The organism is Rhizobium sp. LjRoot258 (assembly GCF_964254185.1).
GTDB lineage: Bacteria > Pseudomonadota > Alphaproteobacteria > Rhizobiales > Rhizobiaceae > Rhizobium.
Genome location: NZ_CAXUST020000003.1, coordinates 623,130 through 678,951, shown reverse-complemented (window position 1 = coordinate 678,951; position 55,822 = coordinate 623,130). Strand labels below are relative to the sequence as shown.

The 55,822-nt window shown below is 58.9% G+C and carries 52 protein-coding genes and 3 pseudogenes (2 of these 55 only partly in view); 26 read left to right on the top strand and 29 right to left on the bottom strand.

Translation table 11 applies throughout. The features are described 5' to 3' along the window. The 3 genes from ACSQ9D_RS31740 to ACSQ9D_RS31730 form a co-directional block, all read left to right on the top strand. Positions 1-1,066, top strand: partial view of a DUF1173 domain-containing protein gene (locus tag ACSQ9D_RS31740; protein ID WP_436285735.1) — the 3' portion only. It extends 128 nt beyond the left edge of the window; 1,066 of the gene's 1,194 nt are visible here — the last part of the coding sequence; its start codon lies off the left edge, out of view; it ends in the stop codon at positions 1,064-1,066. Between the two features lie 111 nt (positions 1,067-1,177). Continuing rightward, a complete protein-coding gene (locus ACSQ9D_RS31735) occupies positions 1,178-1,471 on the top strand; it encodes a WGR domain-containing protein (RefSeq protein ID WP_436285734.1) in 294 nt (97 codons plus the stop codon). Positions 1,472-1,523: 52 nt separating this feature from the next. After that, positions 1,524-1,802 carry an HU family DNA-binding protein gene (locus ACSQ9D_RS31730; protein WP_436285733.1) on the top strand — a complete coding sequence of 93 codons (279 nt, stop codon included), beginning with the start codon at positions 1,524-1,526 and terminating at the stop codon, positions 1,800-1,802. Positions 1,803-1,899: 97 nt separating this feature from the next. Here ACSQ9D_RS31730 and ACSQ9D_RS31725 read toward each other — a convergent pair. Beyond that, a pseudogene (locus ACSQ9D_RS31725) lies at positions 1,900-2,070 on the bottom strand (DUF736 family protein); the annotation flags it as partial. A gap of 160 nt (positions 2,071-2,230) precedes the next feature. Between ACSQ9D_RS31725 and ACSQ9D_RS31720 the strand changes: the two are divergent. Further along, positions 2,231-4,711 carry a TOTE conflict system archaeo-eukaryotic primase domain-containing protein gene (locus ACSQ9D_RS31720; RefSeq protein WP_436285732.1) on the top strand — a complete coding sequence of 827 codons (2,481 nt, stop codon included), beginning with the start codon at positions 2,231-2,233 and terminating at the stop codon, positions 4,709-4,711. A gap of 36 nt (positions 4,712-4,747) precedes the next feature. On the opposite strand, the gene ACSQ9D_RS31715 is transcribed toward ACSQ9D_RS31720, so the two are convergent. Then, entirely contained in the window at positions 4,748-5,044 is a 297-nt protein-coding gene (locus ACSQ9D_RS31715; protein ID WP_436285731.1) for a DUF736 domain-containing protein, read from the bottom strand. A gap of 778 nt (positions 5,045-5,822) precedes the next feature. Between ACSQ9D_RS31715 and ACSQ9D_RS31710 the strand changes: the two genes are divergently transcribed. Then, positions 5,823-6,002: a hypothetical protein gene (locus tag ACSQ9D_RS31710; protein WP_436285730.1), complete on the top strand. Its 180-nt coding sequence runs from the start codon at positions 5,823-5,825 to the stop codon at positions 6,000-6,002. 137 nt (positions 6,003-6,139) lie between these two features. On the opposite strand, the gene ACSQ9D_RS31705 is transcribed toward ACSQ9D_RS31710, so the two are convergent. From ACSQ9D_RS31705 to ACSQ9D_RS31680, 6 genes are all read right to left on the bottom strand, one after another. Next, entirely contained in the window at positions 6,140-7,789 is a 1,650-nt protein-coding gene (locus tag ACSQ9D_RS31705) for a GMC oxidoreductase (protein WP_436285729.1), read from the bottom strand. 29 nt (positions 7,790-7,818) lie between these two features. Further along, entirely contained in the window at positions 7,819-8,901 is a 1,083-nt protein-coding gene (locus tag ACSQ9D_RS31700) for an ABC transporter ATP-binding protein (RefSeq protein ID WP_436285728.1), read from the bottom strand. 4 nt (positions 8,902-8,905) lie between these two features. Continuing rightward, entirely contained in the window at positions 8,906-9,790 is an 885-nt protein-coding gene (locus ACSQ9D_RS31695) for a carbohydrate ABC transporter permease (RefSeq protein ID WP_436285727.1), read from the bottom strand. Next, positions 9,787-10,677 carry a carbohydrate ABC transporter permease gene (locus ACSQ9D_RS31690; RefSeq protein WP_436285726.1) on the bottom strand — a complete coding sequence of 297 codons (891 nt, stop codon included), beginning with the start codon at positions 10,675-10,677 and terminating at the stop codon, positions 9,787-9,789. Before ACSQ9D_RS31690 ends, ACSQ9D_RS31695 begins: the two co-directional genes overlap by 4 nt. Before the next feature lie 95 nt (positions 10,678-10,772). Further along, positions 10,773-12,005, bottom strand: coding sequence for an ABC transporter substrate-binding protein (locus tag ACSQ9D_RS31685; RefSeq protein ID WP_436285725.1), 1,233 nt, complete (start codon positions 12,003-12,005; stop codon positions 10,773-10,775). A gap of 56 nt (positions 12,006-12,061) precedes the next feature. Next, complete coding sequence (locus ACSQ9D_RS31680) at positions 12,062-13,015, bottom strand: sugar phosphate isomerase/epimerase family protein (RefSeq protein WP_436285724.1); 954 nt, start codon at positions 13,013-13,015, stop codon at positions 12,062-12,064. A 237-nt stretch (positions 13,016-13,252) separates the two neighbouring features. Here ACSQ9D_RS31680 and ACSQ9D_RS31675 point away from each other — a divergent pair, with 237 nt between their 5' ends. From ACSQ9D_RS31675 to rpiB, 4 genes are all read left to right on the top strand, one after another. Next, positions 13,253-14,302: a LacI family DNA-binding transcriptional regulator gene (locus tag ACSQ9D_RS31675; protein ID WP_436285971.1), complete on the top strand. Its 1,050-nt coding sequence runs from the start codon at positions 13,253-13,255 to the stop codon at positions 14,300-14,302. Further along, on the top strand, positions 14,299-14,637 hold the full coding sequence (locus ACSQ9D_RS31670; RefSeq protein WP_436285723.1) for a hypothetical protein: 339 nt from the start codon (positions 14,299-14,301) through the stop codon (positions 14,635-14,637). Before ACSQ9D_RS31675 ends, ACSQ9D_RS31670 begins: the two co-directional genes overlap by 4 nt. Positions 14,638-14,777: 140 nt before the next feature. Then, positions 14,778-15,014, top strand: a complete 237-nt coding sequence (locus tag ACSQ9D_RS31665; protein WP_436285722.1) for a BrnA antitoxin family protein — start codon at positions 14,778-14,780, stop codon at positions 15,012-15,014. 554 nt (positions 15,015-15,568) lie between these two features. Then, positions 15,569-16,018 (top strand): ribose 5-phosphate isomerase B, encoded by a 450-nt coding sequence (gene rpiB, locus ACSQ9D_RS31660; protein WP_436285721.1) that lies wholly within the window; start codon positions 15,569-15,571, stop codon positions 16,016-16,018. A 656-nt stretch (positions 16,019-16,674) separates the two neighbouring features. Here the strand turns inward: rpiB and ACSQ9D_RS31655 are convergent. Continuing rightward, positions 16,675-17,988: an epoxide hydrolase family protein gene (locus tag ACSQ9D_RS31655; protein WP_436285720.1), complete on the bottom strand. Its 1,314-nt coding sequence runs from the start codon at positions 17,986-17,988 to the stop codon at positions 16,675-16,677. Between the two features lie 31 nt (positions 17,989-18,019). Next, complete coding sequence (locus tag ACSQ9D_RS31650; RefSeq protein WP_436285719.1) at positions 18,020-18,409, bottom strand: cupin domain-containing protein; 390 nt, start codon at positions 18,407-18,409, stop codon at positions 18,020-18,022. Positions 18,410-18,859: 450 nt separating this feature from the next. Here ACSQ9D_RS31650 and ACSQ9D_RS31645 point away from each other — a divergent pair, with 450 nt between their 5' ends. Further along, on the top strand, positions 18,860-19,921 hold the full coding sequence (locus ACSQ9D_RS31645; protein ID WP_436285718.1) for an alpha/beta hydrolase family protein: 1,062 nt from the start codon (positions 18,860-18,862) through the stop codon (positions 19,919-19,921). A gap of 731 nt (positions 19,922-20,652) precedes the next feature. Here ACSQ9D_RS31645 and repC read toward each other — a convergent pair. The 5 genes from repC to ACSQ9D_RS31620 form a co-directional block, all read right to left on the bottom strand. Continuing rightward, positions 20,653-21,948: a plasmid replication protein RepC gene (gene repC, locus ACSQ9D_RS31640; protein WP_436285717.1), complete on the bottom strand. Its 1,296-nt coding sequence runs from the start codon at positions 21,946-21,948 to the stop codon at positions 20,653-20,655. A gap of 176 nt (positions 21,949-22,124) precedes the next feature. Next, positions 22,125-23,123: a plasmid partitioning protein RepB gene (gene repB / locus ACSQ9D_RS31635; RefSeq protein WP_436285716.1), complete on the bottom strand. Its 999-nt coding sequence runs from the start codon at positions 23,121-23,123 to the stop codon at positions 22,125-22,127. After that, entirely contained in the window at positions 23,120-24,337 is a 1,218-nt protein-coding gene (gene repA / locus ACSQ9D_RS31630; protein ID WP_436285970.1) for a plasmid partitioning protein RepA, read from the bottom strand. Before repA ends, repB begins: the two co-directional genes overlap by 4 nt. Before the next feature lie 700 nt (positions 24,338-25,037). Beyond that, a complete protein-coding gene (locus tag ACSQ9D_RS31625; protein ID WP_436285715.1) occupies positions 25,038-25,649 on the bottom strand; it encodes an outer membrane protein in 612 nt (203 codons plus the stop codon). A gap of 843 nt (positions 25,650-26,492) precedes the next feature. Beyond that, positions 26,493-26,723 (bottom strand): hypothetical protein, encoded by a 231-nt coding sequence (locus tag ACSQ9D_RS31620; RefSeq protein WP_436285714.1) that lies wholly within the window; start codon positions 26,721-26,723, stop codon positions 26,493-26,495. 455 nt (positions 26,724-27,178) lie between these two features. Between ACSQ9D_RS31620 and ACSQ9D_RS31615 the strand changes: the two genes are divergently transcribed. From ACSQ9D_RS31615 to ACSQ9D_RS31600, 4 genes are all read left to right on the top strand, one after another. Beyond that, positions 27,179-27,334, top strand: coding sequence for an entericidin (locus tag ACSQ9D_RS31615; RefSeq protein WP_436285969.1), 156 nt, complete (start codon positions 27,179-27,181; stop codon positions 27,332-27,334). A gap of 857 nt (positions 27,335-28,191) precedes the next feature. After that, complete coding sequence (locus ACSQ9D_RS31610; protein WP_052230773.1) at positions 28,192-28,512, top strand: DUF982 domain-containing protein; 321 nt, start codon at positions 28,192-28,194, stop codon at positions 28,510-28,512. Positions 28,513-28,631: 119 nt separating this feature from the next. Continuing rightward, the gene (locus ACSQ9D_RS31605) at positions 28,632-29,408 is read left to right on the top strand and encodes a phosphodiester glycosidase family protein (protein WP_436285713.1); all 777 of its coding nucleotides are present in this window, start codon (positions 28,632-28,634) and stop codon (positions 29,406-29,408) included. A 147-nt stretch (positions 29,409-29,555) separates the two neighbouring features. Continuing rightward, complete coding sequence (locus ACSQ9D_RS31600) at positions 29,556-29,846, top strand: hypothetical protein (RefSeq protein WP_436285712.1); 291 nt, start codon at positions 29,556-29,558, stop codon at positions 29,844-29,846. Positions 29,847-29,978: 132 nt separating this feature from the next. Here ACSQ9D_RS31600 and ACSQ9D_RS31595 read toward each other — a convergent pair whose 3' ends face one another. Together ACSQ9D_RS31595 and ACSQ9D_RS31590 are read right to left on the bottom strand one after the other, a co-directional pair. Further along, complete coding sequence (locus tag ACSQ9D_RS31595; RefSeq protein ID WP_436285711.1) at positions 29,979-30,452, bottom strand: DUF992 domain-containing protein; 474 nt, start codon at positions 30,450-30,452, stop codon at positions 29,979-29,981. A gap of 85 nt (positions 30,453-30,537) precedes the next feature. Then, the gene (locus ACSQ9D_RS31590; RefSeq protein WP_436285710.1) at positions 30,538-31,029 is read right to left on the bottom strand and encodes an ion channel; all 492 of its coding nucleotides are present in this window, start codon (positions 31,027-31,029) and stop codon (positions 30,538-30,540) included. A gap of 154 nt (positions 31,030-31,183) precedes the next feature. Between ACSQ9D_RS31590 and ACSQ9D_RS31585 the strand changes: the two are divergent. The 4 genes and pseudogenes from ACSQ9D_RS31585 to ACSQ9D_RS31570 form a co-directional block, all read left to right on the top strand. Continuing rightward, a pseudogene (locus ACSQ9D_RS31585) lies at positions 31,184-31,576 on the top strand (adenylate cyclase); the annotation flags it as partial. Positions 31,577-31,700: 124 nt separating this feature from the next. Next, a complete protein-coding gene (locus ACSQ9D_RS31580) occupies positions 31,701-32,507 on the top strand; it encodes a DUF2092 domain-containing protein (protein WP_436285709.1) in 807 nt (268 codons plus the stop codon). Further along, positions 32,504-32,716 (top strand): hypothetical protein, encoded by a 213-nt coding sequence (locus tag ACSQ9D_RS31575; RefSeq protein ID WP_436285708.1) that lies wholly within the window; start codon positions 32,504-32,506, stop codon positions 32,714-32,716. Before ACSQ9D_RS31580 ends, ACSQ9D_RS31575 begins: the two co-directional genes overlap by 4 nt. Positions 32,717-32,841: 125 nt before the next feature. Beyond that, entirely contained in the window at positions 32,842-34,071 is a 1,230-nt protein-coding gene (locus tag ACSQ9D_RS31570) for an alpha/beta hydrolase (RefSeq protein WP_436285707.1), read from the top strand. A gap of 563 nt (positions 34,072-34,634) precedes the next feature. Here the strand turns inward: ACSQ9D_RS31570 and ACSQ9D_RS31565 are convergent. The 3 genes from ACSQ9D_RS31565 to ACSQ9D_RS31555 all read right to left on the bottom strand — a co-directional run bounded on the left by ACSQ9D_RS31565 (position 34,635) and on the right by ACSQ9D_RS31555 (position 36,946). Further along, entirely contained in the window at positions 34,635-34,838 is a 204-nt protein-coding gene (locus ACSQ9D_RS31565; protein WP_436285706.1) for a hypothetical protein, read from the bottom strand. Positions 34,839-35,477: 639 nt separating this feature from the next. Next, positions 35,478-36,518: a non-homologous end-joining DNA ligase gene (gene ligD, locus ACSQ9D_RS31560; protein ID WP_436285705.1), complete on the bottom strand. Its 1,041-nt coding sequence runs from the start codon at positions 36,516-36,518 to the stop codon at positions 35,478-35,480. Between the two features lie 98 nt (positions 36,519-36,616). Beyond that, on the bottom strand, positions 36,617-36,946 hold the full coding sequence (locus tag ACSQ9D_RS31555) for a DUF982 domain-containing protein (RefSeq protein WP_436285704.1): 330 nt from the start codon (positions 36,944-36,946) through the stop codon (positions 36,617-36,619). A gap of 536 nt (positions 36,947-37,482) precedes the next feature. On the opposite strand from ACSQ9D_RS31555, the gene ACSQ9D_RS31550 reads away from it, so the two are divergent. The 3 genes from ACSQ9D_RS31550 (at position 37,483) to ACSQ9D_RS31540 (ending at position 42,124) form a co-directional block, all read left to right on the top strand. Further along, positions 37,483-39,363, top strand: coding sequence for an ABC transporter ATP-binding protein (locus ACSQ9D_RS31550; protein ID WP_436285703.1), 1,881 nt, complete (start codon positions 37,483-37,485; stop codon positions 39,361-39,363). Between the two features lie 283 nt (positions 39,364-39,646). Further along, complete coding sequence (locus tag ACSQ9D_RS31545) at positions 39,647-40,090, top strand: SRPBCC family protein (RefSeq protein WP_436285702.1); 444 nt, start codon at positions 39,647-39,649, stop codon at positions 40,088-40,090. A 498-nt stretch (positions 40,091-40,588) separates the two neighbouring features. Beyond that, positions 40,589-42,124, top strand: a complete 1,536-nt coding sequence (locus ACSQ9D_RS31540; RefSeq protein ID WP_436285701.1) for a mechanosensitive ion channel domain-containing protein — start codon at positions 40,589-40,591, stop codon at positions 42,122-42,124. Positions 42,125-42,310: 186 nt separating this feature from the next. Here the strand turns inward: ACSQ9D_RS31540 and ACSQ9D_RS31535 are convergent, their stop codons facing one another. The 3 genes and pseudogenes from ACSQ9D_RS31535 to ACSQ9D_RS31525 form a co-directional block, all read right to left on the bottom strand. Beyond that, positions 42,311-43,195: an alpha/beta fold hydrolase gene (locus ACSQ9D_RS31535; protein ID WP_436285700.1), complete on the bottom strand. Its 885-nt coding sequence runs from the start codon at positions 43,193-43,195 to the stop codon at positions 42,311-42,313. A gap of 38 nt (positions 43,196-43,233) precedes the next feature. Further along, positions 43,234-43,317: pseudogene (locus tag ACSQ9D_RS31530) on the bottom strand (DUF1214 domain-containing protein); the annotation flags it as partial. Between the two features lie 43 nt (positions 43,318-43,360). Continuing rightward, positions 43,361-45,142, bottom strand: a complete 1,782-nt coding sequence (locus ACSQ9D_RS31525) for a tetratricopeptide repeat protein (protein WP_436285699.1) — start codon at positions 45,140-45,142, stop codon at positions 43,361-43,363. A gap of 808 nt (positions 45,143-45,950) precedes the next feature. On the opposite strand from ACSQ9D_RS31525, the gene ACSQ9D_RS31520 reads away from it, so the two are divergent. After that, positions 45,951-47,840 (top strand): adenylate/guanylate cyclase domain-containing protein, encoded by a 1,890-nt coding sequence (locus ACSQ9D_RS31520; protein ID WP_436285698.1) that lies wholly within the window; start codon positions 45,951-45,953, stop codon positions 47,838-47,840. Positions 47,841-48,575: 735 nt separating this feature from the next. On the opposite strand, the gene ACSQ9D_RS31515 is transcribed toward ACSQ9D_RS31520, so the two are convergent. From ACSQ9D_RS31515 to ACSQ9D_RS31500, 4 genes are all read right to left on the bottom strand, one after another. After that, on the bottom strand, positions 48,576-49,592 hold the full coding sequence (locus ACSQ9D_RS31515) for a DUF3618 domain-containing protein (RefSeq protein WP_436285697.1): 1,017 nt from the start codon (positions 49,590-49,592) through the stop codon (positions 48,576-48,578). After that, entirely contained in the window at positions 49,592-50,008 is a 417-nt protein-coding gene (locus ACSQ9D_RS31510) for a phage holin family protein (protein WP_436285696.1), read from the bottom strand. The genes ACSQ9D_RS31515 and ACSQ9D_RS31510 overlap by 1 nt, the downstream gene beginning before the upstream one ends. Next, positions 50,001-50,540: a nutrient deprivation-induced protein gene (locus ACSQ9D_RS31505; RefSeq protein WP_436285695.1), complete on the bottom strand. Its 540-nt coding sequence runs from the start codon at positions 50,538-50,540 to the stop codon at positions 50,001-50,003. The genes ACSQ9D_RS31510 and ACSQ9D_RS31505 overlap by 8 nt, the downstream gene beginning before the upstream one ends. A gap of 234 nt (positions 50,541-50,774) precedes the next feature. Then, entirely contained in the window at positions 50,775-51,698 is a 924-nt protein-coding gene (locus ACSQ9D_RS31500; RefSeq protein ID WP_436285694.1) for an ArdC family protein, read from the bottom strand. A gap of 367 nt (positions 51,699-52,065) precedes the next feature. Between ACSQ9D_RS31500 and ACSQ9D_RS31495 the strand changes: the two genes are divergently transcribed. The 3 genes from ACSQ9D_RS31495 (at position 52,066) to ACSQ9D_RS31485 (ending at position 53,208) form a co-directional block, all read left to right on the top strand. Beyond that, the gene (locus ACSQ9D_RS31495) at positions 52,066-52,344 is read left to right on the top strand and encodes an HU family DNA-binding protein (RefSeq protein ID WP_436285693.1); all 279 of its coding nucleotides are present in this window, start codon (positions 52,066-52,068) and stop codon (positions 52,342-52,344) included. A gap of 512 nt (positions 52,345-52,856) precedes the next feature. Continuing rightward, positions 52,857-53,003 (top strand): hypothetical protein, encoded by a 147-nt coding sequence (locus tag ACSQ9D_RS31490; protein WP_436285692.1) that lies wholly within the window; start codon positions 52,857-52,859, stop codon positions 53,001-53,003. A gap of 10 nt (positions 53,004-53,013) precedes the next feature. After that, the gene (locus ACSQ9D_RS31485; protein ID WP_436285691.1) at positions 53,014-53,208 is read left to right on the top strand and encodes a hypothetical protein; all 195 of its coding nucleotides are present in this window, start codon (positions 53,014-53,016) and stop codon (positions 53,206-53,208) included. A 428-nt stretch (positions 53,209-53,636) separates the two neighbouring features. On the opposite strand, the gene ACSQ9D_RS31480 is transcribed toward ACSQ9D_RS31485, so the two are convergent. After that, positions 53,637-53,945 (bottom strand): DUF982 domain-containing protein, encoded by a 309-nt coding sequence (locus tag ACSQ9D_RS31480; protein WP_436285690.1) that lies wholly within the window; start codon positions 53,943-53,945, stop codon positions 53,637-53,639. A 696-nt stretch (positions 53,946-54,641) separates the two neighbouring features. Between ACSQ9D_RS31480 and ACSQ9D_RS31475 the strand changes: the two genes are divergently transcribed. Next, positions 54,642-54,764 (top strand): hypothetical protein, encoded by a 123-nt coding sequence (locus tag ACSQ9D_RS31475; RefSeq protein ID WP_436285689.1) that lies wholly within the window; start codon positions 54,642-54,644, stop codon positions 54,762-54,764. A 714-nt stretch (positions 54,765-55,478) separates the two neighbouring features. Here the strand turns inward: ACSQ9D_RS31475 and ACSQ9D_RS31470 are convergent. Next, positions 55,479-55,822: the 3' portion of a winged helix-turn-helix transcriptional regulator gene (locus ACSQ9D_RS31470; RefSeq protein WP_436285688.1), read on the bottom strand. Its footprint extends 88 nt past the window's final position; only the last 344 of its 432 coding nucleotides appear in the window; its start codon lies off the right edge, out of view; the stop codon is at positions 55,479-55,481.

Genomic DNA, 55,822 nt, shown 5'->3' with positions numbered 1-55,822 from the left:
GTACATTGCCAATGTCGGCGACCAACTCGTCATTAAACGCATGCCATTGACCGGCGGTGCGCACGCGCCTGACTGCGAATCTTATGAGCCACCCTACGAATTGTCGGGGCTGGGCTTCCTGATCGGCAGTGCTATCCAGATCGATGCGGAAAGCGGCGTTGCTTCTTTGAAGCTGGATTTTTCCCTTTCCAGGCAAGGCCCGCGCACCGCGCCAACGCAAACATCGGCGGGTTCAGCGTCCGTCAAGAATGATGCCCGCAAGATGTCGCTGCGTGCCCTCCTCCACTATCTCTGGCATCAGGGCGGCTTGACGGAATGGACCGCACACTGGGCGGGCAAGCGGCACTGGCCGCAGGTTCGCAACCACCTTCTGGAAGCCGCACGCACCATGTCTGTCAAAGGGGAGCCACTCACGGATCGGCTGTTCGTGCCGGAACCATTCCGGCTCGACGACAGAAACGCGATCGAAGAGCGACGCGCCGCCGCCCTGGCCTCTCTTCAGGCTGGAGCCACCGGCTCAAGACCCTTGATGCTTCTGATCTGCGAGATAAAGGAATTTGCTCCGACACGCAGTGGTCAAAGGATTGTCGCCAAACACCTGCCTGGTTTTTCCCTTTTCCTGGAAGAGGCATCATGGCGTCGCCTCAACGCGCGTTTTGCCGCCGAATTCGACATCTGGAAAACAAACGGGACTTGTCATCTGATCGCGATTGCGACAATCGGCGCGTCAGCGTCGGGAGCGATCGCCGTCAACGAGATCGCCTTGATGGTCGTCACGGAACAGTGGCTACCGGTCGAAAACATCCACGAAGAACGATTACTGGAACGATTGACCAAGATGCGCCAAAAAACTGTCAAGGGGCTCCGTTTCAACCTTGCGGCCACGCAGCCACTCGCAAACGCGATGCTTCCGGAGCTGAAGCCCTGTCCCGCAGCGCTCTACATCGTGCCACCCGGAGCCAGTGAGGAATTCGAGATTGCGCTGCAGGACATGATCGATGCGCGACCGGATACGACGCCGTGGGTCTGGCGGGTCGCCGATGGCGACATGCCGCCCCTGCCCTAGGAAAACGACGATCGGCGCAGATTCGACCTATCAAGCACGTGAATCAATGCGGCGCGACCGATTCAAAACTGTCGTTGGACGCTGAGCGCCAGATCTCCGATCCTGTTGTCCATGTCGCTCTACCCCTATCGCCTCTATTGCCATCGCACCGATCCAAGCAGGAACATGGCACGGTTCTACACCCTTTCGATACAGCCAACGCTGTTCGGTGAAACGGCTGTCGTCCGTTCATGGGGCCGGATCGGGACGAGCGGTCGGGAAAAGACGGAGGTGTTTTCGGATGAGCTCGCAGCGGCGTCGCACTTCCTCAAACTCGCACGCCGGAAGCGGTCGAAAGGCTATAAGCCCACAGGAAGCTGTGGAAATACCGCCGAAGTCAGTTCGGTGGGCATTGGGGGCCGATGACATGGGAGCCGCGTAGTGGAAAAGATTCCGAATCTTCAAACGGGAGTTCACCATGACCACCACCAACGAAATTGCAGATAAGATCGCAGGCGAACATGGCCTGACCAAGGGACAGGGCAAGGCGATCGTGGAAGCCGTGTTCACGGCCATCACTGCGGCATCCACCTCCGGCAACGAAACCTCGATCCCAGGCTTCGGCAAATTTAAAGTGAAGGACACTCCGGAGCGCGAAGCGCGCAATCCGGCGACCGGCGCGACCATCAAGGTCGCCGCCGCCAAAAAGCTCACCTTCGCGCCGGCAAAGGCGCTGAAGGATGCGCTGAACAAGTGACATTAAGAAAAGCCCCGCTTGATCTGAACTGACCCCCGAAGTTGGAAGTCCAACTTTACGAGGTCAGTTCATGATCGGCGGGGCTTTCTGGTTCTGCTTACCGGCGCGTGTTGCGCGACCAGATAAGCTGGAGGCCCTCCTGGCCCTGCACTTCGGTCAGCGTCGCGTAGATCGGAGCCGGGAAGCTCGGATCATCGAGCTTGACCGAGATGTAGTCGCGCTCGGTGTCTCGGGCCTGTTTCTGCCAGCCGGCGCCGAACTCAACGTTTTGCGGTGCACCGCAAAATGTCGATTATGCTGAGAACGTGATTATGCAGAGTGTCGGTCGCTGAAGGCCGGATTTGCCGGTGATTTCGGCGGATTCTGCTCCGCATAATCCCGGAGGCTGAGATGGATAGTGCGTCTTAAAATACGGACGCCTTTGGCCTATGCTGATCCCCACGATCATTTTGGCGAAAGCTGCAAAGTTGGCGGAAAAGAATGAGGCATGGGAAAACATTGCTCGCATTCGACGGCGGCTGGCTGATCTGAATGATGAGCGGAAGGCGCTTGAGCGTGAACTGGAAGCGTTTGAGCAACAGCTGATTTCCGATAGCCAGGCCGACGCAGAGAAGCCAGCCTTCGCCGACGCCCCTGTTACCAACAGCTCACCGTCGATGGAGAAGGTGGAGTTATTCCGGCAGCTGTTTGCCGGGCGCCCCGACGTCTTCCCGGTTCGCTGGAACAACAAGAAGGACGGACGCTCCGGCTATTCACCAGCCTGTTCTAACGAGTGGGCGAAAGGAATCTGCGGCAAGCCGAAGGTGAAATGCGGGGACTGCCCGCATCAAGCGTTCATCCCATATTCCGAAGATATCATCGAAAAGCACCTCCGTGGCGGCGATGCTCGCTCAAGCGACTTTGTTGCCGGCGTATATCCATTGCTGCAAGACGAAACATGCTGGTTCCTTGCTGCTGACTTCGACAAGGAAAGCTGGGCGGACGATACCAGAGCGTTGCTCGCCACCTGTCGTGCAAAAGGAATTGCCGCAGCCCTCGAACGGTCGAGGTCGGGAAGCGGCGGCCATGTCTGGATATTCTTCTCCGAACCCGTTCCCGCGAAGGTCGCCCGACAACTGGGGGCCGCACTGATCACAGAGACGATGGAGAACCGCCCCGAGATCGGCTTCACGTCTTATGACCGTTTCTTTCCCAACCAGGATACCATGCCACTTGGCGGCTTCGGCAATCTGATCGCGCTTCCCCTGCAAAGGAAAGCCCGTGAAAATGGCAACAGCGTTTTTGTCGATGGTGACCTGCAACCCTACGATGATCAGTGGGCATACCTGTCGTCTTTACCCAGGTTGTCTGCGGACGAAGTCTTCAGGATCGCCGACGAAGCCGAATTGTCCGGGCGGGTCTTGGGCGTCCGGATGCCAGTCGATGACGAACATGCCGATGAGCCGTGGAAGATGTTGCCGTCACGTCGTAGCGAGCCGCGGCGAATTGAGGCTGCGATCCCGCAAAGCATCAAGGTCGTGATCGCCGACCAGGTTTACATCGATAGGACCGAGCTTCCGTCCGCACTGATTGCGCAGTTCGTGCGCCTGGCAGCATTCCAGAACCCGGAATTCTATCGTGCGCAAGCAATGCGATTGCCGACATTCGGCAAGCCTCGGATCATCTCCTGTGCCGAGCTTCACCCACGCCATGTCGCGCTGCCACGAGGCTGTCTCGATGAAACAGTTGAACTCATCAAGAGCCATGGCGCGACCGCCATTTTGGAGGATCTCCGCGAAGATGGAGAGGCTCTACCCGCCGGCGTCTCGTTCCAAGGGGAACTGCGACGGCCACAATCGCGGGCCTTTGATGCTCTTGTCGCGAACGATAACGGCGTGCTCGCCGCCACGACCGCCTTCGGCAAGACAGTTGTCGCCGCCGCACTCACAGCACATCGAAGCCGCAACACGCTGGTTCTTGTGCACCGCAGGGAGCTTCTCACCCAATGGGTAGAGCGTCTGAGTTCTTTCCTGAGCATCGACCCGAAGCAGATCGGCATCATCGGTGGCGGGAAAAGGAAGCCGACAGGGATCATTGATGTGGCGCTGATCCAAAGCCTGGTTCGCAATGGCGAGGTCGATGACATCGTCGGCAATTACGGTCATCTGATTGTCGACGAATGCCACCATCTGTCCGCTGCAAGTTTTGAACTTGTCGCTCGCAGATCCAAGGCGCGATATGTCGTCGGGCTATCTGCCACCGTTGCCCGAAAGGACGGTCATCATCCGATCATCTTCATGCAATGCGGCCCCGTTCGCCATCGGGTTGATGCAAGAGTTCAAGCTGCCGAGCGTGGTATTCGCCACCGTGCCCGCGACCGTTCGACGAAGTTTGAGTTGCCAGCGTCACTCGCCTCGGCCGAGCGCCCGTCAATGCCAGCGATCTATGCGGCCCTTGCGCAGGACCAAGGCCGAAATGACCTGATCTTCGATGACGTGCTGAAATCCCTTGAGGCCAAACGTTCGCCCATCCTGCTTACGGAGCGGAAGGATCACCTCGATTATCTCCAGCAGAAGTTCGAGCCGTTCGTGAAAAATCTGGTGGTGCTGCGCGGTGGCATGTCGGCGAAGGATCGCAGGCAAGCCAACACGGCGTTGAATGTCGCAGACGATGATGAGCGCCTGATACTTGCGATAGGCCGCTATATCGGGGAAGGCTTCGATGACGCCCGGCTCGACACGTTGTTCCTGACCATGCCGATCGCCTGGAAAGGCACTTTGGCGCAGTATGTCGGACGTCTGCATCGTCAGCATGATGGTAAGCGGGACGTCTTGGTCGTCGATTATGTCGACAGCACCGTTCAGGTGCTGGCCCGGATGGCCGCAAAGCGACGAGTGGGTTATCGCGCGCTGGGCTATGTGATCGAATGAGGGCGCCCCGCAGTAAGCGGAGCGCCGTGGTGCTAGTCAGCGGGACCAGATGAGCTTGTGCTCGCCTTTGTCGCCCTGGACGAGGGAGGCGTAGACTGGAGCCGTGAAGGACGGATCGTCGAGCTTGAGCGAGAGGTATTCGGCGCCGGTTTCCCGGGCGGTCCGGCTCCAGCCGGCTCCAAACTCGACACCCGTTGCTGTGACCCGGAAGTCCGGGGCGCGATCGTTGTCGCGGTCGCAGGGTTTGATGGATGCCTTGACGTTGAGGGTGAGGGTCTTGATGGTGCCGGTGAAGCCGTCGTTCGAGGCGGTGAAAGAGCCGATGGTTGCCATTGTCGCATTCCTTTTCTGTTGCTCGAGCCGCGCCCATCGCGGCTTCGATGGCTGTCGATCGGACCGGGGATGATCGGCCCGCACCCGCAGGGCCGCAACGAAGTGGAGGACGGCCATGGGCGGAGGCTTTCTTGGCTATCGCGAGGAATGACGGCGCAGCCGGCAGGGGAAGAAAACGAGCCGGCCGTTGCGGGAGGACGATCGAGCCGAGCAGCGCGAGGCGGTCTCCGGTCAGACATGCCCCATCGAGACCGCAATGGGCGTGCCATGCGCAGATTGAATGGACGGAAGGCGGATCCAGGCACGCCAGCTCGAGGTGCGACACCCGCGCGTGTCATTTCCCATCGCCCTTCTGGCAGGCATAGGCATCAGGAACGCGTGATACCAGTAAGCTTTCGGGCTGCGGCGGCATCTTTGACGGTCAGTGCGATTTTCTTCAGGAAGGCAGGACTGAAACTGCCAAGCGGCGCGGTCGACTCAAAGTCGAACGCTTTGTCGAGTTCAACCCGATTATACTCGTCGAGAACGATCCAGCACGGAAAATCCAGGCCGGCGCGACGGCATTCCGAGCGGTTCTCTCGTGTGGCCGTCGCTCGTTCTCACGCTCGTGGCGGCGGTCGCCATATTCCGTTTCAAGACATCGGTGATAACGATGCTGCTTGGCTCAGCGGTGCTTGGGATGGTTGGACGCTGGTGTCGGCCTAGAGGCATTGCGGACATTTGCCTTCGATCAGGCGAGTCCTAAATCTTCATCTCCTTCACCACCTCGGAGGTAGAGATGCCGTCTACGCAAGATCAGAAGCCGTCTGTCGTCAAAAAGCAGACCGACGACGGCTGGAACATTGTGACCTACAATCTCGATGGCGTTTCGGTTCAAGACCAGTTCTTCATCAGCGAGGCCGACGCCGACGCATATCTGCAGGAACAACAGGCATTAGTCGAAGGTAGGAATACGTAGTAGGCGAGCCGCCGCCCGCATCCTGGTCGGGCGGCGGCTCACCGACGGTTCTCGGCACCTTGCGCCGGGCGATCCATCTAGTTCTTCATCGGGGGCTGCATCGAGAACGCCGCGTCCATTGGTTGCCCTTTCCGAAATCAGTCTTTCGATCGATAGCCCTGCACGACGTGCCGGCAGGCCCGGATCGTCAGGGCCATCACCGTAAGAGTCGTTCCAGCGACGCCGCTACCAGGAAATGCCGACGCGTCGGTGACGATAAGATTGGGAACATCCCAGCACTGATTGTAGCCATTGAGCACCGAATCCTTGCCGGACGCCCCCATCCGCGCACCGCCGGTTTCATGGATCGCGGCGCCCATGCACATGGTCTTTCGGAACCATCTGCGAAACATGAAGCGGCTGAACGGATCCGCATCCGGAAACGCCCCTCGCCCGATCTCCTTTAGGCCGGTCGGCGAACCGATGAATTCTAGCTCGCCGCCCACACCTTTAATGATCTCGATCAGGATCTCCTCCTGCTTCTTGAGGAGAGCCAGTTCCTCGTCCCTCATGGCGCATCGTATGTGCGGCACAGGAATGCTCCAGGCGTCCTTTCGCCGCGGATCGAGAGTGATGCGGTTGTCCGCATAGGGAAGCATACGCCCGAAGCCGAAGAAAGAAAGACGGGCGTCGCCGTTGGCGTCCGTCGGCGCGCGGCCGACGCTGCCCTGGAAGTCGAAATCGCCGCGGCTTAGTTCCGCCCTGTCGAAGCGAGGGATGAAGATGCCGCCGGACGGATTGTAGAAGTCATCAGGCGGCGCCGAGGTGTCCTTTGCCCAACCCTTCGCTCCGGAAAACGAGCCAAAGGCGAGGCAAGGAAGCTGGTCCATGAAGTAGCGACCCAGCATTCCGGAGCTGTTGGCGAGGCCGTCTGGATGTCTGGTCGACTTCGAGTTCAGAAGCAGCCTGACGCTTTCGATCGGCGACGCGCACAGTGCCACGATTCCCGACCTGACACTCTCGACGCCCCCTGTCACGCGGTCGATGATTTCAGCGCCGGTCGCAAGCCCGGTTCCCTCGTTCGTCGTGATACGCCGGACGACGGCATTGTAGCGCGTGGTCAGAAGACCGGTGGCTTGAGCCTTGCGCAGTGGTGCCAACGTGCGCGTAGGATCGGGCGCGATGTATCGCCAGGAGACGACATGGCGGCCGGGCCACTTGCCTTCGACTTTCGCCTTAAAGGCCTCCTCCGCTGGCGTCAGCCCCGCCCGCTTGGCGTATACGCCGTCCGGCAGCGTCTCCACCCCGTCCGGATTGCCGTAGAGCCCGAGCAGGGATTCGGCCTCCTCATAAAATGGCCGCAGCTCATCGTACGACACGGGCCAGTCCTCGCCCTTGCCTGTCAGCGTACGAATCTTGAAGTCTTCGTCCGTCCAACGAAGGAGAACGCGTCCGAAGCTATGAAGACGTCCCCCGCCCTGTCGCCCTCTGATCCAGAGGAACGGCGAATCCTTCGGCGTCGTGTAGGGATTTTTCCAGTCGTTAACGAAGAAATGGCTGAAGCGTTCAGTAAAGAATGCCGCGCGTGCCTGTATCGGCTGTCCCTTCACAGTGGCTCGGGCGCGCTCCCATATGTTGATGCTGCTTGAAGGCGCCTTCTTGCGAGCGGGATCGAAGTCCTTTTCTGTAACGGCGGGTCCCGCCTCCAGAAGAAGTACTGAAAGCCCTTGGGCGGTCAGCTCCATGGCGGCGAAGGAGCCCGCCGCGCCCGAGCCGATGACCAGCGCGTCGTACGTAGTCTTTGACATGATCTTGATCCGTATTTGCGTATGCGGTGTTACAGGCGACGGCCGTCCGCTCCGAAGAGCGAGGCCTTGGCAATGTCGATACCGGGAGCGATCTCGGCACCGGGCTGAAGGCTGACCTCGTCCATGACTCGATAGGAGAAGCTCGAGCCCTCCCAGTCGAACCAGACGACGCTCTCGGCGCCCATCGGCTCGACGACGGAGACCTTGGCGGGGACGGTCTGAAGACCTGCCTGCCCGCCATTGGGAGCGACATGTTCCGGTCGGACTCCGAGCGTCGCTGGACCAGGCACCGGCCCGTCCGTGAAACGGTATGCAGAAAGGTCGAAACGAACGCCGCGGCTCTCGAAGACAGAATTGCCGCTCGAAAGGACGATCTTGCCCTCGACGAAGTTCATCGCGGGAGCGCCGATGAAACCTGCGACGAACAGGTTGACCGGCCGATGGTAGATTTCCGACGGCGTCGCGAGCTGCTGGATGACGCCATCCTTCATGATGGCGATGCGGTCGGCGAGCGTCAGGGCTTCGACCTGATCGTGCGTCACGTAGATCATAGTGTTGCCGAGGTCCTGATGAAGCTTCTTGATCTCGACGCGCAACTCGTTGCGAAGCTTGGCGTCGAGGTTGGACAGCGGCTCGTCGAAGAGGAAGACGTCGACCTGGCGGACGAGCGCCCGTCCGATGGCGACGCGTTGGCGCTGGCCGCCCGACAGCGCTGCCGGATAGCGGTCAAGCAGGGCGTCGAGATGCAGGAGCGAGGCGGTCCTTGCGACCCTTGTCTCGATTTCCGCTTTCGGCAGCCCGGCAACGCGGAGACCAAAGGACAAGTTCTTCCGGACCGTCATACGCGGGTAGAGTGCATATGACTGGAACACCATCCCGATGCCCCGATCGCTTGGTTCCTCCCAGGTGACGTTCTTGCCCGATATCCAGACTTCGCCATCCGTGATGTCCTGCAGCCCGGCGATGGAGTTGAGCAAAGTCGACTTGCCGCAGCCCGATGGGCCGAGCAGGACAAGAAATTCGCGAGGCCTGATGTCGAGCGACATCTTCTCGATCACGGCATGGTCGCCGTAGGAAATCTTGAGGTCCTTGATGGAAACAGCGGATTGCATGCGGTTATCCCTTGACTGCGCCGGCTGCGACCCCGCGCACGAACCAGCGGCCTGAAAAGAAGTAGATGGCGAGGGGAACGAGCGCCGTCAGAATGGTCGCGGCCATGTTGACGTTGTAGGCCCGCTCGCCCGTCGTGGTGTTGACGATGTTGTTGAGCTGGACGGTCATCGGCAGGTTGTCCCGGCCTGCGAAGACAAGGCCGATCAGGAAGTCGTTCCAGATGCCGGTGAACTGGAAGATCGAAGCGACCACGACCATCGGAACGGCCATCGGCAGCATGATCTCGAAGAAGATGCGCCAGAAGCCGGCGCCGTCGACGCGGGCCGCCTTGCAAAGCTCGTCCGGAATGGCCACGAAGTAGTTGCGGAACAGCAAGGTCACCAACGGCAGCCCGAAGATCACGTGGACGAGCACGACGCCGGCCACGGTGTTGTAGAGTTCCACGGTAGCGAGCAGCCTCACCAGCGGATAGAGAAAGATCTGGTAGGGTATCAGTCCTCCCGCCATGAGCAGGCCGAACAGGGCCGACGAGCCGTGCGGGCGCCAGAATGACAGGGCGTAGCCGTTGACGGCCCCCACCAGCACAGAGATCGCGACCGCGGGGACCGTGATCTGGACGGAGTTCCAGAAGCCGACACGCACGCCGCCGCACTGCGTTCCCATGCAGGCACCTGACCAAGCAGTCTTCCAGGCGTCCCAGAAGAATTGCACCGGCATGGCGAAAATCTGCCCTAGGCGGATCTCCTCCATGCTCTTCAGCGACGTCACCAGCATCGTATAGAGCGGCAGAAGGAAGAACAGCGCCGCGCAGCCGAGGAATGCGTAAAGGCCGATGCGACCGACAGTCAGACGGAACGGCTTTGCGCCGCGGGGATGGGCACTGCTCATCGTTGCGCGCCCTTTCTTCTGGATTGCATGTGCACGGCATAGCGGAAGGGAACCACGGCCATCAGAACGGACAGCACCAGAACCGTAGCCCCGGCGGAAGCCAGCCCGAGGTTCTGACGCTCGAAGAGGTTGTCCATGATGAACTTCGCCGGGACTTCGGTGGCCGAACCCGGACCGCCCCCGGTCAGGGCCACCACGAGGTCGTACGTCTTGATAACGCCCATGCCGAGCAGCATCGAGGCGGCGGCAAGGGCCGGACCCAGTTGCGGTAGAATGATGGACACGTAGACGCGCCAGACGGGGATCCCGTCGATCTGAGCGGCCTTCCACTGCTCCTCGCTGATACCTCGCATGCCGGCGAGCGTGATGACCATCACGAGGCCCGCGCCTTGCCACAGGCCCGCGAGGACGATTGTGTAGATCGCCATGTCGCGGCTTACGATCCAGTCGAAGACGAAGCTTGTCCATCCGAGCGAGCGGACGAAGGCCTGTATGCCGAGCGTCGGGTTGAGCATCCATTGCCAGATGAGACCCGTGACCACGAACGACATGGCATAGGGGTAGAGGAAGATCGTCCTGAACATGCTCTCAAATCGAACCTTCCGATCGAGCGAGGCGGCAAGCAGGAACCCCAGAACGAGACAGCCGATCACGTACAAGACGCCGAAGATCACGACGTTCTCGAGCGAGGCCAGCCAGCGGGAGTTTCGGAAGAGGCGCGCGTACTGGGCCAGCCCGACGTAGTTCGACGAGGGAAAAACGGTCGAGTCGGTGAACGAAAGCCGGATTGACCAGACCATAGTCCCTATGTAGACGAATATCGCGGCAAACCATGTGGGAAGCAGTGCATAGCTTGCCGTCCTTGAACGCTTACGCATCTGCGCCATGGCGAACTCCTCGGACGATCGGCGCCTTTTCCGGCAGTGCCGGTGGCGCGTTCAAGGCGCGATGGGCGAAACACCCACCCATCGCGCAGCGGAACTTAGTCGAAGATCTCGTAGAAGGACTTCGCAGACTCCGCAGCGTCCGCGGAAGCGTCGCTCCAATACTCGTTGACGAAGTCATTGAGCGCGCCCGCCTGCTGGGGCGTAAGAACCAGCGCCTGGTCGGGGGCGATCTTGCCCGCGGTCATCAGCTCGATACCCTTTTGCGCGCAGATGTCGAGCTTCGACTTGTCGACGTCCGACCGCATGGGAATCGAACCCTTCTTGAGAGAAAACGCAACCTGGACGGCAGGATCCATTGCCACTTCCGCCAGAAGCTTCTGGCCGGCCTCGGAGTCCTTGTCCGCAGTCTTGGGAAACGAGAAGGCGTCCGCGACGTAGACCATCCCGTCCGAACCGGGGACAAGCATGCAGCCGTAATCCTTGCCCGGCTCCTTGCCGGCCGCGAGGAATTCTCCCTTTGCCCAGTCGCCCATGAACTGGACGCCGGCTTTGCCGGAAATCAGCATGGCGGTGGCGTCGTTCCAGTTGCGTCCAGCCGCACCCTCGTCGACGTAGCCTCGAAGCTTGCCATAGATTTCCAGAGTTTTAGTCAGGCCGGCGACCGAGGCGTCGCTCTGGTCCTTGTCGACGTAGATCTTTTGGAAGCCATCCACGCCGACCTGCGAGAGCAGGATCATGTTGAAGACCTTGGCCTCCTGCCAGGACTGGCCGCCCCATGCCACGGGCGTCACCCCGGCAGCCTTGAGCTTGTCGAGCGCGGCGAACAACTCGTCCCAGTTGTTCGGCTCTTTGGTGACGCCCGCCTTCGCGAAGACGTCCTTGGAGTAGAAGACCCAGCTTTCGCCGTGAGCGCCCGTGGGGGCGAGATAGACCTTCCCATCGTAGGATATCAGATCAAGGATGGACTTCGGCAGCACGTCGGCCCATTTCCCTGCCTCCGCGGTCTGCTCGACAGGGCTCAGCAGGCCCTGCTTCACGAAGTCGGCGTTGGCGACGCCCATCACGCCCTGCTTGGCAGCCGGCGGATCGCCCGCGACCAAACGGTTCTGAAAGGCGGCGTCCGCGGCGCCGAAGCCGGCGATGGACGAATCCTTCCAGACGCCGCCATGCTTTTCGAACTCCGCCTTGATGACGCCAAGGGCCGCGGCCTCGCCACCCGACGTCCAGGACGTGATGACTTCCGCCTTCGGCTTGTCCTCTGCCAAAGCAGGGACGACACCAGCGATCAGGGCGGCCCCGGCAAGCAATGCTTTCATTCCAGTTCTCATTGTTCCACCTCTTGGAAAGCGACCCTCTTTGGCGGGGTCTTCGGTTAGGGAGAGTCTTATCGGTAGATCGGGAGAAGCGCCTGCTTCACGAGCCGGAGACCGTTCGCTATGTCGCCAACTGGGTCGGGCGCGGCGTCGAGCTCGAGGATGGCCCAACCCTGGTATCCGCGGTCGCGCAGAAGCCGCGCCCAGCCCGGCCAGTCGACACGTCCGAGGCCGAAGCCACAGAAATAGGGCCGATGACGGTCGTGGATGTGCGCGTCGATCGGAGTATCGGATGGCATCGGTCCAAGCCCGTCCTTCCAATGGGCGATGATCACCCGCTCATGGTGACGGTCGACCACTTGAAGAGGATCGGAGCCCGCGAGAATAATGTGCGCGGTGTCCGGGCACATGTGGACGTAGGCGGGATCTGTCAACAGCATCATGAGGTCGACGTCGCGGCCGCCGGCAAAAATCGAATGAGCCTCGGTGTGGAGAGCGAGCCGCACTCCCCTGCCATGGAGAACGGCGCCGAGCCTGTTCAGGAAGTCCGCGATCTTGCGGGCCTGTTCGAAATCGAAGAATCGGACCGGAATGGCGCCCAGCGTCTGGCGAAGCGGCGCCCCGATGACCATGATGTCGCTTCCGCAAGCCTTGAGGAAATCCGCATATCGTTTTGCCTTGTCGATGATAGCGGACTGCGCGCCGGCCTCTGTGAAGTCGCCCGCGGCCTCGAGTTCGGCGAAGAAGCCGCTCGCCAGCGTCAGCCCGCGCGAGGAAAGTTCAGCGGCGAAGAATTCGACCGACCCATATATCTTGATCGCGTCCTGCCAGTTGAATGGAGAGAACGTCAGCTCGACGCCCGTCACGCCGGAGGCTGCGACCCCGTCCAGTATCTTGTCCCAGAACCTGCGCGGCTCCGCCTGCGCATAGGCCTTGATCGCGTCATGATCCGCGACGCCCCAGAATCCGGGATGAAAAAACGTCACGAGATCGACGCCGAAACGAAGTCTGTCCTCACTTGCCATGGAAGCCTTCCATTCAGACACGGCTTCTCGTTTGCAAAGGAGACCTTTACACTATTGAAAGCCGCTTGATTTCAATGCATTACGGAATGGCAATCGTTTGCCATGACCATATAATAGCCGTGCCGCTTTTTATGGCAAGCGGTTTTTGGCAATCGTTTGCTAAAATTCCGCGATTGCCTTACGCTAATCGGTGGGGAAAATATGAAGAATCGATAAAACGTGAGTGAAAACAGACAGATGTCAGGCGACGACAATTCGGGTCCCCTTATGGCCGACGTGGCACGTCTCGCTGGCGTGGCGATCTCCACCGTGAGCCGGGCCCTCGCCAATCCGGGACGGGTCAACGAGAAGACGAGGGCGAAGATCGACGCGGCGGCCAAGCAGCTCGGCTACACGCCCAACGCGATGGCCCGCGGCCTGCGGGTGGGGAAATCAAACGTGGTGATGATCGTGCTTCCGGGGTCGCTCTACTACGGCACGTCGCAGGTGATCCCGCAGGTTCTCGAAAACATCAACAGAGCCTTGATGCAGAACGGCTACAATCTGATGATCGCGAACCTCGACAGAGACGAGAAGTCGGAGCGGCATATCCTTGACCTCGCCTTCGGTGGAACCGTGTGCGGTGCGATCGTGCTTTCGTCTACCTTGCCGGAGGACGGAGGGCGATCCCTGGCCGACGCGCCGATTCCCGTCGTTGCGCTCCTGCAGGACCTGAGCAACGTCGGCATTCCGAGCGTCGTCACCAACGACCGGGAGGCTGTTCGTGAGGCGACAGCAGACTTGATCGCGCTCGGACACAGACGCTTTCTCTACCTTGCGGGCCCATATGGCAACTATCACGACGTCGAGCGCTATGCCGGCGCGCTGGAGGCCGTGCTGGCAGCCGGCCTTCCGGAAGAGGCCATTCTGCGCTCGGGCGGGCTCGACTATCGGCATAGTTTCCAGATTGGCGTGGAGGCCGCGGATTTTTTCGCGAGGCAGAGGGACAAGCCGACCGCCGTTATCGCGACGAGCGACGACATGGCGATATCCTTCATGAGCTCCGCGCAGGAGAAGGGCTACCGCATTCCCGACGACGTCTCGATCGTGTCCTTCGACGGATCGCCGGTCTGCGCCTACTGCTCCCCTACTCTCTCTGCGATTCAGCAGCCCATGGAGGAAATGGGAGAACGGGCCGCGCTGATGCTCATCGGGTATGACGGCGCGGTCTGCGACGCAACTCAGGGTCCGATCGTCATTTCGAGCAAGCTGGTGAAGCGCAAGAGCATGGCAGGTGTCGCGCGGTGACCGCCCCATTGCCCCCCGGCCTTTCCAAACTGAGCACATCCGCTGCTTTCGGCGATCTCTTGCCAACGGCCGCTCTCGATGTTCGAGACGAACCTCCCCAAGCCGCGGACGCCGCCCACGATGATCTTCATGTCGTGCGATACCTTGTTGGGAAAGCGTCAGAGGTCGAGGAAGCCAAGCACTACCCAATCCCGACTGCGAGTCCGGTTGAGGTGGTCAAGTCGGTGATGGTTGCGAAGTATTACAGCCGCGCCGACCTAGTGGCAGTAATTGGCTTCAAGCGAGCGGCTGATCTTCTGAATGGCAAGCGGGAAATCAATTTGGACCAGATTTGAAAACTTAGTAAAGAATGGAATATTCCCGCTGGCTCACTGATTGGCGAAGTTGCTGCCTAAAGGATCATATTGCCGCAGCGGGCAAGCTGATGAGTAGAACATAGCTTATGTGGCACGTGCTCCATAAGCCGGAGAGAAGCATGACACGAGCACCACGCCGCCCCGTCAATCCGCTCGACGCCGCGGAGGCCTTGTTCAAGCCGGCAAACAAGGTGGCTGCGGCGCCTGCCGTCGAGCGGCGAGCGCTGCCAAATGTCAAGGAGCCGGTCTCCCTGAAGCTCGACAGCGACGTGCTCGCCTATTTTCAGGCGGATGGTCCGGGCTGGCAGGAACGCATCAACGATGCGCTGCGTGCCGCCATGAAGGACGATCGCTGAACGCACTGCATCGCCCGGCCGCCCGCTCACCCTCCCCGCTATCCTGCGTAGCGGCGAGATCGTGTTCGATGTCGGCGAGTTCATCTCGCTTCAGAGCAGGCTGCGCGCCGAAGGCGAATGCTTAAGCCGAGCGTCCGGCACTTCCTTGTGAACAGCAATTTGCATATGAGCCCGAAACTCACTGCGAAGACGTGAGGCGTTGCGTGCGCCCCAGACGCCAACAAGGTATTCCCCAGACACGTCGTTCTGGAAGACATCCGCTCCGTCGAAGGCAGACCGCCTTCGCCAACGACATCTCCAGAATGATCGGAATTTAAAATAAACGCGGTTGGCTTTTGCAATGAACGCGGCGCCCCGCTCGTGCATCTCGCAGACTGGTATGGTAGCTCTTTCATGGTTCGCCCTCGCTAAGCTTGGGGCTCGGCTCCGGCCAATCCGGAGCAACCCCCGAATTCAGCTTACCGCGGGGGCGGGCCACCTTCACCCCGCGAACATAGGGTCTAGGGTGCATCTTCAAGACGCCAAATTGCCTTGGGAAACGGGACGACTTCTCCATGACAGCCAGCAACCGCATCGCCCTCTCCAGCGACCACGCCGCCATTCATCTCCGACAGGCCATTGCCGGCCATATCGCGGCGCAAGGCTGGGTAGTGGTCGATATCGGACCGAAAACGCCGGAGAGCACACAATATCCTAAGCACGGCGAAGCGGCGGCGCGGCTCGTCGCCTCCGGCGATTGCCAGTTTGGCATCATCCTATGCGGCACCGGCCAGGGCATCATGATGGCGGCGAACAAGGTAAAGGGCATCCGTTGCGGTGTCTGCGGCGACACATTCTCAGCCCGCATGATCCGCCAGCACAACGATGCCAACATGCTTTCGATTGGCGTGCGCGTGGTGGGCGAAGGTCTGGCGCTCGATATCGTGGATGCGTTCCTGACTGCTCGTTTCGAGGGCGGGCGGCATGCGACGCGGGTGGAGATGATTGAGGCGCTAGAGGGGTAGCGCCGTCCATTTCTTCCTCTTTGGGCTCCCGCCCCGAATCCGCAATCTGACCGATGGCCGATTTTCTGCGTTTTGGACCAAAAGCCGCCAGTCTGCTTTCCACCGAGCCTGTGTGAAAACGGCGCGTTTCCACAAGGCTCCACCCGAAGCGGACGTTCGTTTGATCCGGGCAAACTCGCACTTATGGTCGATATTGTTGGAAAAGTCGGTCTTCTATAACGTCCGATTTTTCATAACGTCCGATTTTTTGGGGGCCGTAGAGGCAAATACTGAAAATTGCCTGGGGGACCTACCAATTTTGCGATCAAGCAACGTGGAGTGAGACGTCTGAACCGTCGCGCGCGCCCGATCTTCTGAAATGACGCCCCGCACAGAAGCACGTTTCCACACGGGCTCCACCAATGGCTTCATGCGCCTCCCGCTGGCGAAATTCGGCAACGATTCTTGAGACCGTTGGCTCGCTCACGTCATATGGGGTTGCCATTTCGGCGTAAGACTTGCGGCCCGAAATGACGAACTCGTCGATCTCGCGCCGCTTCTGGGGTCGGTTCAGGCTGAGGGGCGGAATGACACCCTAAGCGTTTACCTCCGTGGGCCACAGACATTCGCCGGTCAGGAGAATATGTGCCCAGCCCAATACGACACAAAGCGCCTCATCAGCGAAGGCCGCTGAACCCGGCTCTGATTTCCTGGGTGAACACCTCGGGCTCCTCCCAGGCAGCGAAATGTCCGCCTTTAGGTGCTTGGTTGTAGTAAATGAGTTGCGGGTACGCTCTTGAAAGCCATTTCTTTGGCGGCCTGTAGACCTCACCCGGAAACACCGTTACGGCCACTGGCACCTTGCTCGGCGTCAGTTTCGCCCCGGCGACAATGTTCTCCCAGTAAAGCCGACCGCTCGATGGTCCCGTGTTGGTTAGCCAGTAGAGGGTTATGTTGTCGAGGATTGCGTCCTTCGACAATTCCTTCTCGGGCTCGCCGCGCGTATAAACCCAATCGGCGATCTTGTCATACAGCCAGGCAGCCAAACCAACGGGGGAGTCTGCAATCCCATAGCCAATCGTTTCCGGCCTCGTGCCCATGATCGCCGCGTATCCGAAACCATTGGTTAGGAAGTCCTTGGCTTCGTTGAACACAACTCTCTCGTCGGCGGACAGCGTCTCGGGCGGTGAACCTCCTGCCTTGAGTGCCGCTGCGGCAGCGGGAGGAAAGGTCGTCGCGCGCTCGACACGGTTGACATGGATGCCCAGGAGCCCCTGCGGGGCCTGACGGGCGAGCGCATCATTGATGATGGCTCCCCAGTCGCCGCCCTGGGAAACGTAGTGATCGTATTCAAGCCGCTTCATGAGGGTATCCCAGGCGTTGGCAATGCGCTGTGGGTTCCAGCCCGTCGTTGTCGGCTTCTCGGAAAAGCCAAAGCCAGGTATCGATGGAAGAACGACATGGAATGCGTCGTCCGCACTGCCGCCGTGCGCCGTCGGATCAGTAAGAGGGCTGATCACGTTGAGCAGTTCGAACACCGATCCCGGCCAGCCGTGGGTCATGATGAGCGGCAGCGCGTTCTCATGCCGCGACCGGACATGGATGAAGTGGATGTCCAATCCATCGACATTGGTGATGAACTGCGGATACGAGTTCAGCTTTCTCTCCGCGTTGCGCCAGTCATAAGACGACCGCCAGTAGTCGACCAGCTCTTTGAGCTTTGCCAGCTGCACGCCCTGTGAGCGGTCGGTCACGGTTTCGCTATCGGGCCATCGTGTTTCGGCGAGCCTCCTGCGCAGGTCGATCAGTGCCTTCTCCGGAATCTCGGCTTTGAAGGGTCTCACCCCGTCGACATGCGTCGGCAGCGGATTTTTGCGGGCGGCCGCTACCGTTGCCGATGGAAGGATAACCGAAGACAGGCCCACCGCAGCGCCGGTGAAGAGCAACATCCGGCGCGAGACTTCTATCTTCGAAAGTGATTTATGTGTCATGGCACGCATCCCGTATTGACGTCGTCTGCGCCTACTTGACCGGAACGACGAGGGTTTGTCCCTTGGGCACGATGTAGGTGGCCAACTCGGAGGCTCTGCCATCACCGACGTTTTTCGCGGAGTGTGCAACACCCGACGGAATGAACAGAGAATCGCCTGCCCTCAGCGTGACGGCGTCGCGTCCTTCAAGCTTATACTGAAGCTTGCCCTGCAGTACGTAGGCAACTTCTTCGCCAGGATGCTTGTGGTTGATTGCCGACGCTCCCGGATTGACGTCAACGCGTACCTGGACGACTTCCTTGTCAGGCACGCTGATGTCTTCCTTGAGGAGATCTGTGCGCTGAATTTCCTGCGCATTGGCGAAGTTGAGAGACACGGCTCCCGCAGCGAGGGCGCAAAGGATGAGCAGACGGGTTTTCATGATACGCTTCCTTGTTTGGCGATGCCGTCGACCTTCGGTCAGATGGCACTCGCGAACTGGATCAGATGTCGTCCGGTCCTCGGCGGAGGATCAGGAACAAGATCGAGAACTTTCTCCCTTGCGACGAAATTTGCGCCTTGGATGTACCTGGAATGTTTCATCCCCACGCCAGTTTGTATCGAAGTTTGTCGATAGCCGCCCCGCTATCATGCGGCAGCGCAGTCGATTCAATGATCGCAGCGTGAAACGCTCAAAACGCTCGATGAGTGCAAGAACAGACGATTTCATCAAGGTTGGCGATTGGAACCGATGATGGCCAAGATCGCGATCAAGAACGACCTAAATCACGATCGAGGTCGAGTTTCACGCTGTTATTCCCCAGATCGGCACTGGAATGCATTCGCTTGCAAAGACGAGCTGACCGTCGTCGCCGCACTTTAGAGGGAAAAAATGAAGCGTTTGAATAAAGTCTGGACCATGCTTTGGAGCATCGCTCTTTCGACGTTGATAGTGCAACAGGCGTCCGGCGTCAGCGAGAATGTCGGCGTGCGTCAGATTCCGGCTCCCTCCAAAGAGCGCGGTATCAATCTCGACGTGACCGTTTGGTACCCGGCGCGCTCAGGGGGCAAGTCGGTCACGCTTGGCGAGAGCGTGTTCTTTGCAGGAACTCCCTCCATGCGCGATGCCTCAATATCAGACGGAAAATTTCCCCTCGTATTGCTCTCCCACGGCGCCGGTCTGGCGGGAAGCGCGCAAGCGTTAAGCTGGATTGCGGTGCCATTGGCGAAACAGGGATTCGTTGTCGCGGCCCCTACCCATCCCGGAAATACCGGTGCAAACCGATCCGCAGCGGAAACGATGAAGCTCTGGTTGAGGCCTGGGGATATCAGCGAGACCTTGAATGCGATGGAGAAAGACACTTTTTTCAAAGAGCAGCTCGAGTATGACGAGGTAGGTACTCTCGGGCTTTCCATGGGCGGCAGTACTGCGCTCGCGATCGCCGGCGCCCGCATAGACCCAAAACGCTTGGCGGGCTATTGCGACACAGACGCGCTCAATCCTTCTCTTTGTGAATGGGTCAGGCAAAGCGGCGTTGATCTTCACGCTATGGATTTGCGATCCGCCAGCCGTGACAACGAAGATAGGCGCATCCGATTTGTCATGGCAATTGATCCCTCCCCGGTCGATGTCTTTGATTTTAAGCCATTTTCCCAGATTTCAGTTCCAGTTGAGCTTGTGAATCTGGGTCAACCGGGGAAAATCCCTCTGACCGCAGAAGCTTCCAAAATTGAAAAAGCGATTCCAAACGCCACGTATTCCACAATCGTAGATGCGAGCCACTACAGCATGTTCGCCGAGTGTAAGCCCGGTGCGTCCGAGATCGCTGAATCTGAAAATGTTGGTGATCCGATTTGTATGGATGGCGGAGGCCGCGCACGGAGCGAAATCCATATGCAACTGATCAATATGGTCGTTGCCGCTTTCAGCCGCGCGCTTAAGTCAAACCACTAGCCTGCCGGAAGGTTATCAACGATCCGCTATGTACCCATCGCGTTGTTGGCGGGAAAGCAACGCTACGGCCTCCAATAGAAGGGGCTTGCCTTGAGAAGGTTTTGAACGGCTTTCATGTTGGAGGAGAGTTACGATCTATACGGACGATGTTCCCAAGCCTACGCTTTGGGGGCGAGATTCTCGCCTTCTCCCTGCCCTCCGCCCTACTCGCATTGTCATGACAATCTGCATGCTTTTCTGGTTTCGAGAAACGAGCCAAGAGACTGGAAGATACAGAAACTGTGGATTCACAGCCGGAGAGCGATTGCCCCGGGCCAACCGAGATCGGCAAGGCCCGGTCGATAAACGCGCTACTCGTGCGACCGATCGGATTATTGCCCCGACGTGAGGGATCCAATCAAACCGTTCGCGCACGGCGTCTTGGCCAAGATCCGCGCGCTGATGAAGCCTGATCTTCCGGTGACTGCCGTTCGCCGCGCCATTTGGGCCTACAGCTATTCGAAGCGTGCCTGGTTTTGCCTGCACGCAGCCCGATGCCCAGCGCCACGATGTCGACGGAAATCCGGTTGGCCCCGTCAGTGATGACGACAGGCTGGCAGCACAAACGACAGTTCTCAGCTTGAGGGCCAATTCGACCCCGGCGCCGTCCCCGGCCGTGGCCGACAGCGATACACCAAAATCGAGCCTCATCCGAGCCGGCATCTTCGGCCCGAACCGGGATGTTCCACCTGTCAGCCAACGTTCTGCTGTACTCCGGCATTTGCTCGAACAAGCGCCATCAGCATCGGCCCTATCGCAAACTCACCCTTTTCGGCCCTTCGCGTCAGATCCCGCAGATATCCGCCTGCCGAGTGAATATGCCCTCCCCTTTCGAAGATGCAGGCGATCACGGTCGCGGCGTTTTCCGGACCCATCCCTGCGCAGGCTTCCTCGTAGGCCGAGGGGCTTACGCCGAGCATGGATCGCACGACGACGGCCGCCGACATCAGGTCTCGCCAATTGGCGATCGTTCCACCAGGGCCATAGTGGAGGATTTGCGGGCAGGCTTGGAGGACAAGGCGGAGCGGGAAGGATTTCAGGCGGTGCCCGGCAGGCAGATCGGCCACCTCACCGGTGACCCCACCGGAAGGCGTTAGTGCTTTTAGCCTTCGCTCATCTGACGGCTCGGTGTTCGGGTTATTGTTACCCACCGCCCTCTCGCCCTGCTTTTCGTCGAAAGCTGGTTCAAGTTCAGAAATAGATTCGGGGTTTGAATTCTGTATGTGCCGCTCATTTTGATCGGGATTGCCGCTTTGATTTTGCGTATTTAGCTGCATTTCCAACTGATTGACCACCTCTTCGCGCAACAGCTCCATCTCGTCGAGGGTCGCGGCAAGTTGCACGGCGGTCGGAACTCTCGGCAGTCGCTCCAGAAGTCCGCGCAAATGCGCGCTGACCGTCATCCAATCGCCAGCCGCGCCTTCCTCGAGGGCCGCTTCGATCAGCTTGGTGATATCCCGTCGGCACAGCGTCAAGCGTTCGCGAAGGCGCTGCAGGTGCATGCGCTCAGCAATAACCTCAGCGGCCAGGCGCTCGATCTCCTCGGATCGGGCAAGCAACGGCGCAAGCGAGAAGCCGAAGGCCTCATCGATCTCGCCGGATCTACCTTTGTGAGCGTAGCGCTTGCCGTTCGGGCTGTCCTTGCGGATCAGCAGGCCGGCCTCGATGAGCACGGCCAGGTGCCGTCTAATCGTCTGCTCGGCCATTCCATGAGCGCGGAGCGAGAGCTGCGCGTTCGAGGGAAACACAACGAGCCCATGCTCTTCCGCAAGCGCGTTTTTCGGATAAAAGCTCAACAGGGCATTCAGCACCGCCAACGCCCGGTCTGTTACCCCAAGCAAAGGCCTGGCCTCGCATAGAGCTCGATATAGCTTCCATTTATCGACCGTCTTGTCTGGCTCGATCTCACGAGACGCGACCTGGCTTGACAGCATCCCAAGCGTCATCGACCGCCGCCCAAAGGGCGTCGTCACAGTTCCACTCTCCATTTCCTTCACCTTCGATCAGGCAAAAGAAATTTGCTCACCGAAACGGTGCCAAAGACTCTTGACTACGATTCGTGGAAATGCGATTCTCGATCTTGTCTAGAAATCAGAGAGAGGCTTCCACGACTTTGGTCGTTTGGGGGCCTTTTTCTTTTGCGATTACTGCTCCTTAGCGTGTTTCACTTATCGTCCTGGCGGCGTTGCGCCTGAAAGGTCTCCAATAGCTCGGGCAAACGGTCCACGAGATAGGCTGCGAATTCCGGTGCTCTCTGCTCGTCGATGACAAGCCTGGTCTTTCGGGCGCTGCGCTCGACTTCGGCGAATTTGATGCCCGTCTTCGCAACGACATGGCTAAGAGTTTCGGGACGGACACGCCTTGGCGCTGTTTCCCGCATGACCTTTTCAAATCGCTCGTCGCTAGAAAGCTTTTCGTAGGATGGCGTATTGACGAGGCCTATCCAATCGACGTCCTTGCGCGCAGCAAGGTTGGTTGCCAGTTGTTCCCAGCGCGGCCGGCCGATCTTTGGCGCAGGGCCAATCGCGATGATGAGCGCCTCCGGGATGCTGCGGACAATCGAAATCATCGTCGACAGGTTGCCTTTGTGTACGGAGAGCGCCGCAAGGATTGTTTCCCGCTTCACTCCCCTCTCCTCTAAGCGAAGGCCAAACAGGGCCCGCTCAATGAAAGAGAGATCTTTCCGTTCGAGATTTTCCTTACCCTGCGCAACGATAAGACCATCATCGTCAAGCTCCCGAACAACCGCCTTAACCTTCAAGCCCAGTCTGCGTAGGGCTTCGACGCGACGGTGCCCGAAGGCAATCTGATACTTGCCTCGGCTGGCGGGATGAGGCCGGACCAGAACCGGCAGGATCTGCCCGTGCTGGCTCAGGCTTTCTTGCAGCTCCAGGAAATCTTGAGATGCAAAACCATCCAAACGATCCTTGACGAACGAAGCTTCAATGTCGGCTGGATCAAGCTCGACAATCGCAGCTCCTGCGGCAATCTGCGCCCGCAGGGCCTCGGCGGCCTCGGCGTCTTGCGTGAGGCTTTCGAAGGCGCGATTCATAGATAGCAGCGCCCCGGACTGCACGGCGGGCTTAGCATGTCGCATCGCTTCTGACGCGCCGCCTGTAATTGGCGCTAGCATGTCGCGCATTGCATCGCGCCGCTTACTCATGACGCTCTCCCCCACGCTTTCTTCACAAGCGCCTCGATCTCGGAGTTGACGTTATCGATCGCTTCCATTGCGCGGTCATAGGTCGATCGATGGAAGTTCTCCCGTCCTACTTCGTAAAGGGTCTGTTTTGTCAGTCCGGCATCTGAAATCGCTGCGGACTTCAGAAGAGGATTCGTCAGCACACGCTCTTCAAAGAGGCTGCGCAGGAGTCCCACGATCTGGCTCTGAGGACCGTCGCTCGGCTCATATCGAGTGACGACGTAGCGGAAGAAATCATAGTCCGCATCGCCCCCTGCCCTCTCCACGACATCGAGGAGGCCTGCCGTCATATGGAGGAACTGCGACATGGACGCGACGTCCAGCATCTGCGGGTGGATCGTTACAAGCACGCTTCGCGCGGCGCAGAGAGCCGATAAAGTGAGATAGCCAAGCGACGGTGGGCAGTCGAGGATGACGATGTCGTAGTTCTTCTCGACCGATTGCAACGCTCCGCCTACGCGGGCGAAAAACATCCTGTCCTGCGCCCTTCCGCGCTCCGCGAGAACACGCGGCGTATCGTGTTCGAACTCCTGTAGCTCCAAATTTCCCGGAACCATGTCGAGGCCGGCAAAGTAGGTTTTGCGGATGATGTTGGCGAGAGGAACCTGCTGCTCGTCATAACGGATGGCGCCGTAGAGCGTTTCGTTTGGTTCAAGATCAAATTCCGGCTGCAGCCCGAAGAGCGCCGACAGGGACGCTTGGGGATCGAGGTCAACCGCGAGGGTGCGATATCCGCGAAGGGCGAAATACTGCGCAAGGTGAGCGGCAGTCGTCGTCTTGCCCGAGCCGCCCTTGAAGTTGGTCACTGCAATCACCTGAAGGTCTTCCCCATCAGCTCTGATAGGCGAATAACCTTTCTTGGTGGAAGCCAGATGCTGGCGGATGGTATGGATCTGCTCGAGAGAATAGAGTCTGCGCCCAGCGCCGTTCTTTTCTGCCTCGGGGATGGCGCCCTCGAGGGAAAGGTGACGTAGATAGGCATCGCTGATGCCGATGAGCTTTGCCGCCTCCCCCGCCATGAACTTGCGCAGTTGCTTTTGCGATGTGGGGGGAAATGCGCGCGCCCTTAGTGCCTGCAACTGCGCGCTTAATAGATCCGCGTCGGCCTCGACGAGGCGCGTCAGCGATCGAACCTCTTGATCGCGCTCGGCGAGCGATTTCGCGCTGGTCGGCATCATAAACGCTCTTCTGTTTCAAAATGAACAATGAGCGTTAATTGCGCTGAGTCTGCGAGTCGGGTCAAGGCGAATTGGACAGGCTCAACTGCAATTTAACCGCGCGGTGGCGAACCTTCGCGAACACACGCAGAATAGATTTCCAGATCAGAACCCCTTCATCAGGAAACTTTCAGCGCCTGCACTCATGTTGTGTGGAGGCGGCGACCTTATGGCTGGATCGTTCCCGGTGCAGTACCGAGAGGACGACCACAGGGTCTAAGGGTCCTCCCACCCCTCGGATACTACCGCTTCCTTGACTGCCCCATAGTTCTCAGCTGAGAACTATGCCGTGGGAGCGCTGGTCCTATCGATCTCCACCCGGCTGGATGACGATTCTCGCGGCAAGGTGTGCGACGGCTTTGTCTGCCTCAGTGAGGCCCGAGTGTGTCCGGGCAAGCGAGTGTCATCCCCGTCGACAACTTTCGGCAGCGTTCCAGGCAGTTTTGCAAACCTTGAGGCATCATGGATAAATTTGTCCCGTCGCCTCGAAAAAGGCTGACCAATCCTTCGCTGCCGCGTGAGCCTGTCAGGAGCTGACGCCGTCGATGCCTCAACTCCTGACAATCTTTGATAATTCTTTGTGCGAGCACAATCATATCAATCGACCTGGCGACGCTCGTATTCTGGCCGATGCTATGTCGGTGCAACGCACACGTTTTTAGAACTTGTAGCTAGCGCCGATGAGGACTTTGTTCTGGGTCGCTTCGAAGTCTCCGATCGATGAGCCGAAGTCCTTCTTGCCGAAATCAGAATAGCGATACTCGCCGCGAACGAGAATGCTTTCGGTGAGGGCATGCTCGACGCCGCCGCCGGCCGTCCAGCCGATCAGGATCTCGTCCTTCTTTCCGAGACCTGGGACGTCCACCTTGCCACCGGCAGCCGCGACGCCGGCGGTAGCAAACAGCAGTGTCCGATCCAGGGCATAACCGACGCGGGCGCGACCGGACGCATCCCATCCGATGTCAGCTTGGCTCTTATCTTCGAAATTGTAGTTGAAGTCGTTTTCGATACCGTACACGATGTTTCCAGACTGGAAATTGTAGCCGGCATGCGCACCGAACGTCGCGCTGTCGAGATTCTGTTCTGTGCCGAGAACGGTTGCCTTGATCCAGGTATATCCGCCCTGCGCGCCGAGATAGAAGCCGGACCAGTCATAGGCCGAATAGGGATGCTGCGGGGGCGTGGGCTGCTCGAAGGTCAAATCGGCGGCGATCGCGGGCACACCGAAGGAGGCGGCCAGGGCGGCGACAGCAAATAGTTTGAACTGCATGATAGAGATGCCTCATCTTTGTTTGCATGAAAGAGAGGGCTTTCGCAAAACGCATCGGCCCGGCTCACGAGGCCACTATGCTGCTTGCCATGTTGCAGAGCGTTTCTTCATATTCAGTTTTGTTGCGGGAAAGGATAGCTGACAGTCCACCGCCCTCGAGAAGGTATTGATTATGCGGTGCTTTCGGGAACAATTTTTCTCGCTAAGAGAGAGGAGGTAGCGCGCAAAGCGCAGGCAGAACCCTTACGTGGAACGCGGCCAATGCGGCCAGGCGCGAAACTCGTGGCGGGTTTACAGCACGCACTGCGACCGTCACTGGCTGGGAATGGCTCCTCGGCGAGCTGTGGTCGGCCGTGTGCGACATGAGGACGGATGGCTGGCTTTCGGAGGGAGAACAGAACCACCTCACAATACCGATCGGCCTTCGCACCTTGGAAGAGATTCGGGAGCCATTTATACGAGCTGAATGTTTCGCCGACCTTGTACTCGAGCACCTTGATCTCGTGAAACTCACTGATCCTTGCTGGGAGCAATTCGAAAGGAGTGATGATGTATTGGCGTTCGCCAAGCGTCACGCGGACATGACGCAAGCTTGGTGCGGGCCGATGATCGCTAGCTTGATTGAACCCTACCGCGAGCCAGCCGCATTTGTAACTGAGTTATTTATCCGGTTTGAGCGTCGACTGTCTGAAGGTCCCAGACCCCATGAACCCTACATGGCCGCAGTGGTGTTGTCCAAACGAGCATAGCCGGAAAGTTGCCGCGGCGGCAGACTGGCGACGGTAGGCGGCCGCTCCTGGCGCAAAGTGCCGATCGCGCGATCAATTGGCGTGGTGGCATCTTCTATCTTATCCGCTGCCACTCCTTGTATGGCTGGAGTGCCTGACCTGGGAACCGCCGCTCGATTTCGGATTCCACCAATGCAATAAATGCGAGAGTATCGTCTAGCTCCATCCCTGCGCGGGAGAGGTCTTCGCTCTGCTTTTCGAGGTCTCGCATCCTTAGAAACACCTCGTCGTCTGTCATTGCCGACAGGCGGTCTGCGAAGGTCGCGAGATCATCTTGCTCGGGCATGGTATCCTCTCAATCGTTATCGCCGCCAGTGATAGAGATCGCCGTGCCCCACTGGAGCTCCAAGCTCGGATGTCAGGAAATGGCACCCGCAAGATTCCGGCATAGCTCTCAATGAGATCTCCCCCCGCCAGCGATTTTGTCGATTGCAATCGGGAAATCGCAGATGCGCTTTTCCATCGCGTGGAAAATCACATTGGAAACAGCCGCAGCCACGCTTCGCTTAAGTGTCGCATTCAGAGCGTTCGCCTTGAGACCCATCGTATTCTCCTGAAATATGACCGACCGAGTTTACCCATCAACTCCGGTTCTATCAGGATGTTCCACCACCGACCGTCAGGGACAACAACAGCCGACATTTCACCGACCCGTGCTTGAGGGCGATGCCCGTGAACTTTTTGGAGAACAATTTCGAAGCGCGAAACGTTACTTATCCGTCTCAACAAGGATTGTTTGCCATGAGCGTTGTAACGAGAATAGCCGCCGCCCTTTTCCTGGTGATTTTCATGGCTTCTTGCGCCAACACGATCAAGGGAATTGGCCGCGATACCGCAAATACTGTTAACGCCACGCAGAATGCTGGAAACCGCGTCGGACACGCCGCAGCAAACTGAGGAAACAGGCATCCGTGTCTGGCTTTAAGTAAGATCAGCTGTGAGGACACGCTGCTCAATATGCGTGCCTGTGCCATGGATGCCTTTCCTTGAAATGTCCACAAGGCGTACTGCGCCAACTCCTTTCTTAGCCCTCACAACCTCGCGCATAACGTTTCCATAGAACCTAGCGACGCCCAAGCTCACTCAAGCCGCCCGTGGCTCTAAGGCTGTAGTCGCAAAGACCGAGGGATCGAAAGCCGCGGCGCTAAGGGCACCGCAATGAGTGCATCCGCTCCTAAAGAAGGACCAAGGGCAATAGTCAAAAAATCCGGAGAAGCATGGGAAGCAGCCGGACGAGCCGACGGACGATTCCATCATCGCCGAAAAAGAGCCCGCTGTGGCGGACGTTTTCTTTCCAGTGAAAGTGAAGCACAGGACATACGAAAGTTTGGGTCTGCTATACGAGTGTCCAACTATCAGATTTGCACGTCAGTGCCACAATGATCCGGAACCTGGCTACTGCGCACAACCCGCATTTATGGCGGATGCGCTCTGCTGAAAGACTTCGTCCGTGCGCACCGTGATGATCGCGATTCTGGTTTGTATGGTTGCAGGTATTCTAAGTCCCCTGTTGGTCACAGGAACCGGCGATCAAGTTCCGTTTGGACAGCCCCTTCAAAGATCCCCGAACTCGTTACAATGAGGCACAAGGGTCTCATCGCCGGATTGGTTGCCCTCCCGCGAGGCTCCGAAGCGAGCAGGCAACAAGTAACAAATGCGATCGTCGCGCGTCGTCTCCACACTCCCTGCAGCCCGCTCGCAAATTGCGATATCGTGGTCCCGTTGCCTTAAATTGGCTGAGTAGGAATTGCAGTATGATGACCATCGCGACTCACGGGAGGTTCACGATGATGATCGTCAGCGGGGATTGGATGTATGGGCTCGAAGTCTGGTTGCCTGGTCAGGCGCATCCGGTCGATGTGAAGAGTACAAACGAAGCTTCGGCGCTTCTCGCCGAGCGGTGGCCAGTAACTTTTGGTCCAGCTTTCGAGTATGCGCTTGCAACGTGCGCGGCGGTCACTGAGGGACACCTACCAGCAGAGGAAGCAAGGCAGGCTCTGGTAGAGGCCGCAATCGCCGTCGGCATTGTTTGTACACAGCGCGTGCAAGGTGCGCCCGCAGCGCCTCGTCTTTAGGTGCCGCTCGATCATTATCCACAAATGCCGACGCTGGGTCGGGCTGAAACAGTCCGGATCGCTCGCCGCTCGGAAGTCGTGCGATCACACAAAGGATCGATCCATTGGCGATTGAAAGGATGCCCGATCTCAAACATGGTGTGCTCGCTGCGGGCATGGTCCTGGCAGCCTCAATAGTGTCCTCGCAACCGGCTCTTGCCCAACAATGCGCGCAACAAACCTTCGAGGAGGCGAGATACATCGTTTGTACAGTGGATGTGGGTAAAGCCGGCCTGCGATTGTTCTGGAAGAACGTCGATGGCGAACCCTACCGCTATTTTTCAAGCGTTGCGAGGGCCGTCCGCGACGAGGGACGAACGCTGACGTTCGCGGTCAACGCCGGTATGTACCTATCCGATTTCTCGCCAATCGGACTCTACGTCGAAAACGGGAGAGAATTGAGATCCGTCAATACCGCAGAGCCTGAAGGCTCCCTCGGCCCGGTACCGAATTTCTACAAGGAGCCGAACGGCGTGTTCTTTCTCGACGCAGCAAGCGCCGGAATACTGCCGACGGATGAATTTCTGAAGCGTCGGCCCAGGGTGCGGTTCGCCACCCAGTCTGGTCCAATGCTCGCGATCCAGAACAAGGTGAATCCGATCTTCATTGTCGGATCGACAGACAGAACCCGGCGGAGCGGCGTGGGGGTGTGCGGCAGGGGGGCCGTTCGCTTCGCGATTAGCGAAGACGGGGTGAATTTTTATGATTTCGCGCGGCTTTTCCGTGATCATTTGAAGTGCCCCAATGCATTGTTCCTCGATGGTGGACGAGGCGTGGGGATTTACAATCCGGCAATGGGCCGCAATGATCGATCCTGGCATGGCGGTTTCGGCCCTGTCTTCGGACTTGTCGAATAACAGTGGTACGACGATGGGCAGCAATTACAGGTCGCACGAGTTTGATGGCCCAATTGCTGCGCGAGGGACTTCAATGAAGAAATCGAATACTCTAAGCGCCGGCGACCACACGGGCGGATCCCGACCTATGAACTGCGAGGCCAGAGGATGATTCAGAAAATAGTAGCGGCGGTCGTGACGGCGGTGCTTGTCACAAGCTGCGCAGTCGTTTCGGGATCGTATTCGTCGGAAGGTTACCCGCCTATTCCCGGCAGCATTACCTACGGCGGCCAGCCTCGAGCGAAGCTCACGAGGTCGCCGATCGGCTCTTCGTTCCCCCATACGTTCACGGATCAGACGGGGCGCGAGGTCGAGGAGATCTATATCATCCAACCGGATCGAACACTGCTTATCGTCCAGCGACACTATCGGCCATTTTTGGCCTGGAGCAGGAACTAGTGGCAGGTGCCCCAGAGTTAAGAACCATCATGCCAAGAACGTTCACCTAATCTCAGTCATCAATGAACACACTTGGCCCGCGGTTTGCGGCGGACTTTGAAAGAACCACCGACCGATCGAGGTCGCCAGCGATCAATCGACCGCCGAAAGTTTGAGCGACGCCACGCCAATCGCAACATTGACGCCTTCCTCTCCTTCCAAGGACAGCGGCTGAAGCGATACGCTATCCTTGCTGCCGCCGACCAGCACCTTCGCGCCGCCGCCGAGACCAAGACTGGCGTCTGCCTCGACGCCCCGGTAGGTGCCCTGCAGCCCTGTCAGCGGCTGACCGTTGACGCTTGAGACCAGCCAGACCATCCGCCCCGCCTTGACATCGCCGACGGCGAGGCCGAACTCGTCGATCGAGCCCTTGTACTGCTGGACAGGGGCAGATGCCGACGGCGATGGCGTGAACGTGCATGAGACGGTTTGCTTGGTTTCGATGATCATCCCGACGCCTGCGGATATGTCGCAGTCGAGCTTGCCGAGCTCGAGCTGTGCCGCGGTTGCAGAGATTGGAATCAGAAGCGCAGTGCACGCCAGGGAAGCAATCCAGTATTTAGACATCGTCGTTCCTTTCCGGTTCCACGTGGTTGAATGCCACTATTTCCCACATTTGCAGGCGGGCGGCATTGCGCAGACGAGATCCTACTCACGACTCCGCCTTCTCCTCCTCCACCTGCTCCCGCCTCGCCTGCAGTCTGTCGAACTTGCCGAAGTCGGTCATGATGCTGACCAGTACACTCCCGGTCCAGCCGAACGTGAACAACCCCGACATACCGATGATAGGTCCTAGGAGTCGCCATCGATCTGGCAGACTGACGTTGCCCTCCCCGAGCGTCGTATAGCTCTCCAGCACGTAGTAGTAGCTGTCGCGCATCGACGGGATGATCTCTCTGACATAGAGGGGAACCGCCCAGATGAGTGTTTCTGCGAAATGCAGGATCGCCAGCGCAGCGATCGTTGCTGCCAGCATCAGGTTCAGCCGCCAATGCGGTGTGGCGCCGGTGACGTGTGCCCAAGACTTGCTGAACTGAAGGCTGATGCTCCGGATTCCGACGCCGTGCACGAAGATGACCACGATCAGAAACACGGTGCCGACGAGAATTTCCAGAACTGGGTTCGGGTTCGATAGATGGTCCAATCGCTCGGTCCTTAGACTTGTCACCTCCGGTGGAAGGCTCTTCGCAGGCCTCCCCGGGCCGAAACCAGCACGGGCATGTTGCTGCACCCTGGTGTTAGTAGCAAGTAGGAGAGGGGTAATATCCGCATGCCGGAGGCCGGTAGTAGCGACGGAACTGCTCGACCGCGCACCTGCCCTCAACCCCGGCGGCGGCTACTACCACGGCACGCGCGCTTGCGGCCCACATGCTGAACGACGACAAGACCTCGGTCATCCAAATCAAGCAGGCGGATCTCCAGACGTTTCCCCTCTTCCATGCGGTCGCCGCGGTGATCGATGTCAATGCCGGGCTGGTGGACGAAGCGCGCCGCGAGGCTACGCGCGTCAACGAGATGAGGCCGGATTTCGTACCCAATGTTGTGGCCGAACTGAAGGCCAGAAGCTCCCAGCCAGGCGACCGCGCGAGACTGATCGCCGATCTAGGGAAGGCGGGCCTGCCGGCGTCGGACGAAGTACGAGCATCGACATGCTGCCGCATCACGGTTCGTCCGTGCTTGTGCCACGTTGACCGGCGTGCGGTCAGTGTCTGGGGACCGCAACGGCACAGATGCTACCAGATGTTACGGGCGTTTTCCGTCGTTCTCCTGTAGAGTTGCCCGATTGCAACGATCCACTCGGGAGGGCATGCGTCGATGACCAGACCATCAGGACGATCTCAGCATCGGTTCGCGGCCGCACTTGCGGCCGGGGCGCTCGCCATAATCGTTTCCGGATCCTTGTCGGCAACCCGTGCCGACGAAGCCGACGCCAAGAAGCTGGTGAAGGCGATGTCCGACTATCTCGCCTCCCAGAAGGCCATCTCCTTCGCCTACGATACCAACTTGGAAGTCGTCACCCCCGAGCATCAAAAGATCCTGCTGGCAAGTTCCGGCAAGGTGGAAATGGGCCGTCCGGACAAACTCCGCGTCACCCGGCACGGCGGTTTCGCCAATGTCGAGATGGTCTTCGACGGCAAGACGGCGGCCCTTTTCGGCAAGGACGCCAATCTCTATGCCCAGGCCGAGGTGCCCGGAACGATCGCTCACCTGGTCGACGAGATGAGAGACAAGCTGCATCGGCCTGTTCCCGGTGCCGACCTCCTCTTGCCCGACGTCTACGGCACGTTGATGGACGGCGTGACGGACGTGAAGGATCTCGGCAGCGGCGTCATCGGCGGTACCGAGTGCGACCACCTCGCCTTCCGCGCCAAGGAGGTCGACTGGCAGATATGGATCGCGCAAGGCGAACATCCCTACCCCTGCAGGTATGTGATCACCGCTACGCAGGTCGATCAGGGGCCGCAATACAGCATCCAGATCAGCGATTGGAAGACGGGCACCGAGGTCGTGGCGGCAGACTACACGTTCAAAAACACCACGGACGCCAAGAAGGTCGATCTGTCGAAGCTCAAGGACACCGACGAGCTTCCCGATCACCTCGCAAAAGGAGCGAAGCAATGAGCCTGTTCAGACGCGTGAGAGTTCTCCTGATTGCCGCGGCCGTCGGAATTTCCGGGCTTGAGGTCGCCGAGAAACTTTCAATTCCTGTACCAGACGCCATCGTAACCCCGGCCGACGCCCGGATCGGCCGGCCGCTGACGCCGGTCAGCGTCGCCGGAGTGGCACGGCGCACGGTCCGGCGCTGCGCGGTGGGCGTCTACTACTGCTAGGACGAGGCGATCGAGGGCTGTAAGCAATTTTTTGATGAGGGCGATCTGTGGGCAGTCAAAGTAGCGTAGCGTCGGCATCGGCTCAAAAGAGTTGGCGTCGTTGGTTTCTTGTATGTTCAATGATCATGGCACTACCCGGATGCGGAGGACATCCGAAGGATGTGCTGACCCCGGTCGCCAACACGTCTCCGCAGTCGCCGAAGGTCGACATGCTGATCGCGACGACCCGCACCCGATCGACCGTTCCAGGCGAGATGTTCAACGGAGAACGTGCACTGGCTCCGGCCTTCGCCGACATGACGATCTCGATTCCACCCAGCAAGGTTCGCAAGGAAGGACAGGTCGCCTGGCCAAAGAGATTGCCGTCCAATCCGGCGACCGACTTCGCGACCGTGAAGGCCGACGATCTCAACATCGACGAGGCCAAGAAGTGGCTGAGCGCGAGCGTCAGCAAGACGCCCGACGGCAGCGTCCTTGTCTTCATTCACGGTTTCAACAACCGGTTCGAGGATGCCGTCTACCGCTTCGCGCAGATCGTCCATGACTCCGGCGTCCATAGCGCCCCCGTCCTGGTGACATGGCCGTCGCGCGGCAGCCTGCTTGCCTACGGCTATGACCGCGAAAGCACCAACTACACCCGCAATGCATTGGAGACGCTTTTCCAGTATCTGGCAAAGGATCCCGAGGTGAAGGAGGTCTCGATCCTCGCGCATTCGATGGGCAACTGGCTGGCGCTGGAATCCTTGCGGCAGATGGCCATTCGCAACGGCCGCCTACCGGAGAAGTTCAAGAACGTCATGCTCGCGGCCCCTGACGTTGACGTCGATGTGTTCCGCCAGCAGATCGCCGACATGGGCAAGCAGCACCCGCAGTTCACGCTGTTTGTCTCCCGTGATGACAAGGCGCTGGCCTTCTCGCGCCGGGTCTGGGGCGACGTCTCCCGGCTGGGTGCCATCGATCCGGAGCAGGCCCCGTACAAGAAGGAGCTCGAGGACAACAAGATCATGGTGATCGACCTCACCAAGATCAAATCCGGCGACAGCATGAACCACGGCAAGTTCGCGGAGTCGCCTGAGATCGTGCAGCTCATTGGCCAGCGTATCTCCCAGGGGCAGACGTTGACTGACAGTCACGTCGGACTTGGCGACCAGATTTTGGTGGCGACCACCGGGGCTGCGACGGCCGCTGGCAACGTCGCCGGCCTGGTTCTAGCCGCGCCGGTTGCAGTCGTCGATCAGGATACGCGTGACAACTACGCCGCCCATGTCGGAGGCCTCGCGGGCGCAAACAACACACAGCCGGCTGCGGTCAAGGCCTGCGATCAGACCAGACCGACGCCGAGCTGCAAACGTTGATTTCGGCAGACGGCTGCTACTGTAACATACATAGGCATGAGCGGCTTTTGAGGCATATTTCCACTGGGACCGCGAGACGGCGATCGGGGCGATTCCGTCTCAGGCACATGAGGGAATACACGCGGGTTTTAGTGTTACGGGCCGCCGTTGGTGCTGCATCACTGCTCCGGAGCCTCGGAACCGCGTAACCTACTGCAACATACTCGCCGACGAGACTGCCGCTGTCATGGTAGGCGGCAGCGACCTGCCAAATCAGGTCGGACTGCATCTGAAATTTCTACGGAGAAAGCGCATGATGGCGGCAGATCACATGTCGGTTCGACAACCGCGCGCAATCCAGACGAAACGGGGCAGCCGACACAGAGGAAGACGCAAAGCATTGGACGCAATGCCGAGGATCGAGGTGCTACTTTCAACGCCCGCCGATCGTTTCGCTCGCCTCCCGCCGGTTCTGGCGACGCTCAAAAGTCCTCGACCAGGATGAGATGATGCAGATCCTACCCGAACCGGAGAACGCGCTGAAAGGATGCCAGCGTGTTGTATTCCGGGCGCCGTTTTAGCGATCAGTGCACTGCAGCGCGTGGCTCGCCGTTGGTCCTTGCGGCCAGGTGATCCGTGATCGCCCGACGGATATCCGTGACCGTGTCAAACAGCTTGTTGTCAAGATCTATCACATGAAAGCGGACAGCGATGAACTTCAACCGGTTGTCAAAGGGAACGGCTATACCGACTTCCTGACCATTGAAAACGACAGCTTGCTTTTGCATAGAACACTCCAACCCGAGACGCGGATCAAATTAGCAAATTGGAATGAAATCTTTACGACGCGCTATGTTTGCGATCGTCGCTTCGCATCGAATTGAAGACGTGTACTCTTCCGATGCATCGAGACTGTGAGAAGAATTCGAACGGATCTTGTCATCGTTCCTCCGACCGGTCGCCATTCGCCGACCGCTGAACGCTCATATTGGCAAATACTTATGTCCCTCTGGCGACAAAAGCTAACCTAGGTTCCTCCTTCAAGCAACTATTATCTTTATATTTTTAGTATTTCTTTTAGTATTACTATTGCCGCACATGCGAATAAGAAAGACTATACTACGGAGGTGGTATCCACAAAAAAGCAGCGCGGCAAGATCCTACCGTGTCGGGACGCGGGTTCGTCAACCCACCGTCTTGAGATAGCTATGGTTGCGATCTGCCACTATCGCGCAGAAGGCGCTCAAAGCGGAACCAGGCCCGGTGGCAATGTAAATGGTTTCGATGCCTGGCGATTTTTTAGTCCTGGAGGGGTTCGTCCGACGTCGTGGTGATGACGAACTTGCCGTCGACCGTACCTCATTTGCCGAGGCTTCCCGAAGTCGGCGCATCGAGGGATTTTGTCCTCGATCGCAAGGTCGGGCGGATCACTCAATTTCGTAGACCGCTGCATTATCCTGCACTTCGCGGAGGCCCTTAAACGACGCGTGCCGCAGCTTTCGGTCATGTGTCCAGGCGCGGTACTCGATCTCGGCAATCAATGTCGGCTGCACCCACACGACGTTCCTTCGCCGCCCATCGTATTCCACGGGCGGCCGTTTCGCTCTAATGCGCTCCAGCGTATTGCGCAGCGCCTCCGCATTGCTTTCGGTGAAGCCCGTGCCGACGTTTCCGACGTAAACCCACTCGCGGCCCTTACGGGCTGCGAGAAGGAGGCTACCGATCCCTGCCCGCGCCACCGATGACTGCTCGTAGCCGACGACAATGAAACTGTCGCTTTGCAAACATTTAACCTTGATCCAATCGCCAAGACGTCCTGACCGGTAACTGCTGTCGCGATGCTTCGCAATAATACCTTCAAGCCCTTGCTCGCAGGCAACTGCGAATATCTCGCTGCCATCTCCGTCAATTGCCTCAGACAGCCGAATAGCGCCCTCCTCGCTGCGCAGAAGAGACTCCAGGAAGAACCGACGGAACGATAGCTCCATGCTTCGGATATCGTGCCCATCGAAGTATAGAAGATCGAAGGCCATCATCATCGCCTGCCCTGAGGGAAGCTTCCCACGTCGGCCGCCAAGCGAATTCTGCAGCATGCCAAAGTGGGGCCGCCCCTGCTCGTCCAGAACGACTGCCTCCCCATCGATGATAGCTGTCCCGACACCCAGGCTCTTGGCCGCTGCCTCGATCGCCGGGAAACGATATGTCCAATCGTGCCCCCCGCGCGTCAGGATGCGCACGTTGCCGTTGTCGAGATGGACCGCAATCCGATACCCGTCCCACTTGATCTCGTAGAGCCACTCCGGACCAACGGGCGAACGCTGCTTGACGAGCGCCAGACATGGCTCGACGCGCGTTGGCATAGGGTCAAAGGGCAACTGTGGCTGCGAGGGGTCACGAGGCTTTCTTGGATTGGAGCGAAGTGGCTCGTCCCGAGTAAGCAAAGGTTTAGGACGCGGAGATTTGGTCATTGATGCTCATCACGAAATGAAGATGGGAGTTCTTTGCCTTGAAGGCCTCGAATGTGAGGCGTATGGTCCGCGCGTTGCCCGCTCTAGGGCACTGCTCATCATTCCCTGGGCCCTGCCTCTCTGTGGGGCTCTTTTTTCTCAGCTGCTTTTCGCGTTTCTGCAACATCGTCCGGCAGGACGTGCAGCCCCGCCTCATGGGCTGCGGCAACGAAGGCGGCTCGGGCACTTGCGGCATCTGCATAGAATTCCAGCGCTTCCAGAGAAGTCATGAGGGCACGATGGAATGAAGGTGCCTTTGACAACGCCCATTTGCTGCTTAGGAGCATGGCGGCGAGGTCCTCGACTGTATCAGCGTGTCGATAGCGGCCGGTGTTGCCTTCAATCTCGACATCTATCGGGCTGATAAAAACGGGGATCTCGCCAGCCATGCTCCTAACCTCCCTTGACTTTATTAGAATCCAGTAAATGGCAAGGCGACCCGTTTCGTCCAGCCCCGCCATGCCCCAGTAGGAGCTCCCTCAGTCAATAGTTAGAACGGAATGGGAACCTGCACTATGCAGATCGTCACTGAGCGCAGCGGCACGTCTGACGCAGCATAAAAGATCGTCATCTCCCTTTGTCTCGGCTGGGCCGAGATACCAGGGGGACTCGCGGTCGTGGGACCGCCGGATCACACATGCCGTTGGCACGTTCCGGAAGAGACCGGCCTTTCGTTTTCGATCCCGAGGGACGCTCTCAGCCCGGTATGACCAAGTGTTCAGCAGGTTCCCTTAGATCAACTGGGCAGAAACGTCGGACGCCCCCGGGGCACTTGCCCACGATCTCAGATCTGACTTTTGCGACCCTTCCTGTTCCTGGAGATTTGGGAAGATTTCCTGATTGAGATTGCATCCGGAAGATGGTCGAATGCGGCCTGCATAGCTGAGTCCCTCGCCCTCTTCCCGATTTTTGACCCGAGCGGCCCATGTCGATTTCAGATGCGATCTACCGTCCCTTCGAAACGCTGATCCGCCCGCTCGATATCCCCTATCGGCCGCTGCCGTCCAAGGGGCCCGTGGCGGTTCTTCTGCACTTCATCTCGATGTTCCGTGGCGTGCTGATCGCGCTCGCACTTTCATCCATGGCGATGGAGGCCATCAACCTGACCACCGTCTGGGGGCTTTCGGTCATCGTCGATGGCGTATCGCAAAAGGGCGCATCCGTCTTCCTGCACAGCGAATGGCCGCTCCTGACTGTCCTCGGGCTCCTGATCTTTCCGGCCATGCCCGTCGCCTCCTTCCTTCTAAACACACTCACCTCGCATACGCTCGGCATCGGCATGCCGGCCGCCATCCAGTGGCAGGGGCACAAAGCGGTGGAGCGGCAGGATCTCGCCTTTTTTCATGATCTCTACGCAGGACAGGTCGCCTCGCGCCTGCAGCAGGTGTCGTCTGCCGTCCAGCAGCAGATCATTGCCGCCTTCCAGTCGATTCCGCGCTTCCTGCTGCAGCTGGTCGGCTCAGTGGTCCTGCTGTCGAGCCTGTCCTGGCAGCTCGCCTTGCCAGTCGTTGTCTGGATCGCGCTCAATGTGGCGCTCACCGTCAAGATGGCGCCGATCTTTGCCGAGCGTTCGCGCCGCACCGCCAAGCAGCGCAGCCTGGTGGCCGGTGCCATCACCGATCTCTACACCAACATGCAGATGATCAAGCAGTTCGCCGCCGAAGACAGCGAAGCCGGCGCCATCAGCCGCATCATCCGAAAGGCCATACAGACGCAGCACGGAGAACAGCGCATCTACCGCACCTCGGAACTGATTGTCGTGGTCCTCAACACGACGCTCTGGCTGGTGATGCTGTCGATCGGTTTCTCGGGTCTCGTCAACGGCTTTCTCACGGTCGGCGAGTTCGTCGGCGCTGTCTACATCCTCCAGAGGCTCTCCACGCAGATCTTCACCTTCCTGCAGATGGGCCAGCAGATCTTTCAGGCGATTGGGACGATCAAGGACGCGATGCCGGTGATGACGACGCCGCCCACCATCACAGATCGGCCTGACGCGGCGAGCCTCACGGTCAACAGCGGCGAAATTCGTTTCCAAGACGTTTGCTTCGCATACAAGTCCGGGAAGTCTGTCATCGATAACCTGTCGCTGACGGTTCGGCCCGGCGAGAAGGTGGGGCTGGTCGGCCTCTCCGGCGCCGGCAAGACTACGCTGGTGAGTCTGCTGCTGCGTTTCTACGACATCGGGGACGGCGCGATCCTGATTGACGGACAGGACGTCCGCGATATTACGCAGGCAAGCCTTCGCCGCAACATCGGCGTCATCGCACAGGACGTCGCACTGCTGCACCGCTCGGTCGGCGACAACATCCGTTACGGCCGGCCGCAGGCGACGCAGCACGAGATCGAGCAGGCGGCGAAGACAGCAAAGGCCGATGTGTTCATCACCGATCTTGCAGACGGCGAAGGCCGAAAAGGTTATGACGCCTTCGTCGGCGACCGCGGCATCAAGCTCTCCGGCGGTCAACGGCAGCGCGTGGCGATTGCCCGCGTTTTGCTGAAGGACGCGCCGATCCTCGTGCTCGACGAGGCGACCTCCGCCCTCGACAGCGAATCTGAGGCCGCCATCCAGGAAAAACTCAACTTGGTGATGGAGGGAAAGACGGTGATTGCCATCGCACACCGCCTTTCAACCATTGCAAGGATGGACCGGATCGTCGTGCTCGATCAGGGCCGCATCCTGGAAGAAGGCAGGCCGGACGAACTGGTCGAACAGGATGGCCTGTTTGCTCGCCTGTGGAAACGCCAGACCGGCGGCTTTATTCCTGAAGACCTCGACGACCCTTTGCCGGCATCGCCTACGACCTAAGCAGCCGGCTGACGCTTGTTGCATCGGCGAGGCTGTGCCTTGCGGCCAAAGCGGTCACGCGTTAGCAGGTCTTGGCTGGAAGCGATCCTCTCGATGTGCGGTTTCAAGATGCGTGGTCTGCGCACTATTCGTTCTCAGATGCTGTCGCGGAGCCCAGCCCTGCTGGAAACGGGTCAAGGACCGACACAGACTGAAACCGAATATTTCAATCTCATTGTCGGATCAACAAAAGCTGGTTCGTCCTAGGGGGCACTCTAGGTATTCTATCCATAGGAGGATCATCATGCCCAACACGATACGTCTTCACCGCGTCCTGGCGGCCAGTCCTGAGAAAGTCTATCGCGCATTCCTGGAGCCGGATGCACTGGCCAAATGGCTTCCCCCAAATGGGTTTGCCTGCACGGTGCACCATTTGGAGCCAACCGTCGGCGGAACACACAAAATGTTCTTCCGGAATTTCACGACCGGAAAAAGTCATGCGTTCGGTGGCAACTATCTCGAACTGGTGCCAGGCGAGAAGCTTCGTTACACGGACAAATTCGACGACCCCAACATGCCTGGTGAAATGGAGGTCACTGTGACGTTGAAGAAGGTCTCGGTCGGCACCGAACTTGATGTCGTCCAGGCGGGAGTACCGGACGTTATTCCCCCGGAGGCATGCTATCTCGGCTGGCAGGAATCGCTTCGCAATCTGGCAAGGCTCGTCGAGCCGGAAATCAACGAATAACGCTCAAAGGCTGCGGAGGAGTAGGATCGACTTATCGGCGAGGCAAGAGCAAGAAAAAAGGCGAAGCCTAGCGACTGAGGCCGTCTGCCTCCTTCGACGAGCCGGTTCCTCCAACGCTGCGTGAAAACGCAGAGGCTCTCCTGGCAATCAGTCGCGATGAGGCTTTTGGCGCGTTCCAGACCTATCGATGGTCGCCTTACGGCCCATTGTGTCATTCGAGCATGTCCTCAAATGTGGGTTGAACTTCCGCGAGGTGATATTTGTTCTAGGCCCGCAAACTCAAGCCGAGTCCTTTCTCTTGAAGCCTCCGGAGATCCATCGGCACCTTTATCAACCGATAGTCAGGAGAACCGGATAAGGCGGCCCCTATTTTACGCCCTTCATCTTTTGACCTCGAATTTCCTCCACCTTCCTCGCGCGCGACAGTTCGGGTGCCATTCCATGGAGCTTCTACTGGCGCTATAAGACGGGACCCCTCGGCGCGGTGGAGTGGCGGCCATGTCCCCCGAAATTCTTGGCAATCCAATACTGCAGTTCGCTGCCCTGGTGCTGCTCAGCGCGGCGGCTCGACTGATTTATGGAAGGAACCCGACCTTTCGGCTGGTCGCGAACGTGGCCTTCTTCATTCTTCTGACCGTCGTCCTGCTTTCCCACGACATCGAACCATATACTCCCGACGGCAAGGGGGAACTGCTTTCGTGGCGAATCTTTGTGGGGATTGCGAAGACAATCTGGTGGATCGGCGGTGCAATGGTGCTGGTCAGCTCCGTCCGGTTATTTCTGATCCTCGAACGAAAGCCGCGTGAGGGCCGCCTTATCCAAGACCTCGTTGTCGGCGTTATCTACCTTGGAGCAGGCCTGTCGGTCATTGCATATGTTTTCAGCGTGCCGGTCGGAACGCTAATAGCAACGTCGGGGGTATTCGCCATTGTTCTCGGTCTCGCCCTCCAAAGCACGTTGAACGACGTCTTCTCCGGTGTGGCGCTCAACCTCGGAAGGCCATACACCGTGGGCGACTGGATCGTGCTCGACGAGGGGGTGCAAGGTCGGGTGGTGGAGACGAATTGGCGGTCCACTCACCTCCTTAGTGCTACCAATGATGTTATCATTGTCCCGAACAGCACGTTGGCTAAACGACGGCTAACGAACCTCACAAGCCCCGATGAAGCCCATGGCGTTACAATAAACATTCGCGTGCTTCCCACGAGCCCCCCGGCGACGATTGAGGAAACGATGCGCGAAGTGCTTCTTAGCAGCAACACGATCCTCAAGGAGCCAATGCCATCGGTCAACATTGTCGCCCTGGACAGCAATGCGGTCGATGCAGAACTATCGTTTCGTGTCAGCAACATAGGGCGAGTTTCCGAGGCAAAGAATGAAGTCTATGACCTTGTATTTCGACATACAAAGGCCGCTGGCCTTCAATTGTCGCCTCCAGCCGGTTCGTCGCCCGTCGCCATCAATGTTGCTCAAGACAACTTGCTAGCAAAGCATCCCGGATCCGCTTGGCGGCTGATCAACACTCTCCCGCTGTTTGCAACGTTGACCGAAGATGAAAAGGAAGCTTTGGCCGGCAGTATGAAGCGCCTCACTTTCCGAAAGGGTGCGGTGATTGCGGCACAGGATACTTCGCTGACGTCGCTTATGGTGGTCCGCAGCGGCGTTGCGGTCGTCGAGCGCGATGCAGGCAGCGGCCACATCGAACTGACACGCTTGGCTCCTGGTGATCTTTTCGGCGAGCGCGGCGTTCTAATGGGCGCACTGGAGCCCGGAAACATCCGCGCCCTGACATTCGTCGTGGCATATGAGATCGCGAAAGATCAACTGGCCGCGGTCATGCGCGATCGAGCTTCTCTAGCTGACGAATTGGGGCTTCTGTTGTCACGCCGCATCGAAACAGAAAAACACCTCTTCGGCGAGGAAATGACGCCGGAGGGCAGCCACCCATCAACCCTCACCGCCAAAATCCGCCACTTGTTCCAGATGCAGCATGCCATTCATCGAAAGCCCGCAACCCTGAAACAGGACGGCTAAGACAAGGCCGTGATACCTTGGTTTCCCTGTCAAGGTGTCCGAGGTTTGCGGTAACATCATCGGCTTTAGGTGTCGACAGCGCAAATCCAGGCTCTCAGCCCTCGGGCATTAATGACTTCGCGCCCTCCCCCAGCATTGTTGTGCGTCAGGGTCCATAGTCGTGCCAACGCGACACCGCCATCCGGGTCACTGCCTATCGCCAAGCTTTCGGATAAAGTCGGCAACGTGCGAGGCGGCCGTTGCCGGCTGTTCCAAAGGCATGAGATGCGCTGCGCCCGGCACGTTGACCAGCGTTGCCCGATCGCCGAGTTCCTTCTTCAGCATCTCGCCGTTTTCAGGTGGCGCGATCTGATCCTCCGCACGTTGCAGGATCAGATATTTGGTCTCTCCCGGAGGCGCCCACCAAGCGTCGAGGGGAGTGCTTTCCGCTGCCGCCTTTTCGATAGCCGCCGCTCCCGGATCGAGAGAAGGTTTGAAAAGCTTCCAGATGCGGGCGGAACCGGCAGGATTGGAAACGAGATATGGGAAGACCGCCAAGATATCGGCTTCGGTGGATGCGGGGTTGAAGATAATCCCCAAAGCTTTGGCCGCGGGTGGCGCGGGTTGGACCTTTCCACCTGCAGCCAATAAGATAACGCTACGCGTCACTTCGGGGTGCGACGCAGCCACCATGCGCGCAACGCGATTGCCGAAGTCGTTGCCCGCCACGTTTGCCGAACCAAGGTTCAAGGCCTTGATCACTCCCGCGAGGTCGTCTGCCATCGTCACAAGCGTAACGCCCTCGCTTGGACCCGTGCTCTTGCCCGAACCGCGGAAGTTGATGCTGACTACCCGATGGCCCGCTTTGGCAAGGGCAGCGGCCAAGCCATCTAAGTAGCCGACCGTCAGAGTTCCGCCCGGCAGCAAGACTATGGGTTCGCCTTTTCCCCGGCTGAAGTACTCGATTTTGGAGTCCGTCAGCTCGACGAGACCCGTCTCGACAGTCTGAGCTAGGGCAACCGGTGTCGGTATCGGTAGCGCCAGCCAAGCGATGAACAGAGCAAGCATAGCTAAGAGCTTTGTCGGGTTCATGTGCGCACACTCCTGTGCAGGGTTGGGAGATATGACTATCACTGCACGAGTTCGATCTCGCTCAGCCGCCATGACTTGTCGAAGAAAGGCTCCAGCGGGCTGTAGAGGCGCAGGATCGTCCACCGATGACCAGATCTGGCGCATTCCGTGCAACATCCGCGCGCGTCAGACCGTCAGTCCCGCCTTGCGCAGGCCTTCAACGCGGCGCTCAAAATCGTTGGGGTTCCGGAACGGAAGGACGCGGCGTCTGCGCTCGACAGAGAAACCAGGATTTATCTGGAGCGCGTGCTCCCAGGCCAGCCGGCTCTCCTCCGGCCGACCGAGGTGACCATAGCACGACGCAAGCAGAGCATAGGCGGTCTCAGATTGCGGGTTTCGTTCGAGCCGCTGGTTGATCACATCAATGGCCTGCTGATACTCATCGAGGGAAAACAGCGCCTCCGCGCGAAATTGGAGCAGCACTTCGGGATAGTGCGGGTCCAGCCGCATCACGGCGTCGAGCGTTTCAAGCGCATCGGCCGGATCGCCGGAAAATATCTGCATATGGGCCTTCGCCATATGGAGATCGACGGAGTTTGGCGCAAGCACTAGCCCCCGTTGCACCTCGGCCCGCGCCCGGTCCATTTGCCGGCTCCACATGCTGGCCACGACCAGCGCGAAGTGACCGTTGGGCTGCTCCTCGGCCATCTCGACTGCCTGTTGCGCAAGTTCTTGCCCAATCCGCAGCGAGCCTTCCGGATCGGGGCTCCAGGCGTTAACGTAGTCGAGCACATGGGTGAACGAAATCAGTGCGTAGGCCGCCACATAGCCCGGATCGAGAGCGAGGGCTGCGGTTGCCAGATCGCGGGCCGCGATATTTCCGTTTCGGGTATGCGCCGACGCCCGCTCCCGAGCGCGCAAGTAGAATTCATACGCCTCCACGTTGACTGCGCGCCCTTGGGCCAGGCGATCCTTGTCGCCAACCGTCAGCTTCAACTTGAGCGCAGCCACGATCTCCTGGGTGATTTCATCCTGAACTGCAAAAATGTCCACGAGATCGCGATCGAACCGACTGGCCCAGACATGTCCGCCGTTGCTCGCGTCGATCAATTGCGCTGTGACGCGTACCCGATTGCCCGCCTTGCGCACGCTGCCCTCGAGCACGTAGCGGACGCCAAGCGCCCTTGCTACCTCTGGCACGGAGACCGCTGCCTTCTTGTATACGAAAGAGGAGTTGCGGGCGATCACGTGCAACTCGGACAGCCTCGAAAGGTCAGTGATGATGTCCTCGCTGATGCCGTCGGAGAAGTACTCCTGTTCGGCATCGCCGCTCATGTTGTTGAACGCAAGCACGGCTATGGAGGGCTTGCCAGGAACAGGCGGTAGCACCGAAGATCCTGCCGAGGCACCGGTCTCTGGTATCGCCGGCTCTGCCTGCGCGACGATGCCGACCTGAAGCGAATAGACCCGGATTGGCTCAGCGATGTTCTTGAGTTGCGTCGCACCGAGATCGGTTGGAGGAAGTTCGAGCCGCGCCTTCACCTGACGGTAGGCGTCTTCAGATAGACAGATCGCGCCGGGCTTAGCGATTCCTTCCAATCGTGAGGCGATGTTGACACCGTCGCCCATAAGGTCGCCATCGCTTTCCTCGACGACATCGCCTAAATGGATGCCGATGCGAAACTCGATGCGGCGATCCCGCGGCACGCCGGCGTTGCGCTCGAGCATGGCGCTCTGAACCTCGATCGCACACCGTACGGCATCGACGACGCTACGGAACTCGATGAGGCTTCCGTCTCCGGTGCGCTTCACCACGCGGCCGTTGTGCACGGCGATGGTCGGATCGATCAGATCGCTGCGCAGAGCCCGCAGCCGCGCCAGAGTGCGATCCTCGTCCGCGCCGGCAAGACGGCTGTAGCCGACCACATCCGCGACCAGGATCGCCGCAATTTTTCGCGTCTCGCTCATAGCGCCAGTACCTGCTATGCACAGACTAGCATACTGGCCCGGCCAACGCTCCCCAATCTCGAATTCGTTCGCTGAGAAAGTCCCCAATAAACTATCGGCCGAATGCCGATTTTGAGCTGATAGCCTTGGGCTTCACGATGCTGGCCGCGCCGCGACTGTCCGTACTTCCCACTGTCATTATTGGAATTGTCACGGCGGGCATTCTCCGGCATGTGTTTGGCTGATGCGACACTTGATGGCGGAGTCTTAGATGACAGAGGTTGAAGAGGTGGAACACTCGGTCGACGCACTGGGGGAAAGTGTGGACGGAGATTTTAGATAAAGCCTAAGCATTATCGCGGATGCGAAGGCAGCCAAAGACAGCATGTGCTCATGCATAGGCGTCAAAAATTATATATTCACCAATGACATAGCGGTGCCCACTTTCATCTCGTCCGGCGCCAATCGGATGTACATTCCAAAATCGTGTCGCGACGTCCAGTTCTGGCCCCAAATCGGCCATTCCGGCAGGCAAGCTCGAATGTCTCGAAACTTGCGGAATGGACTTAGGCTAAGGCTGGGCCATGCACCGCTTCGCGACCCACACCGCTGCGTGGGGCTGCATTCGACGACCGTCTTCACCCTGCAAGCGACTTGCGAAAGGCGCACGAACAAACGAACTCACATGGGCATTCCACACTGGAGGACTGCCTGCGGCGTTCAGTAGAAGTGTTGGATGAAACGCGGGTTCCTCAGAAGCGCTGTTGAGGTCTGTCGTTTCATTTAAGTGCGACCAGTCCTATAATCCGGTGGGGGTGAGGCCGAACCAATGGACCGCAAGCTTTCCGCCATCCTCGCTGCTGATGTCGTGGGCTATTCCGCGCTGATGGAGCGCGACGAGGCTGGCACATTCGAGCGCCTTCGTGCGGGACGCAAGGAACTGTTTGAGCCGGAGATTGCTCGCCATCACGGCCAGATTTTCAAGCTTATGGGCGACGGGATGCTCGCCGAATTTGGCAGCGTGGTGGACGCGGTGGAATGCGCCGTCTCGCTGCAGCGCGGGCTGGCGGAACGGAATGCCGCCGTTCCCGAGGACCAGCGGATCCGGGTCAGGATCGGGATCAATCTCGGCGAGGTGATCGTTGAGGGCGAGGACCGGTATGGCGAGGGCGTCAATGTCGCGGCCAGGCTTCAGCAGCTGGCAGACCCGGGCGGCATCTGTGTTTCGGGAAAGGTCGCCAGGGAGGTTGAGAAGAAGCTGGCTTTCGGCTTCGAGCCGATGGGCGAGCAGAAGGTGAAGAATATCGCCGAACCGGTGCAGGCCTTCCGCGTCATCCTTGAGGGACAAGCCCCACGCCAACCCGCGCCGTCGTTGCCTCCGCGCTGGGTTTGGGCAGCAGCAGCCGTGCCAGTCCTTATTCTGGTTTTGGCCGGGACGGCCTGGCAATTGTGGCCGAGTGCGACAGTAAGCGGCAAACCGTCGGTAGCGGTGCTGCCGTTCGACAACTATGGCGGCGACGAGGCGACCGGACGCCTCGCCGATGGCCTCACCGAGGACATAATCACCGATCTGGCGGGGTTCCCTGAATTCCAGGTGATCGCCCGCAACTCGACTGACCAATACCGGGACAAACCAGCCGTGCCGAGTGAAGTGGGTAAGGCGCTTGGCGCAGGATTTGTGGTCGAGGGTTCCATCCAGCGTCAGTCTGACCGCGTAAGAATTACGGCGCAGCTCATCGACGCCAAAACGGGCAAACATCTTTGGTCGCAGCGCTGGGACCGGCCGGACGAGGACTTGTTCGCAATCCAGATCGAAATTTCCGAGCAGATTTCGAACCGCCTCGGCGGCGGCGCAGGCTTGGTCCAGGAGGCGGGCCGCATCACCGCCCACCGAAAGCCGCCCGAGAATCTCAATGCCTACGAACTTTATCTGCTCGGCAGCGAAAAACTCGAGCAAGTCAATCAGGCGGATGTCGAGGAGGCCGTTAGGCTGCTCACCCGCGCGGTCGAACTGGACCCCGGCCTTGCCCGCGCCTGGGTCGAACTTAGCCATTCCCATGGATTCTTGTCCAACCTCGGCGTCGAAACCGAAAAGAACCGGGCTCTCTCTAGCGAGGCTGCCGAGCGCGCCGTCCAGCTCGATCCAAGTGATGCCGAGGCGCATGCTGTTTATGCCATCACTCTAGGTGACAGAGGCGAATTCGAGCACGCCAAGGCAGAGTTCGACACAGCGCTGCGCCTTGCTCCCGGCCAATTCGAAGTTCTGACTTTTTACATCGGTTGGGCCTCGACCTTCGGCGAGCCTGAGCGCGGCGCGCAACTGGTCGACAAGGCGGTCAGTCTCAACCCCGGTTTTCCGATGTGGAGCGCCAGGATTTTCACTTACGCCTACTTCATGGCGGGCCGGTATGAGAATGCGATTCGAATGCTGGACCGCGTGACGCCGGAAAGCTATGGAAGGGGGCAGTGGGTGATGCGTTCCGGCGCGCTCGCCGCTCTTGGTCGAAGCGAAGAGGCGAAGGCTTCATTAACGAACGCAACCAAACGGTTTCCCAATTTGACGGTCGAGGGATTTGTCAATCAGCCCGGATTCAATGACGCGGAGCGCCAGCGGTTGATCGAAACCATGCGGCTCGCCGGCTTCCCGGACTGCGCCAAGGCTGAAGAGCTCGCGAAGATCGAGAAGCCGCTGCGCCTGCCGGAGTGTGCTTCGCCGTAAAATGGCGGCCACGGATGACAAACGTCTCGAAGGGTCCGAAACGCGACCTTCGTTTCACTGACCGCGAAAGCCCAGATGTGGCGCAAAGTAGACCCTCGGCTCCGGGAAGTGATTTTAGAAATCAATAGGCGCAACAATAGTGGTGACCAGTTTCATCTCGTCCGGCGCTCCATCCATACCCAGCGGCTCACCACCGCACTGGCTGCTTCACCGGACGCTTACCTTCAATGCAAGTTCGAGTACACTGAGCTGTGTCGCGGAAGGTCGGCGTCGCCGCCTGGAGAAAGGTCGGAAGCGAACATCGGAAATGTGGGCAATAAAGAACGAATAACCCATTGCATTGTCTATAGATTATCGTTTTTTTGATGGCAGCAAAATCGTCGTTCGCCACCTCCGCCAACATCGGAAGCGAAAATCGGCAAAATCCTTGTCAAAATCACTACTAACGCATTATATTAAAACAGTTATTCGCACTAGGAAGATCGGCAGAAATGGAAGAAGTACCTAGCCGCATCGAACCATGCTTTTTTTGAAGACAGCATTCCTCAGGTTCTGTCAGACCTCGTCGTCGAGATACAATCCGAAGCCGCAGGCCTGGGCCAAAGACTTCATAACGACGCAGCTGTCGAGCTGTCGGACATGGACCGGGTTATGAACTGCTACTATTCAAACCTCATCGAAGGGCACAACACCCGGCCCAAGGACCCACTTGCATCTCCAGCCCAGTCGACGGTTTCACGAGGACTCTGGCTCTTGCCTGCCTATATCTGATTTGAACTTGTCAACCTCCTCGACCACACGATCTCTGGCTACCTCATGAACGTCCGACGCGACTGCGACTGCCTTATCATAGGCGTCGGACGCAATCTCGGCTCCTTGATTGACCAACGTCGATGCCTGGGACGAGACGGCGTTGCGTGCCGCATCGGCAGTTTCACCGAGAAACTCGTCTTCCGTCTCAGTATGTGGAAGCGCCGCGCCAATCGCTGCTCCTAGAGCGAATGCGAGAGCACCGCCGACGAGCGGTTGATCCCGAAAGTGAGTGAGAATGGCCGCGTTTAATTTGCTCGCTTGCTCTTGCACTCTTTCTCCGGCCGACGCGGATCGTTCCGACAGCGAACTTGCAGCATCCGACGCTCGCGTCCCGATAGTGCTCGCGGTGTCTTTGACCTGAGACCATGTTTTCGACGCCCATCCCGACGCAGCGTCAAAAATTGCCCCCGTCTCGTCGACAATTTCCTCGATCTGCTTGCCACTGGCATCCGCGAAGCCTCGATAGGTTTTTCCTGCCTCATCCATGAAATGGCCGGCACGTCGTCCGTCATCGTCGGTGAGTGCTTTCAGTCGCTTTCCGGAGGCGTCGGTGAAATGGCTGTAGCGGGCGCCATTTTCCGTTGCTTCTGGTGGGCCGATGCGCCGCACAGGTCCCTCGACCGGATACAAAGGATAGTCACCGTCGAAACCAGGACGAGATGCGGCGCCCCCAGATGACGGCGTTTCCTGTTTCGCCATGAGCCATGCCAAGCTGACCCCCATGAGAGCGACCGGCAGCGGATTGGCCTTAAGAGATTGACTGAGATTCCTAACATATTCACCGCCGCCGCTGCTCTTGGCGTAGGCCAGCATTTCATCGATCAGTTGCCCCGGTGACATTCGCTCCTGGATAGCGTCTATCCGATCCTCGATACGCAGGCGATCGGCGTCGATCTCGCGTTGGAGCTCCGAGGATGTTTTTTCGATTGAGTTTTCCATCAGATCTTTTCCTTCACAGCGTTGACGTCGCGCCGTAGTGAGGTTGCCGTGCGATCTAGCCTCAACTTATCTCCGCGCAATGCATTCAATCCTTTCGACACCATTGCCCAGGCGATGGCGGCGATGACAAGACCGACAATAAGTGCAGCAAGCGCGCTCGCGTTGGACTGTGTCATGCCGTAGTTGACGAGGACTGCAGCCAGCCCCCCGACGAGGGCGCTCAGCAATATGCCGACCGCACCGATCGCGAGGATCAGCCCAACAATCAGAACCTCGATACCGCTGAGTGCCTGCGAAATTTTTTCCGATGCCTCAGTCTTCGCAAGGTCGATCTCCTTGCGCAGCAGTCCAGCGACATCAGTCACCAATCCGCCCAGGAGTTCGGACAAGGGTGTGTTTTCAGGTAACCTAGCCATTTGTATATTCTCCGCTTTTCAAGGGAGAACCAGAAGCTGCGCTCGTCGATCGTTTGGCCGATGCGGTCAGAAAGCGGCTGGCCGCCAAGCCCGCAAGTGCGGCGATACCAAGGAACGCCAGCGGCTGCTTGCGTCCGAACTCTTCAGCCATTGTTGCTACCTCGCCGAGGTCTCGGCCCTCCATCTGCTTTGCGAGGGTTTGCACGCTACTTCCGATTTGCCTGGCATATCGGCCGACCTCGGGCTGGTCTGATTTTTCGAGCTCCGAGCCAACCTTTTCAAGCGCGGTAGCGATACCGCCCACCTGACGGGCTGCAAAACTTGTCTCCTTCGAGACCGCGTCTTTTACTCGAGCGACGGCGGCCGCCGCGTCCTCCTTCAAGGTGTCGCGCGCAGCGCTGAGATCATCGACGATCTGCTCCTTTAGATCTCCCACCCCCGCTGGCCTTTTCGCGGGCGGGATTAACTCGCCGCTTGTCGAGTGGGGTGACGATCCGACGCCGCCCTCCATTCCTGAAAACTCGTTTGACATAAAAGCCTCCCATGGCTGAAACAAACGGCAACTGCCGCGTCTACGAACCATCGGTCTGAAGGTTTGTTCCCCGACATAAGCGTCAGTTTTTTCGACGGTCGATTTCCGCCTGGAAGAGCCGATTTATGTGCATCAAACGGTTACGGCTCTCTCACGCGAGACTGTGACCGATCGATGAAATAGCCGCGTATGTCGCTCGAACGCGCCGGCGGTCGTCTGAAATCGGAAAGGCGGCTACGCCGCCTCCCCTTCGTCTATCTGATCCGGCTGCAGGTAGTGCAGGTAGCTGACGGCGCGCTGCGCATGGCCGGCGGCGACAAAGATCGCCCGCTTGTCGCCGGAGAGAACCTTGAGCCAGGCGGCGAGATAGCTTGCATGATCGGGCCGCGGCTCGAGTTCGGGAACGATGCCGAGATCGGCGCAGAGGAAGCAGCTGCCGAGTTCGGCGATCAGTTCCTCGCGGGCGCGGTCGCTCTGGTCCTTGGCATAGCGGCTGAGATCGCGATCCAGTCGATGCGGTGCCGCCGTCCAGTGGGTCAGCTCGTGACTGAGGATCGCGACATAGGAGGCCGCGTCGCGGAAGGCTTCGAAGGCTGGCATCTGGATGTGATCGCGGGCTGGGGCATAGTATGCCGTCGATCCGCCGTGCCGGATCAGGGCGCCGGTATTGGCAAAGAAGCGGTCGGCATGGCCGATACGGGCAATCGGATCCTGAACCGCTGTGACCTGATTAAAGCGCGCATCCAGGCCGGCAATCTGCTCGGCATTGAAGACCGTGTAAGCCTTGAGAAACGGGATATCGTGCTCGACCGCTTCGCCGGTGTCGGTGGTTTCGGTGCGGATGAAGGAACTGGCAAAGACCATCGTGGTGCCGGTCTCGCCCTTGCGGACCGCCGCCCCCAGTTCGAGGGCCTGGCGAAACGTCATCCAGGTCGGCGAGGTGAAGCCGCGGGCGATCGCCTCGGACCACAGAAGCAGGACGTTGATGCCGGAATAGGGTTGGCCGTTGTGGCGCAAAGGCCGGGTGATCCGGTCGGTCGCCTGGGCGGAGCTCCAGGGCTGCATCCAGGGCCGCACGCCCTGTTCGAGCTCGGCGATGATCTTGTCGGTGATGCGGCTGTAGAGATCGGATCGTTGGTGAGTTTGCTGCCTGCTCATGTTGGAACCTCCGTTTTGAGGTCGCGACCATCGCGACCTGCTACGGCGGTCCGAATGCCGGGCATCAGGCGCAGGCCCGCACCCGATAGGGCCGCAACGGACGTGGAGGACGGCAACGCCGTTGCGGGGCGGCGCGGGCCCGGCAGGACCTAAAGCCGGGGCAGGACGCAAGGCGCGGCAAGGCGGGGATCGTTCGCCGACGGGCAACACCGCCGAATCCGCTGGCGGGCGAAGAGGCATCACAAAATCGCACGGTTAGCCGCAGAAATTGTGGAAAACGCTCTCAAACAGGGTGCAGAAGACGGCGGCAACGTGACAGGCCGCAAAAGCCGAGCCAAGGCTTTCGTGCTAGAAGGAGTTCGAAACAATGACCACAGCCAACGAAATCGCTGACAAGATCGCCACAGAACACAGCCTGACGAAGGCTCAAAGCAAGGCGATCGTCGCAGCGGTGTTTGCAGCAATCACAACAGCTGCGACATCTGGGACCGAAAGCTCCATCCCGGGCTTTGGCAAGTTCAAGGTGAAGGACACACCAGAGCGGGAAGCGCGCAATCCGGGCACAGGCGCGGTGATCAAGATTGCGGCTGCAAGGAAGCTCGCATTCACACCAGCCAAGGCGCTCAAGGACGCGTTGAACAAGTAGGCAGATCCTGCTTCGTTCGCGTGCATTTATGGAACGCCGCTATGGCTCAGGGCTGGTGGGCGGATGAATAATTTTCCGGACCAGTTTCAGGCGCTTCGCCTGACGGCGGCGCCCTTCAGCCGCAGAGATGAACAGGTCCCGCTTGTGCCGCGCACATAGCGCCCGCAATGGCGCATGTTCACGTCCATCGGCCCTACCGCACCGTGCCAGAGATTGAGGCCTCTGCCATTTAGACAATATTCGAGCCGAAACCGAAGGAACGCCGGCCTTTCGCGTGTTTATTCGTGCCTGATAGTTACACCTGCGGCCGGCTAGCGACACCACCTTCGGCTTGGTCTTCAAGTCGGCTGGGGACCGGCCGTCGCTCAGAATACCCGCACGGCTTCTGAAACGATCGGCGCGAAGCGCCGCCAGACGGTCGCGTATCGCCTCGCTGCTAAAGTTTTTCGGTTGACCCCATCGGCACCTACCCTAGGTCAAGAATTGGGGGCGCATTGTTGACGAGGATTCCAATGCTCCAGCAAGAACGCATCGAACGAGCCAAAGAAACAGAGCGGATCGTGAAGGAAATCATTGAGCAAGAACGTCTTGAGCGCGTTGAAAAAACCGAGCGCCTCCGCGCTGCTCGGATGCAAGCGCGCGAGAACAATACCCACTGAAGGATCCCTTATGCCAGCCGCAAGAATCCCTGACATAACACCGCAAAGAGATCACGTCGTGACAGCGAGAGAAGCACTCGAAGGGCTTTACCTGAAGCTTGAGCAAGAGGTCGAGGTTCGTCTGGTGGCGGCAGCACTTCGTGCCGGGTGGTCAGCCAAAGAAGCGTTGGACGCGATCGACCAGCTTCGTGCCGATGCGGCATAAGGATCAACGCCCGAAAAGTGAGGCGACGCGCTCCTCTGCTTCGACTGTCAGCCCGGCAGTTCTGAATGGAGCCAAGACATGCGGTCGGCACGATCAATCAGATTCGAGACTCGCTCGCCGCACCCGCGACCGATGATGCCGTAGACGATAGGCGGCTAAAAACCAGGACGAGCGATCTTGGGTTTGCGTCGGCTTTGTCATTCGTGGGCGCGTAAAATCGAATTGTATCGTCTCTCAGAGGACGCAATCTGGAGCCTGGATTGCGGATCGGACCCCAGCGTCATTCAGGCCCCTTCCTCGGCAATCCTCGCGGGATGCCCGCGGCGATCTGTGTTGAAACCTTGAGGGCTTCCTTTAAGACGGGAGCCCCTGTGTCAACCAGCTTTCTTTGCGGATGTCCCGCGAGCCAGTACGGGCGCCATACGGCCTTACATGCTTTTGTCCGTTCTTGGAGGGAACGAAAAAGGATGGCGGTTGGGCAGCTCCTTGCGCTGAATTGTAAAACCAGCCTCGAGACAGGCCGCAAGGAAGAGCTCCTTAGCCACTGCGGGCGGGGTATATTTGCCTAGGACGCGTCTACAGCTAGCGACTGCGGCATCGTGATAGGCACCGTGGGCTCTTGGCCACTCATGTTCGAGAAAGTCGAGCGTGTCGTAGACACTTTCGAATGACTTCTCGGTTCCATTCTGAAGTTGAACGATGACAGGGCTAGACCAAAAAACATCTGACGTCGGCATTTCATCCTCCTTGTCTTCACCAACGACACATGCAGGAAATCTAATATTCAGAAGGCAGTGATTCAAGCCGCCTGCGAAGATGATTGCCACTGCGAAAAAGCCCGCCGGGTATTGCGGGGCGAGAGCAAGGACGTTTGGAAAGGAACCCCTGCGAAGTGAGGAGGAGGCCGGCGCTTCCGATCGAAAACGGCTTTTCCCTTTTTGTTTCCCAAATCAGGGCCTGCGTTGAAGTGCAAGTCTTTGCACGTCCGGCGCGTTCAATTAGTCCCTGTCCTGGAGGTCCACAAGCGGCCGCCGAGAAGGACCCCGCTGCCGACATGGGTTGTCACTGGATATATCAGGTCAAAATCGACCCAGCCAAGTCATCGTGGCCCAGACGCACAGTGCTAAAGAATGGCCGTGTGTACGGAATCGTACGGGACTTTAGTCCAGCTTTTCAAGCGATGGCGATCAGTTCTACCTTTCTCTTGTCCAAGCCCAACTGGACACCCGGGAGGTTCCAAGCGAATGTTCGCGGATTGAAGCCCTCCGGAGCCTCCCGGACTACTAGGAAACTTTTCGTGCACCGATGAGCAAACGGGAACCTGATCATTTCAACCCTTACCGACATGGATGGGCAGCGCTCAAGATGCGATGTCCTGGTCTTCACCGCTTTGATGGTCAGGAGGATCGGGTAAAGGAGCTCTGTGAGGCCGGATGCAGTTGGAGGGCGACCAGGAGCGGATGGCAGAGTATGATGAAATCTGCTTCGGCCTAGAGCAGGATGCTCATGACTACCTTGCCTACTATCAGGCTCGTCGCGACGGTGCTTTTTCGTAGCGGCGGCACGCCGCGAACCTCAAAGCGAGCTCTTTAGTTCGGGCTGACACCGACGCGGCCTCGCAAGGTGGCATCCGACGAAGCGTGCCCCGCTTGCACTCCAGGTTTCCCACGACGAAGCTCGACCAGGAACGTGCTTGAGCCGCGCCTGTTGTGCCGAAATTGAGGACAAGGCTCAGCCTTGAAGCGACTTCGTAATCACTGCCGCGCTCAACGTCCTGGGAGCGAGATGAGGCGGTGGCCTGGTCAGACTTAGGTCCGACTTTTCGAAAACCGGTTTGGTCCTAATTCTACGGCTGTCCTCGCCTAGAAGGATATAGAGGGAGGTCTCGGCTGTTGTTGCGGAACCCCCGCTGCGATCTCCCTCTGTGATGCCCCTGACAGATACAAGCCGGAGTCTGCACGTTGGGCGACCTTCCGCTGTATTCGTTCCTCAATCCCGAGAGGCAGCTATCTCTGGTATTTTTACTACTTCCGATTTGCCGACACAGATCGTGGGCGTAGGTCGGCGAGAAGAAATCGACAGTCGCAAGGACAGAGCGCGGTTGTTTGCCACGCACATCCAAACTCACGACCTATTAATCTGGCATCAGCATTTGGCAGCAACTGCCATGAGGCATCGCCCGACGAACGGGCTACCACCTGCAACTTTGTGCCGGAAGAGAGCGTGCAGCAGGAGCAGTTAGCGCGCTGCTTCATCTGCCGTCGGGCCGTTCATTCAGGTGCGGCGATACGAATGGGACGTGTTCCGACCGGAGCGCCGGTTGCGCGGTCGATGGTGACGGGATCGATCTCGGTTCCGGTCTCGGCGTCGAAGAAACGGGTCACCTTGCCGCCGCCGCGATGCTTGCGCCCCCACGCGCCGATCGCAAATAGAACCGGCAGAAAGTCGCGGCCCGCTTCCGTCAGCACATATTCGTCCCGCGGAGGACGGTCGGAATAGCGGCGCTTTTCCAGCAACCCCTCCTCGGTCAGTGATGAAAGCCGCCCCGTCAGCATCGTCGGCGCGATACCGAGGCTCCTGCGAAAATCATCGAAGCGGGTCAGCCCCGCATGGG

Coding starts and splice junctions, on each gene's coding strand:
- ACSQ9D_RS31730 (WP_436285733.1), top strand. CDS start 1,524: ATGACCACCACCAACGAAATTGCAGATAAGATCGCAGGCGAACATGGC.
- rpiB (WP_436285721.1), top strand. CDS start 15,569: ATGACAGCCAGCAACCGCATCGCCCTCTCCAGCGACCACGCCGCCATT.
- ACSQ9D_RS31690 (WP_436285726.1), bottom strand. CDS start 10,677: ATGGCGCAGATGCGTAAGCGTTCAAGGACGGCAAGCTATGCACTGCTT.
- ACSQ9D_RS31650 (WP_436285719.1), bottom strand. CDS start 18,409: ATGAAAACCCGTCTGCTCATCCTTTGCGCCCTCGCTGCGGGAGCCGTG.
- ACSQ9D_RS31535 (WP_436285700.1), bottom strand. CDS start 43,195: ATGAACCCGACAAAGCTCTTAGCTATGCTTGCTCTGTTCATCGCTTGG.
- ACSQ9D_RS31485 (WP_436285691.1), top strand. CDS start 53,014: ATGCCAGCCGCAAGAATCCCTGACATAACACCGCAAAGAGATCACGTC.
- ligD (WP_436285705.1), bottom strand. CDS start 36,518: ATGACCAAATCTCCGCGTCCTAAACCTTTGCTTACTCGGGACGAGCCA.
- ACSQ9D_RS31655 (WP_436285720.1), bottom strand. CDS start 17,988: ATGACACATAAATCACTTTCGAAGATAGAAGTCTCGCGCCGGATGTTG.
- ACSQ9D_RS31610 (WP_052230773.1), top strand. CDS start 28,192: ATGATGACCATCGCGACTCACGGGAGGTTCACGATGATGATCGTCAGC.
- ACSQ9D_RS31480 (WP_436285690.1), bottom strand. CDS start 53,945: ATGCCGACGTCAGATGTTTTTTGGTCTAGCCCTGTCATCGTTCAACTT.
- ACSQ9D_RS31575 (WP_436285708.1), top strand. CDS start 32,504: ATGAGCCTGTTCAGACGCGTGAGAGTTCTCCTGATTGCCGCGGCCGTC.
- repB (WP_436285716.1), bottom strand. CDS start 23,123: ATGAGTAAGCGGCGCGATGCAATGCGCGACATGCTAGCGCCAATTACA.
- ACSQ9D_RS31555 (WP_436285704.1), bottom strand. CDS start 36,946: ATGGCTGGCGAGATCCCCGTTTTTATCAGCCCGATAGATGTCGAGATT.
- ACSQ9D_RS31500 (WP_436285694.1), bottom strand. CDS start 51,698: ATGAGCAGGCAGCAAACTCACCAACGATCCGATCTCTACAGCCGCATC.
- ACSQ9D_RS31595 (WP_436285711.1), bottom strand. CDS start 30,452: ATGTCTAAATACTGGATTGCTTCCCTGGCGTGCACTGCGCTTCTGATT.
- ACSQ9D_RS31545 (WP_436285702.1), top strand. CDS start 39,647: ATGCCCAACACGATACGTCTTCACCGCGTCCTGGCGGCCAGTCCTGAG.
- ACSQ9D_RS31505 (WP_436285695.1), bottom strand. CDS start 50,540: ATGTCAAACGAGTTTTCAGGAATGGAGGGCGGCGTCGGATCGTCACCC.
- ACSQ9D_RS31715 (WP_436285731.1), bottom strand. CDS start 5,044: ATGGCAACCATCGGCTCTTTCACCGCCTCGAACGACGGCTTCACCGGC.
- ACSQ9D_RS31580 (WP_436285709.1), top strand. CDS start 31,701: ATGACCAGACCATCAGGACGATCTCAGCATCGGTTCGCGGCCGCACTT.
- repC (WP_436285717.1), bottom strand. CDS start 21,948: ATGGAGAGTGGAACTGTGACGACGCCCTTTGGGCGGCGGTCGATGACG.
- ACSQ9D_RS31680 (WP_436285724.1), bottom strand. CDS start 13,015: ATGGCAAGTGAGGACAGACTTCGTTTCGGCGTCGATCTCGTGACGTTT.
- ACSQ9D_RS31520 (WP_436285698.1), top strand. CDS start 45,951: ATGGACCGCAAGCTTTCCGCCATCCTCGCTGCTGATGTCGTGGGCTAT.
- ACSQ9D_RS31495 (WP_436285693.1), top strand. CDS start 52,066: ATGACCACAGCCAACGAAATCGCTGACAAGATCGCCACAGAACACAGC.
- ACSQ9D_RS31710 (WP_436285730.1), top strand. CDS start 5,823: ATGCCGTCTACGCAAGATCAGAAGCCGTCTGTCGTCAAAAAGCAGACC.
- ACSQ9D_RS31665 (WP_436285722.1), top strand. CDS start 14,778: ATGACACGAGCACCACGCCGCCCCGTCAATCCGCTCGACGCCGCGGAG.
- ACSQ9D_RS31475 (WP_436285689.1), top strand. CDS start 54,642: ATGCAGTTGGAGGGCGACCAGGAGCGGATGGCAGAGTATGATGAAATC.
- ACSQ9D_RS31615 (WP_436285969.1), top strand. CDS start 27,179: ATGAGCGTTGTAACGAGAATAGCCGCCGCCCTTTTCCTGGTGATTTTC.
- ACSQ9D_RS31515 (WP_436285697.1), bottom strand. CDS start 49,592: ATGGAAAACTCAATCGAAAAAACATCCTCGGAGCTCCAACGCGAGATC.
- repA (WP_436285970.1), bottom strand. CDS start 24,337: ATGCCGACCAGCGCGAAATCGCTCGCCGAGCGCGATCAAGAGGTTCGA.
- ACSQ9D_RS31645 (WP_436285718.1), top strand. CDS start 18,860: ATGAAGCGTTTGAATAAAGTCTGGACCATGCTTTGGAGCATCGCTCTT.
- ACSQ9D_RS31700 (WP_436285728.1), bottom strand. CDS start 8,901: ATGCAATCCGCTGTTTCCATCAAGGACCTCAAGATTTCCTACGGCGAC.
- ACSQ9D_RS31685 (WP_436285725.1), bottom strand. CDS start 12,005: ATGAGAACTGGAATGAAAGCATTGCTTGCCGGGGCCGCCCTGATCGCT.
- ACSQ9D_RS31600 (WP_436285712.1), top strand. CDS start 29,556: ATGATTCAGAAAATAGTAGCGGCGGTCGTGACGGCGGTGCTTGTCACA.
- ACSQ9D_RS31705 (WP_436285729.1), bottom strand. CDS start 7,789: ATGTCAAAGACTACGTACGACGCGCTGGTCATCGGCTCGGGCGCGGCG.
- ACSQ9D_RS31675 (WP_436285971.1), top strand. CDS start 13,253: ATGTCAGGCGACGACAATTCGGGTCCCCTTATGGCCGACGTGGCACGT.
- ACSQ9D_RS31720 (WP_436285732.1), top strand. CDS start 2,231: ATGCTGATCCCCACGATCATTTTGGCGAAAGCTGCAAAGTTGGCGGAA.
- ACSQ9D_RS31570 (WP_436285707.1), top strand. CDS start 32,842: ATGGCACTACCCGGATGCGGAGGACATCCGAAGGATGTGCTGACCCCG.
- ACSQ9D_RS31605 (WP_436285713.1), top strand. CDS start 28,632: ATGCCCGATCTCAAACATGGTGTGCTCGCTGCGGGCATGGTCCTGGCA.
- ACSQ9D_RS31540 (WP_436285701.1), top strand. CDS start 40,589: ATGTCCCCCGAAATTCTTGGCAATCCAATACTGCAGTTCGCTGCCCTG.
- ACSQ9D_RS31695 (WP_436285727.1), bottom strand. CDS start 9,790: ATGAGCAGTGCCCATCCCCGCGGCGCAAAGCCGTTCCGTCTGACTGTC.
- ACSQ9D_RS31625 (WP_436285715.1), bottom strand. CDS start 25,649: ATGCAGTTCAAACTATTTGCTGTCGCCGCCCTGGCCGCCTCCTTCGGT.
- ACSQ9D_RS31510 (WP_436285696.1), bottom strand. CDS start 50,008: ATGGCTAGGTTACCTGAAAACACACCCTTGTCCGAACTCCTGGGCGGA.
- ACSQ9D_RS31490 (WP_436285692.1), top strand. CDS start 52,857: ATGCTCCAGCAAGAACGCATCGAACGAGCCAAAGAAACAGAGCGGATC.
- ACSQ9D_RS31735 (WP_436285734.1), top strand. CDS start 1,178: ATGTCGCTCTACCCCTATCGCCTCTATTGCCATCGCACCGATCCAAGC.
- ACSQ9D_RS31525 (WP_436285699.1), bottom strand. CDS start 45,142: ATGAGCGAGACGCGAAAAATTGCGGCGATCCTGGTCGCGGATGTGGTC.
- ACSQ9D_RS31565 (WP_436285706.1), bottom strand. CDS start 34,838: ATGCAAAAGCAAGCTGTCGTTTTCAATGGTCAGGAAGTCGGTATAGCC.
- ACSQ9D_RS31620 (WP_436285714.1), bottom strand. CDS start 26,723: ATGCCCGAGCAAGATGATCTCGCGACCTTCGCAGACCGCCTGTCGGCA.
- ACSQ9D_RS31550 (WP_436285703.1), top strand. CDS start 37,483: ATGTCGATTTCAGATGCGATCTACCGTCCCTTCGAAACGCTGATCCGC.